Raw genomic sequence first — 57,671 nt, forward strand, 5'->3', positions numbered from 1 at the left:
GCGTCCGTGAACTCGCCGGCCAGCGAGTTCAGCACCACGTCCACGCCGCGTCCGCCGGTGGCGGTACGGAACGACTCCTCGAAGGCGAGGTCGCGCGAGGAGGCGATGTGGGCGTCGTCCAGACCGGCGGCGCGCAGCGCGTCCCACTTGCCGGGGTTGGCGGTGCCGTACACCTCCAGGCCCAGGTGGCGGGCGAGTTGGACGGCGGCCATGCCCACCCCGCCGGCCGCCGCGTGCACCAGCACCGACTCCCCCGGCCGGGCCGCGGCCACGTCCACCAGACCGTAGTAGGCGGTCACGAAGACGACCGGCATCGAGGCGGCCTCGGTGAAGGTCCAGCCGGCCGGGATCCGGGCGAGCCGGCGCCGGTCGGCGACGGCGACGGGGCCGAAGCCGCCGGGGAACAGGCCGAAGACCCGCTCGCCGGGAACGAGGTCGGTGACCTCGGCGCCGACCTCCAGGACGACGCCGGCGCCCTCGGAGCCCAGCTCGGCGCGCTCGGGGTACATGCCGAGCGCGAGCAGCACATCGCGGAAGTTCACACCGGCCGCGCGGACGCCGATCCGCACCTCGCCGGGGCCGAGCGGCCGCTCGGCGGGGTCGGTGGGCAGCAGCCGCAGGCTGGTCAGGATGCCGGGCTCGGCGGGGTCGAGGGTCCAGGCGGCGGCGTCCTCGGGGACGGTCAGCGCGGCGGAGGCGGGCACGCGCACCAGTCGGGGCGCGTACAGGGCGCCTCCGCGCGCGGCGAGCTGGTTCTCCCCCAGCTCCACCGCCCGGCGGACCATCGCCCAGTCGGCCGAGCCGTCGTCGTCGAGCAGCAGGACGCGGTCCGGGTGCTCGGACTGGGCCGAGCGCAGCAGGCCCCACACCGCGGCGCCCGCCGGGTCGGCGGGCTCCTCGCCCGGGTGGACGGCCGCGGCACCGCGGGTGACGACCACCAGGCGGTCGGCCTCGTCCCGGTCGCCGGCCAGCCAGCGCCGGGCGGCGTCGAGCGCCCCGGCGGTGGCGGTGCGGGCCCGGGCGGCGTCGTCCGCACCGGTCGCCTCGACCCGGTGCAGCACCAGGGCCGCGCGGGCGTGGCCGGCCTCGACGGCGGACAGCTCCGCCACCGGGCACTCCTCGGCGGCGGCGCCGGTCGGCAGCGCGCTCCACTCGACCGCGAACAGCGCGTCGCCGGCCTCGGCTCGGCGGCCGTCCGGCTGACCGGTGGGCGCCGGCCGCAGGGTCAGCGAGCGGACGTCGGCCACCGGTGCGCCGGTGGCGTCGGCGACCCGGATCGAGATCGCGTCCCGGCCCGCGGGGGCGAGCCGGACCCGGGCCACGGAGGCACCGGTGGCGTGCAGGGTCACCCCGGACCAGGCGAACGGCAGCGGCGTCGCGCCGGCGCCGTCGAGGAACCCGCCGACGGTGGTGGCGTGCATAGCCGCGTCGAGCAGCGCCGGGTGGACGCCGTAGCCGGCGGCCTCCTCGGCGGCGCCCGCCGGGAGGGCGATCTCCGCGTAGACGGCGCCCTCGGCCCGCCAGGCCCGGCGCAGCCCGCGGAAGACCGGCCCGTAGCCGTAGCCGGCCTCGGTCAGCCGCTCGTAGTAGCCGTCCAGTTCCACCGGCTCGGCGTCGGCCGGCGGCCAGGCGGAGAGGTCGTACGGTTCGGCGTCCGTCCCGGCGGCCAGGGCGCCGGAGGCGTGCCGGGTCCAGCCGGCCGCGCCGTCGGGCTGGGCGTGGACGGCCACCGGGCGGTCGCCGGCCGGGTCCGGGTCGCCGACCCGCACCTGGATGCGGACGCCGCCGGTGGCGGGGACGGCCAGCGGGGCCTCGACCATCAGCTCGCGCAGCGCGGTGCAGCCGACCTCCCGGCCGGCCCGCAGCGCCAGTTCCACGAAGCCGGTGCCGGGCAGGATCGCCGTGCCGCGCACGGCGTGGTCGGCCAGCCAGGGCTGGGCGGCGAGCGACAGCCGGCCGGTGAGCAGCGCGCCCTCGCCGTCGGCGAGCGGCACGGCGGCGGTCAGCAGCGGGTGCTCGGTCGGCAGCAGGCCGGCGCCGGTCACGTCGGCCCCGGACCGGCCGGGGCGCAGCCAGTAGGGCCGGCGCTGGAAGGCGTACGGGGGCAGGGTGATCCGGCGGCCGCCGCGGTCGGCGAGGACGGCGGACCAGTCCACCGCGGCGCCCCGGGTCCAGGCGGTGGCGACGGCGGCCAGCAGGGTCTCGGCCTCGGGCCGCTCGCCCCGGGAGGCGGGCACCAGCGCGGCGTCGTCCCGGCCGGTGGCGTCCAGGGTGAGGCGCGCCATGGCGGTGAGCACCGCCTCCGGGCCGAGCTCCAGGAAGCGGGTCGCGCCCTGGCCGGCGAGCCAGCGCACGCCGTCGGCGAAGCGGACGGCCCCGCGGACGTGCCGCACCCAGTACTCGGGGGTGCAGATCTCCTCGGCGCCGACGGCGGTGCCGGTGAGGTTGGAGACCACCGGCAGGCGCGGCGGGTGGTAGGCGAGGCCCTCGGCGACGGCGCGGAACTCGGCGAGCATCGGCTCCATCAGCGCCGAGTGGAAGGCGTGCGAGACCCGCAGCCGGCTGGTCCGGCGGCCCTCGGCGCGCCAGTGCCCGGCCAGGTCGGCGATCGCGTCCTGCGGTCCGGAGACCACGATCGCCCGCGGGCCGTTGACGGCGGCGACGTCGACCCCGTCGTGGGCGGCGAGCGCCTCGGCGGCCCCGGCCTCGTCGATCTCGACGGCCAGCATCGCGCCGCCGGCGGGCAGCGTCTGCATCAGCCGGCCGCGCGCGGCGACCAGGGTGCAGGCGTCGTCCAGCGAGAGCACGCCCGCGACGTGGGCGGCGGCGATCTCGCCGATGGAGTGGCCGAGCAGGAAGTCGGGGCGCACGCCCCAGTCCTCCAGCAGCCGGAACAGCGCCACCTCGAAGGCGAACAGCGCGGCCTGGGTGTGGACGGTCCGGTCCAGCAGGGCCGCCTCGGGGGTGTCCGCCTCGGCGAACATCACCGCGCGCAGCGGGTGGTCCAGCTCGGTGTCGAGCCGGGCGCAGACGGCGTCCAGGGCGTCGGCGAACACCGGGAAGGCGGTGTAGAGGGCGCGGCCCATGCCGGGGCGCTGGGAGCCCTGGCCGGAGAACAGGAACGCCGAGCGGCCGTCGGCGCTCTCGCCGCGCAGCACGCCGGGCGCCTCGGCGCCGGCGGCCAGCGCGCCGAGGCCGGCGAGCAGGCCGGTACGGTCGGCGGCCAGGACGACGGCGCGGTGCGCCAGGCCGGTGCGGCCGGTGGCCAGTGCCAGGGCGATGTCGGCCGGGTCCGGGTCGGTGCCCGTCCCCGCGTCGGCGAAGCCGTGCAGCCGCTCGGCCTGGGCGGCGAGCGCGCTGGGGTCGGCGGCGGACAGCAGCCACGGCAGCGGCGCCCCGGTGGTGGGTGCCGCCGGGCCGCGGGCCGCCGTCTCCCCGACGGGGGCACTCTCCAGGATGACGTGGGCGTTGGTGCCGCTGACGCCGAAGGAGGAGACGCCGGCCCGCAGCGGTCGACCGTTCTCGGGCCAGGGCCGCGTGGCGGTCGGCAGCTCGATCGCGCCGGCCGACCAGTCCACGTGCGGTGAGGGCGCGTCCAGGTGGAGCAGGCCGGGCAGCTCGCCGTGGCGCATCGCCATGATCGTCTTGATCACCCCGGCGACGCCGGCGGCGGCCTGGGTGTGGCCGATGTTGGACTTCACCGAGCCGAGCAGCAGCGGCCGGTCGGCCGGGCGGTCCTGGCCGTAGGTGGCCAGCAGGGCCTGGGCCTCGATCGGGTCGCCCAGCTTGGTGCCGGTGCCGTGCGCCTCGACGGCGTCGACCTCGGCGGCCGTCAGTCCGGCGTTGGCGAGCGCCTGGCGGATCACCCGCTGCTGGGCGGGGCCGTTGGGGGCGGTGAGGCCGTTGGAGGCGCCGTCCTGGTTGACCGCGCTGCCGCGCAGCACGGCGAGCACCCGGTGCCCGTTGCGGCGCGCGTCGGAGAGCCGCTCGACCAGCAGCATGCCCACGCCCTCGGCCCAGCTGGTGCCGTCCGCCGCCGCCGAGAACGGCTTGCAGCGGCCGTCGACGGCGAGGCCGCGCTGCCGGCTGAACTCGATGAAGGAGTCGGGCGACACCATCACCGTCACGCCGCCCGCGAGGGCGATGCCGCACTCGCCGGAGCGCAGCGCCCCGGCCGCCATGTGCAGGGCGACCAGCGAGGAGGAGCAGGCGGTGTCCACCGTGATGGCGGGGCCCTCCAGGCCGAAGGTGTACGCGAGCCGGCCGGAGGCGACGCTGGTCGTGGTGCCGGTCAGCACGTGGCCCTCGACGCCGTCCGGCAGCACCGCGCCCTGCCCGTAGCCGGAGGAGGTCATGCCGACGAAGACGCCGCCCTGGCTGCCGCGTACGGCGGTGGCGTCGATGCCGGCGTCCTCGAAGGCCTCCCAGGCGGCCTCCAGCAGCAGCCGCTGCTGCGGGTCCATCGCCAGGGCCTCGCGCGGGGAGATCCCGAACAGGCCGGCGTCGAACTCGCCCGCGCCGGAGAGGAAGCCGCCGGAGCGGACGTAGGTGTGCCCCTGCCGGTCGGGGTCCGGGTCGTAGAGGCCCTCGACGTCCCAGCCGCGGTCGGTCGGGAAGTCGACGATCGCGTCCCCGCCGGCCGCGACCAGCCGCCAGAGGTCCTCGGGGCCCTCGACGCCGCCGGGGAAGCGGCAGCTCATGCCGATGATCGCGATCGGCTCGTCGGTGGCGGCGGTGGCCGTCGCGGCCGGGCCGGAGTCGAGCCCGCCGACCAGGTAGCGGGTCATCTCGCCGATGGTCGGGTGGTCGAACACGGCGGTGGCGGGCACCGGGGTGCCGGTGCCGGCCGCCAGGCGCTTGCCCAGTTCGACGGCGGTCAGCGAGTCGAAGCCGAGGTCCTTGAAGGTCCGGCCGGTCTCCAGGCCGCTCGGGTCGGCGTGCCCGAGCACCGCGGCGACCTCGGCGCGGACGACGGCCAGGGTCTCCCGCTCGCGCTCGGCGGCGGACAGTGCGGCGATCCGGCCGCCGAGGGCGGCCGCGCCGTCGGTGCCGGCGGCGGCCGCGGCGGTGCGCGGGCCGGGCAGGTCGGCGAGCAGCGGGCTGGGCCGGGCGGAGGTGAAGGAGGCGGTGAAGGTCGTCCAGTCGACGTCGGCGACGACGACGGTGGTCTCGTCCCGGTCGACGGCCCGGTCCAGCGCGGCCAGGGCCAGCCGCGGGTCCATGGCCGGGATGCCGCGGCGGCTCAGGAAGTCCGCGCCGCGGCCGTCCGGGCCGCCGGACCACGGGCCCCAGGCGACCGAGGTGGCCGGCAGGCCGAGCGACCGGCGGTGCTCGGCCAGGGCGTCGAGGTAGCTGTTGCCGGCCGCGTAGGCGGCCTGGCCTCCGCTGCCCCAGACCCCGGCGATCGAGGAGAACAGCACGAAGGCGTCCAGCGGCACGTCCGCGAGCGCGGCGTGCAGCCGGGCGGCACCGGCGGTCTTGGCGGCGAGGACGGCCGCGAACTCTGCCGGACCGGTCAGCTCCAGGGCCTCGGTCGGGCCGACCTCGGCGGTGAGGACCACGCCCGCGACGGGGTGCTCGGCCAGCAGCGCGGCGAGCGCGTCGGCGTCGCCGAGGTCGCAGACGGCCACGGTGGCCGGGGTGCCGGCCCCGGTCGATTCGGCGGCGAAGTCGGCGAGTTCCCCGGACGGTGCGGAGGCGACCAGCAGCAGGTGCGCCGCGCCGCGGCCGGCCGCCCAGCGGGCGGCCTGGCGGCCGAGGGCACCGTCGGCTCCGGCGACCAGGACGGTGCCGGTCAGCCGCCGGCCCTCGCCGGCGGGCGCGGGCTCGGGGGCGCGCAGCAGCCGGGCGGCGTAGGTCCCGGAGGACCGTACGGCGCTCTGGTCCTCACCGGTGGCACCCGAGAGGAGGGCCGCGAGGCGCCGCCCGGCGCGCTCGTCGAGCACCGGCGGCAGGTCGATCAGGCCGCCGGTGCGGTCCGGGTGCTCCAGCGCCAGCGACCGGCCGAAGCCCCAGAGCTGGGCCTGCACCGGGTGGTCCAGCCGGTCGGCCCGGCCGGTGGAGACGGCGCCCCTGGTCAGGGTCCACAGCGGGGCGGTGATCCCGGCGTCCCCGAGCGCCTGCACCAGCGTCAGCGACACCGCCAGGCCGGCGGGCAGCACCGTCCCGGGCAGCGGCTCCTCGGCGAGGCCGGCCAGCGAGACCACGCCGGCGAACGGCTCGGCCGCGGGAAGCGCCGCGCGGAGGGTGTCGGCCAGGGCCGTACGGCCGACGGCCGGGTCGGCCACGACCAGGGTCACGGTCTGCGCACCGGCGGTGCGGATCGCCGCGACCACCTCCTCGGCGGCGGTCTCCTCGGCGGCCACCACCAGCCAGGTGCCGGTCAGGGCGACCGCCCCGCGCGGGGCGTCCACCGGCTTCCAGCCGATCCGGTAGCGCCAGGAGTCCAGCGTCGAGCGGTCCCGGCGGCGGCGCCGCCAGTCGGCCAGCGCGGGCAGCACCGAGCCGAGCAGCTCCGGCGTGTCGTCCAGCCGCAGCGCCTCGGAGAGCTCGGCCAGGTCCTCGCGTTCCACGGCGTCCCAGAACCGGGCCTCGGCCGGGTCGCCCTCGGCCGCCGGGGCGGCGGCCTGCTCCAGCCAGTAGCGCTCGCGCTGGAAGGCGTAGGTCGGCAGCTCGACCGGGCGGCCGGCGGGCAGCAACGCGGTGAAGTCGACGGCCACGCCGGCGGTCCAGGCCTCGGCCAGGGCGGTCAGCAGTTGCTCGGGGCCGCCCTGGCCTCGCCGCAGCGTGCCCAGCACGGCCGCCTCGGTCTCGACCGCGTCGGCGGTCTCCTGCACGCCGACCGTCAGCACCGGGTGGGGGCTGCACTCCACGAACACCGCCCGGCCGCTGCCGAGCAGCGCGCGGGTGGCCTCCTCGAAGCGCACCGGGGAGCGCAGGTTGTCGAACCAGTACTCCGCGTCCATCCGCGCCGTGTCGATCGGGGTGCCGGTCAGGGTGGAGTAGAGCGGCACGGTGGAGGTCACCGGGGCGACCTCGGCCAGGTCGTCCAGGATGCGTCCGCGCAGCCGGTCGACCTGGGCGGAGTGCGAGGCGTAGTCCACCGGGATCCGGCGGGCCCGCACCCCGTTCTCCTCGCAGAGCGCCATCAGCGCGTCCAGCGCCTCCGGCTCGCCCGAAACCACCGTGGACGACGGCCCGTTGTACGCGGCCACCGAGATCCGGCCGTCGAAGCCGGCGATCAGCTCCTCGACCACCGCGCTGCCCGCCGCGACGGACACCATCCCGCCGCCACCGGCCAGTTCGGTGATGGCCAGGCTGCGCAGCGCGACCACCCGGGCACCGTCCTCGACGGACAGCGCACCCGCGACCACGGCCGCGGCGATCTCGCCCTGGGAGTGGCCGATCACGGCCGAGGGCTCCACCCCGTGCGCCCGCCACACCTCGGCCAGCGAGACCATCACGGCCCAGAGCACCGGCTGGACCACGTCCACCCGGTCCAACTCCGCGCCCTCGCGCAGCACTTCGGTCAGCGACCAGTCCGTGAACGGCGCCAGCGCCGCCTCGCACGCGGCCAACCGGGCCGCGAACACCGGTGAGGCCTCGGCGAGTTCCCACGCCATGCCCACCCACTGCGAACCCTGACCCGGGAACACGAACACCACATCACCGGGAACGACCCGGCCCCGGACCACGCCCTCGCCGCCGAGCACCGCGAGACCGTCCAGCAGCGCCTCCCGCTCCGCGCCCAGCACCACCGCACGGTGCTCCAGACCCGCCCGCGACAGCAACGCGGACGCCACATCCGCCACCCCGAGCTCAGGGCGCTCCAGCGCGAACTCCCGCAGCCGCTCCGCCTGCGCACCCAGCGCCGCCGGCGTCCGGCCCGACAGCAGCCACGGCAGCACACCCCCGGCCTCCGCCGGCTCCTCGGCCGCCGTCGCGGGCGCGGCCTCCAGGATCAGGTGCGCGTTGGTGCCGCTCATGCCGAACGAGGAGACGCCCGCCCGGCGCGGGCGACCGGCCTGCGGCCAGGGGCGCGCCTCGGACAGCAGCTCCACGGCGCCGGTCGCCCACTCCACGTGCGGGGACGGCTCGTCCGCGTGCAGCGTCGCCGGCAGAACGCCGTGCCGCATCGCCAGCACCATCTTGATCACACCCGCCACGCCGGCCGCGGCCTGGGTGTGCCCGATGTTGGACTTCACCGAGCCCAGCCACAGCGGCTCGCCGGCCCGCTCCTGGCCGTAGGTGGCCAGCAGGGCGTGCGCCTCGATCGGGTCGCCCAGCGTGGTGCCGGTGCCGTGCGCCTCGACGGCGTCGACCTCGGCGGCCGCGACTCCGGCGTTGGCCAGGGCCTGCCGGATCACCCGCTCCTGCGACGGGCCGTTCGGCGCCGTCAGACCGTTCGACGCACCGTCCTGGTTGACGGCGGTACCGCGGATCACCGCCAGCACCTGGTGCCCGTTGCGGCGGGCGTCGGAGAGCCGCTCCAGCATGACCAGGCCGACGCCCTCGGCCAGCCCGAAGCCGTCCGCACCCGAACCGAAGGCCCGGCAGCGGCCGTCCTCGGACAGTCCGCGCAGTCGGCTGAACTCGATGAACAGGCCCGGGGTGGACATCACGGCGGCGCCGCCGGCCAGGGCGAGGTCGCACTCGCCGCCCCGCAGCGACTGGACCGCGAGGTGCAGGGCGACCAGCGAGGAGGAGCAGGCCGTGTCGACGGTGACCGCCGGGCCCTCCAGGCCGAGCGCGTACGCCACCCGGCCGGAGGCGACGCTGCCCGCGCTGCCGGTGACCCGGTAGCCCTCGTAGTTCTCCAGGGCGTGGTCCATCCGGGGGCCGTACTCCTGGGTGGCGACACCGGTGAACACGCCGGTGGCGCTGTGCCGCAGCGTGGTCGGGTCGATCCCGGCGCGCTCGACGACCTCCCAGGCCGTCTCCAGCAGCAGCCGCTGCTGCGGGTCCGCGGCGGCCGCCTCGCGCGGCGAGATGCCGAAGAACGCGGCGTCGAACAGGTCGGCGTCGTACAGGAAGCCGCCCTCGCGGGTGTACGAGCGGCCCGGCTCGTCGGGGTCCGCGTGGTACAGCCGGTCGAGGTCCCAGCCGCGGTTGGCGGGCAGGGTGGAGATCATGTCGCCGCGTTCGGCGACGACCTGCCACAGCTCCTCGGGCGAGCCGATGCCGCCGGGGAAGCGGCAGCCCATCGCGACGATCGCGATCGGCTCACCCGGGGCGGCGGTCGCGGCCCTGGCCGCCGTCGGCGCCGGGCCGGTGCCGGTGGCGTCGGTCAGCAGGGCGAGCAGGTGGTCGGCGAGCGCGTTCGGCGTGGGGTGGTCGAAGGCGACGGTGGTGGGCAGCCGCAGGCCCGACGCCGCGTTCAGCCGGTTGCGGAACTCCACCGCGATCAGCGAGTCGAAGCCGAGCGCCTTGAACGCGCCGTCCACCGCGATCTCGGCCGGGTCGGCGTGGCCCAGCGCGGTCGCGGCACTGGAGCGGACCAGGTCCAGCAGGGTGCGGCGGCGGTCGGCGGCGGGCAGCACGGTCAGCCGGTCGGCCAGGCCGCTCGCCGCCGCGGCGGCCGACGCCCGGCGCAGCGGGGTGCGGATCAGGCCGCGCAGCACCGCGGGGACGGCCTCGGCGCGCCCGGCCGCCTCGGCGACGGCGATCCGGGCCGGGGCGATCAGCGGGCGGCCGTCGGCGAGGGCCGCGTCGAAGAGCGCGAGGCCCTGCTCGGCGGTCATCGGTGCCAGGCCGCCGCGGACCAGGCGGGCCCGGTCGGCCTCGCCGAGCCGGCCGCCCATGCCCTCGCCGTGCGCCCAGAGGCCGGAGAGCAGCGCCTGGGCGGGCAGCCCGAGGGCGTGCCGGTGCTGGGCGAGCGCGTCGAGGAAGCCGTTGGCGGCGCCGTAGCTGCCCTGGCCGGCGGCGCCGACGGTGCTGGCCAGCGAGGAGAAGAGCACGAACGCGCTCAGGTCGAGGTCGCGGGTGAGCCGGTGCAGGTTCCAGGCCGCGTCGGCCTTGGGGCGCAGCACCGCGTCCAGCTGCTCGGGGCGCAGCCGCTGCACGGAGGCGTCGTCGACCACGCCGGCGGCGTGCACCACGGCGGTGAGCGGGTGCTCGGCCGGGACGGCGGCCAGCAGGGCGGCCAGGGCGGCCGGATCGGCCGCGTCGCAGGCGGCGGCGGTGACCTCGGCGTCCAGCCCGGCGGTCAGCTCCGCGAGTTCCCCGGCGGGCAGGCCGCGGCGGCCGACCAGCAGCAGGTGGCGGACCCCGTGCGCGGTGACCAGGTGCCGGGCCAGCAGGCGGCCGATGGCGCCGGTGCCGCCGGTCAGCAGGACGGTGCCGTCCGGGTCGAACGGGGTGCGGGCGGGCTCGGCCCCGGCGAGCGGGGCGGGTCCGGCCTTGACCAGCCGCGGCGCCAGCAGGCGGCCGGCGCGCAGCGCGAGCTGCGGCTCGTCGCCGGCGAGGGCGTCGCGCAGGGCCTCGTCGGTGGGCCGCTCGCCGTCGTGGTCGAGGATCAGGATGCGGCCGGGGTGCTCGATCTGGGCGCTGCGGGCCAGGCCGAGGACGGCGGCCGCGGCGAGGTCGCGCACCTCCTCGTCCGGGCCGGCGGCGAGGGCCTGCCGGGTGAGCAGGACGAGTCGGGAGTCGGCCCGGTCCTCCTCGGCGAGGAAGGCCTGGATCAGCCCGAGGGCGCTGCGGGTCAGGGCGTGGGCGCTCTCGGCGGGGGCGTCGGGATCGCCGGTGACCGGGACGAGGACGGCCTCGGGCGCCGGGCCGCCGTCGAGCGGCGGCAGGCCCTGGGCGAGGTCGGCCAGGGCGGTCCGGACGGCGCCGCCGGTGGCTGTGGTGGCGGCAGTGGCGCCGGTGGCGGCGGGGATCCAGTCGAGCCGGTGGAGCGGGTCGGCGGTGCTCCGGCCGGCGGCCGACCGCTCCGGGTCGACGGCCCGCAGGACGAGCGCGTCGACGTCCAGGACGGCGGCGCCCGCCGGGTCGCTCAGCGTGACGACGTAGCCGCCCTCGGGGCCGGCGGGCGCGGCGTGCACCCGGACGGCGGTGGCCCCGGCGGCGTGCAGCCGGACGCCGGCGAACGAGAAGGCGAGCCGGGTGGTCGCCGGGTCGCCGTCGAGCAGCAGCACGTGCAGTGCGGCGTCCAGCAGAGCCGGGTGGATGCCGAAGCCCTCGGTCGGGAGCGTCTCGGGGAGGGTGACCTCGGCGAACAGCTCCTCGCCGCGCCGCCAGGCGGCGGTCAGGCCCTGGAAGGCCGGGCCGTAGGCGTAGCCGCGCCCGGCCAGGCCGGGGTAGGCGTCCTGGACCGTGAGCGGGACGGCGCCGGCGGGCGGCCAGGCGCCCTGCGGTGCGGACGCGGCGGCCGGCCCGGCGATCAGCGCGCCGGTGGCGTGCCAGGTCCAGGGACGGTCCTCGGCGGAGGCCTGCGGGCGGGAGTGGACGGTGACGGGGCGGCGGCCCGCCTCGTCCGGCGGCAGCAGCACCACCTGGATCTGGACGGAGCCGTCGGCCGGGAGGAGCAGCGGGCTCTGGAGGGTGAGCTCCTCCAGGTGCGGGTGGCCGCAGCGCAGGCCCGCGTGCAGCGCGAGGTCGACGAGCGCGGAGCCGGGCAGCACGACCGCGCCGTTGACCACGTGGTCGGCGAGCCAGGGCTGGTCGGCGGTGGCGAGCCGGCCGGTGAGGACGAGGGTGTCGTCGCCCGCGAGGGTGACGGCGGCGCCGGCCAGCGGGTGGTCGGCGGGGTCGAGGCCGAGACCGGTGGCGTCGGTCGAGCCGGCGCCGGGCGCCAGCCAGTACCGCTCGCGCTGGAAGGGGTAGGTGGGCAGCGGGACCCGCCGGGCGGAGCCGGGGAAGGCGTCCGTCCAGTCCACCGCGACGCCGGCGACGTACGCCTCGGCGAGCGCGCCGAGGAACCGCTCGGGGCCGCCGTGGTCGCGGCGCAGTGTGCCGAGGGCGGCGCCGCCGCGGCCGTCGGCCTCCAGCGTCTCCTGGACGCCGACGGTGAGCACGGGGTGCGGGCTGGACTCGACGAAGGTGCGGTGGCCGGCCGCGAGCAGCGCCCGCACGGTGGGCTCGAAGCGCACCACCTGGCGCAGGTTGCGGAACCAGTAGTCGGTGTCGAGTTCGGTGGTCGCCAGCAGGCCGCCGGTGACGGTGGACCAGAAGGCCGTGTGGCCTTCGCGCGGCTCGATCCCGGCGAGGGCCTCGGCCAGCTCCTCGCGCAGCGGGTCGACGGCCGGCGAGTGCGAGGCGTAGTCGACCGGGACGCGCCGGGCGCGGACGTCCTGGGCCTGGCACCGGGCGACGAACTCGTCGAGGGCCTCGGCCTCCCCCGCGACCACGGTGGCGGACGGGCCGTTGTGCGCGGCGACGGTGATCCGGCCGTCGAAGCGGGCGATGCGCGCCTCGACCTCGGCGGTCGGCAGCGGGATCGACGCCATGCCCCCGGTGCCCGCGATGGCGCGCAGGTAGCGGCTGCGCAGGGCGACGATCCGGGCGGCGTCGGCCAGGGTGAGGCCGCCGGCGACGTGCGCGGCGGCGATCTCGCCCTGGGAGTGGCCGATCACGGCGGCGGGGACGACGCCGGAGTGCCGCCAGAGCTTCGCCAGCGACACCATCACGGCGAACAGCGCGGGCTGCACCACGTCGACGCGCTCCAGCGAGGGGGCGCCGGGGGCGCCGTGCAGCACGTCGATCAGCGACCAGTCGGTGTGCGGGGCGAGGGCCTCGGCGCACGCGGTGAGCTCGGCGCGGAAGACCTCGGAGGAGGCGTACAGCTCGGCGGCCATGCCCTCCCACTGGGAGCCCTGGCCGGGGAAGACGAACACGGGGCCGTCGGGGGCGCCGGCCGTGCCGGTGGTCAGGTTGGCGGCGGGCAGTTCCCGGGTCAGCGCGTCCAGGCCGGCCAGCAGCTGCTCGCGGTCGGCGGCGACCACCACGGCGCGCCGGTCGAAGGCGGCCCGGGCGGTCAGCGACAGGCCGAGGTCGGCGAGGGACGCGGCGGCCGGCCCGGCGCCGGTGCGGACGGCCTCGGCGAGCCGGGCGGCCTGGGCGCGCAGCGCGGCGTCGCCGTGGGCGGAGAGCGGGAACGGCAGCGGGCCGGTCCCGGTGGCGGCGGGGGCCGCCGGGGCGTCCTGCGGCACGCTCTCGACGATCATGTGGGCGTTGGTGCCGCTGATGCCGAAGGAGGAGACCGCGGCGCGGCGCGGACGTCCGCGTTCGGGCCAGTCCCGGGCCTCGGTCAGCAGCCGGACGCCGCCGGCGCTCCAGTCCACCCGGCTGGAGGGGGTGTCCGCGTGCAGGGTGCGCGGCAGCGTGCCGTGCCGCATCGCCTGCACCATCTTGATGATCCCGGCGACGCCGGCGGCGGCCTGGGTGTGCCCGATGTTGGTCTTCACCGAGCCGAGCCAGAGCGGGTCCTCGGCGGCGCGGTCCCGGCCGTAGGTGGCCAGCAGCGCCTGGGCCTCGATCGGGTCGCCGAGGGCGGTGCCGGTGCCGTGCGCCTCGACGGCGTCCACGTCGGCGGCGGCGAGTCCGGCGCCGGCCAGCGCCTGGCGGATCACCCGCTCCTGGGAGGGGCCGTTCGGCGCGGCGAGGCCGTTGGAGGCGCCGTCCTGGTTGATGGCGCTGCCACGGATCACCGCGAGCACCGGGTGACCCAGCCGCTCGGCGTCGGAGAGCCGCTCCAGGGCCAGCAGGCCCACGCCCTCGCCCCAGCCGGTGCCGTCGGCGCCCTCGGCGAAGGCCTTGCAGCGGCCGTCGGCCGACAGGCCCTGCTGCTTGCTGAACTCGATGAACATGCCGGGCGTCGCCAGCACGGTGGCGCCGCCGGCCAGGGCCATGTCGCACTCGCCGAGGCGCAGCGACTGGGCGGCGAGGTGCAGGGCGACCAGCGAGGAGGAGCAGGCCGTGTCGACGGTGACCGCCGGGCCCTCCAGGCCGAGCACGTAGGCGATCCGGCCGGAGGCGACGCTCGCGGTGTTGCCGGTCAGCAGGTGGCCTTCGAGGTCGGCCGGGGCCTGGTGCAGCCGGGGGCCGTAGTCCTGGGCGGTGGCGCCGACGAACACGCCGGTGCGGCTGCCGCGCAGCACGGCCGGGTCGACGCCGAGGCGCTCGACGGTCTCCCAGGCGGTCTCCAGCAGGAGCCGCTGCTGCGGGTCCATGGCGAGGGCCTCGCGCGGGGAGATGCCGAAGAACGCCGCGTCGAAGCGGGTCGCGTCGGTCAGGAACGCCCCGGCGGGGGTGAGCGTGCCGGTCGGGTTGCGGCCCTCGTCCGCGTAGACGCCCGCGATGTCCCAGCCGCGGTCCTCGGGGAAGCCGGTGACCAGGTCGCGGCCGTCGAGGACCGCCTGCCACAGGGCCTCGGGGGTGTCGATGCCGCCCGCGTAGCGGCAGCTCATCGCGACGATCGCGATCGGCTCGTCGCTCACGGCGCCGGGGGCGGGCGTCGCGGGCGCGACGGCGGCGGGCTCGCCGTAGAGCAGGCCGGACAGGTGCTCGGCCAGGCGCAGCGGGGTCGGGTGGTCGAAGACCAGGGAGTCCGGCAGCCGCAGCCGGGTGGCCGCGGCGAGGCGGTCGCGCAGTTCCACGGCGGTGAGCGAGTCGAAGCCCAGGTCGCGGAAGGTGAGCCGGGCGTCCACGTCGCCGGGGGTCTCGTAGTCGAGGACGGCGGCGACCTGGGCGCGGATCTGGTGCAGCAGCGCCCGCTCGTCCCGCCGCTCGGCGGCGGGCCCGGTCGGGGCCTCGACCGGGGCCGGCGCGGCAGGAGCGGGTTCGACGGCCGGACGGGCGGCCGCGTCCAGCCAGAAGCGGCGGCGCTGGAAGGCGTAGGTGGGCAGGTCGACCGGTCGGGGGGCGTGGCCCGCGAAGAGGGCGTCCCAGTCCAGCGGCGCGCCGGCGGTGTACAGCCGGGCGACGGCGCCGAGCAGGGTCTCCGCGTCGTCGCGGTCCTTGCGCAGGGCCGGGGCCAGCAGGCCCTGGGCGCCGGCCTGCCGGGCCATCGCGCAGAGCACGCCGTCCGGGCCGACTTCGAGGAAGCGGGTGACGCCCTCGCGGTGCAGGGCCTCGACGCCGTCGGCGAAGCGGACGGCCTCACGGACCTGGCGCAGCCAGTAGTCCGGCGTGGACAGCAGGCCGGGCCCGGCGAGTTCGCCGGTCAGGTTGGAGACGACCGGGATGCGCGGCTCGGCGAAGGTCAACCCGCCGAGCGCGGCGGCGAATTCGGCGAGCATCGGCTCCATCAGCGCCGAGTGGAAGGCGTGCGAGACCGTCAGCCGGCTGGTCTTGCGCCCCTCGGCCTTCCAGCGGGCCGCGAACTCCTCGACCACCTCGGTCGAACCCGAAACCACCACGGAGGTCGGGCCGTTGACGGCCGCAACGTCCAGCCGGTCACCGATCTCCGCCCGCACCTCGGCCTCGGTGGCCTGGACCGCCAGCATCGCCCCGCCCTCGGGCAGCGCGTCCATCAGCCGGCCTCGCGCCGCCACCAGGGCGCACGCGTCGGCGAGCGAGAACACGCCCGCCACATGAGCCGCCGCGATCTCACCGATCGAGTGCCCGAGCAGGAACTCCGGTGCCACACCCCAGGATTCGAGCAGCCGGAACGAGGCGACCTCGACCGCGAACAGCCCGGCCTGCGCCCACACCGTCCGGTCCAGGTCCTCCGCACCGTCGAACACCACACTGCGGACCGATCCGCCGAGCAGCGGGTCGAGCTCCGCGCACAGCTCGTCGAAAGCGGTCGCGAAGGCGGGGTGGGCCTCGTACAGGCCCCGGCCCATGCCGACCCGCTGCGAGCCCTGCCCGGTGAACAGGAAGGCCGTGCGGCCCTCGTCCGTCTCCCCCGAGACCACACCGCGCACCGGCTCGCCGGCGGCCAGCGAGCCGAGGCGGCGCAGCAGTTCGTCCCGGCCGCGGCCGAGCACGGCGGCCCGGTGGCCGAAGGCCGCGCGGGTGGTGGCCAGCGAGTGGCCGATGTCGGCCGGGTCGGCGGCGGGGGTGGCCTCCAGGTGGGCGCGCAGCCGGGCGGCCTGCTCGCGCAGCGCGTCCTCGGTGCGGCCCGACAGCGGCCAGAGCACCGGCGCGTCGGCGTCGGCGGTCCGCTCGCGCGGGTCCTCGGCCCGGCCGGGCCACTCCGTGAGCACGACGTGGCAGTTGGTGCCGCCCATGCCGAAGGAGCTGACACCCGCGATCCGCGGGCCCTCGGGCCAGGGTTCGAGGGCGGTCTGCACCCGCAGGCCGAGGTCGTCCAGGGGGATGCGCGGGTTGGGCCGTTCGAAGTTGAGGCTCGGCGGGAGCTGCCGGTTGGCCACCGACAGGACGGCCTTGAGCAGTCCGGCCGCGCCGGCGGCGCCTTCGAGGTGGCCGATGTTGGTCTTGGCGGAGCCGACCCGCAGCGCGGCGTCGGGGGTGCGGCCGGCGCCGAGGACGGCACCGAGGGCCGCCGCCTCGACCGGGTCGCCGACGGCCGTGCCGGTGCCGTGCAGTTCGACGTAGCGCACCGCGTCGGGGGCGATCCCGGCGCGCCGGTAGGCGGCGCCGAGCACGTCGGCCTGGGCGTCGCGGCTGGGGGTGGTCAGGCTGTCGCCGCCGCCGTCGTTGTTGACGGCGCTGCCGCGGATGACGGCGTAGATCCGGTCGCCGTCGGCGACGGCCCGGGCGACGGTCTTGAGGGCGACGACCACGCCGCCCTCGCCGCGGACGTAGCCGTTGGCGCGCTCGTCGAAGGTGTAGCAGCGGCCGTCCGGGGAGAGCGCGCCGAAGCGGGCCGCACCGACGGTGCTCTCCGGGGCCGCGATCAGGTGCACGCCGCCGGCCAGGGCGAGGGTGGCCTCGCCGCGCCGCAGGCTGTCGGCGGCGACGTGCACCGCGACCAGGGAGGAGGACTGTCCGGCGTCGACGGTCATGCTGGGGCCGCGCAGGCCGACGGCGTAGGAGACCCGGTTGGCGATCAGGCCGCGCTGCAGGCCGGCCAGCGAGTGCGGGCCGATCTGCGCGGTGCCGCCGCGCTGGGCGAGGGTGGCGTAGTCGGAGGCCATCACGCCGACGAAGACGCCGGTCCGGCTGCCGCGCAGGGCGTCCGGCACGATCCGGGCGTCCTCCAGCGCCTCCCAGCTCAGCTCCAGCATGAGCCGCTGCTGCGGGTCCATGGCGGTGGCCTCGCGCGGCGAGATGCCGAAGAAACCCGGGTCGAACCCGTCGATCCGGTCGAGGAAGCCGCCGCGGCGCGGGACGTCCCGCTCGGCGAGGTCGCCCCGGTCGAGGGGGACGTCACCGATCGCTTCCACGCCGTCGCACAGCAGCTTCCAGAAGGCCCGCGGGGTCGCGGCGCCCGGCAGTCGGCAGGCGAGTCCTACGACGGCGATGGCAGCGTCATCGGCATGGACCTCAGGCATGGGACACCTCAACACGTAATGCGCCGGAAATAGCCGAACGGAATTCACGGGTGGAATTGCCCACCCGTCGACCTGGGCGGATTGGCGTTTCGCAAGGGCCACCGCGGTCCGCCGGTGGAATTCCCCGGCGTACCCGATGGCGCGTCATCCGCGAGCTTAGGGAGCGAACCGACCGGCACCAACCCCTAAGCAGGGCGGATGCCGGCCCCCGGTACCGGCCCCACAGTTAGGGGTGCCGGTCCGGGGACTTCCGGCCGGGGACCCCGCTCCCGGGGATTCCCACCGGGCGGTGCGGGGTTCGCCGGGTCAGCGGTTCTTGCGCTGGAACGACCGCACCGACAGCGGCACGAAGACCACCAGGAGGCCCACCGACCACAGCAGCGTCGCGGCCACCGGGTGGTCCACCGGCCAGGCGTGCGAGCCGGTCACCGTCCCCGGGTTGCCGAACAGCTCGCGGCAGCCGGCGGTCAGGGCGCTGAGCGGGTTCCACTCGGCGATGAACCGCAGCCAGGCGGGCATCCCGTCGGTCGGCACGAAGGCGTTCGACAGCATGGTCACCGGCATCACGAGCAGCGTGAGCTGCTGCGCCATCTGCTCGTTGGGGACCTTCAGGCCGAAGTAGCAGCCGACCCAGCTGAGCGCGTAGCGCATCAGCACCAGCAGCCCGAAGCCGGCCAGGGCGTTCAGCAGCCCGTCGGACGCGCGCCAGCCGACCAGCAGACCGGCCACCGCCATGATGGCCACGCTGAGCAGTCCGCCGACCATGTCGGAGGCGGTGTGCCCGAAGGCGACCGCGACCCGCGACATCGGCATCGAGCGGAACCGGCTCATCAGTCCGCGCGAGACGTCGGCGGCGACCCTCTCGATCACCGCCACCACCGAACTGGCCGTCACCATGGCGAACAGCCCGGGCATCAGGTAGGCGCGGTAGTCACCGCCGCCCGGAATCCGGATGGCGCTGCCGAAGACGTAGCCGAACAGCAGCACCATCACGGCGGGGAAGATCAGGGCGGCGATCAGTGAGCCGGGCTCCTGGCGCAGCCGGCTGAACTCGCGCCCGACGAGGACGAAGCCGTCCGACAGCGCCCAGCGCAGGCGGGTCACCGGGGTCCGGCGGGCAACGGGGGTGATCTGGACGGTCATCAGGCGTGGTCCTTGACTCTGTCGTCGGCTCGGGCGCCGGCCGGGGCGTCGCCGTCGGTTTCGGTGTCGGCCGGGGCCGAGCGGTCGGTCAGGCGCAGGAACACCTCGTCGAGGGTGGGGCGGCGCAGGCTGACGTCGGCGACCTCGATCCCCGCCCGGTCCAGCTCCCGGACGAGTGCGGAGACCCGCACGGTGCCGTCCGCGGACGGCACGCTCAGGCTGTTCTCGCCGGTCCCGGTCGGCTCGGCCCCGGTCAGCCGGTGCAGCACGGCGGAGGCCTGCGGCAGCAGCGCCGGGTCCTCGACGACCACGTCGAAGCGGTTGCCGATCGTCGACTTGAGTTGGTCGGGGGTGCCGTCGGCGATCACCCGGCCGTAGTCCACCACCGCGATGTCGTCGGCCAGTTGGTCGGCCTCGTCCAGGTACTGGGTGGTGAGCAGCACGGTGGTGCCCTCGGCGACGAGCTCCCGCACGCAGTCCCAGATCTCGCCGCGGCTGCGCGGGTCGAGGCCGGTGGTCGGCTCGTCCAGGAAGAGCACCTGGGGGCGCAGGATCAGGCTGGCGACGAGGTCGAGCCGGCGGCGCATGCCGCCGGAGTAGCCGCGCACCTGCCGGTCGGCCGCCTCCATCAGGCCGAAGCGCTCCAGGAGTTCGTCGGCCCGCTGGTGCACCTGCCGACGGGGCAGGTGGTAGAGCCGGCCGAACATCCGCAGGTTGCCGCGACCGGTCAGCTTCTCGTCCACCGCGGCGAACTGCCCGGCCAGGCCGATCACCGAGCGCACCCGGTCGGCCTCGCGGACCACGTCCAGCCCGGCGATCCGGGCGTGCCCGGCATCCGGGTCCATCAGGGTCGCGAGGATGTTCACCGCGGTGGTCTTGCCGGCGCCGTTGGGGCCGAGCACCCCGCAGACCGTCCCGGCCGGGACGGCGAGGTCGAGCCCTCGTAGGGCGTGGACCTCGCCGAAGTGCTTGTGCAGTCCTTCGGCGAGGATGATCGGGTCCGCCATGATCCCTCCACTGGGAAGTGCCGTGTGCGCGGGTCGCGCCGTACGCGGTCGTGGTGCGGTCGCGGCCGACCCGCGCCGGGGAGCCGTGCGCCGACGCCGGGTCAGCTCGCCGACAGCGGGAACTCCCGCAGGCCGCGAATGATGAAGGAGCCCCGCCGGCGCACCGGCCCGGCCTGCCGCAGCCCGGGCATCCGGGAGATGAGGGTCCGGTAGGCCACCTCGGCCTCGAACCTGGCCAGCGGCGCGCCCAGGCAGTAGTGGATGCCGGCCGAGAACGCCAGGGTGTCGTTGCGGCTGACCCGGGTGATGTCGAAGCGGGCGGGGTCGGGGAAGACCTGCGGGTCCCGGTTGGCCCCGGCGGCCACGATCGCCAGCTCGCTGTCGACGGGCAGCACGACGCCGCCCAGTTCGACCGGCTCGTGGGCGATCCGCCGGTAGGTCTGCACCGGCGGGTCGTGGCGCAGCGTCTCGTTGACCACGTTCTGGGCCAGTTCCGGGTCCTCGGCCACCATCCGCCACTGCTCGGGGTGGCGCAGCAGCGCCAGGATGCCGTTGCCGATCAGGTTGACGGTGGTCTCGGTGCCGGCCAGCGGCAGGAACATGCACAGCGGCAGCAGTTCGTCCATGCTCAGGCTGCCCTCGTCGACCAGCGGCAGCATCCGGCTGATCATGTCCTCGCGCGGCTCGACCCGGCGCTGCTCGACGATCCGGGTGAACAGCTCGGTCATCCCGGCGATGGCGGCGTCCACGCTGCGCGCCTTCTCGTAGGTGACCACGCCGTCCAGCAGCGGGACGATCTCCCGGCTGAGGTGGTGGAAGTGCTCCCGGTCCTCCTCGGGGATGCCGACCAGGTCGCCGATCACCGCGGTCGGCAGGTGGTGGGCGAAGGCGGTCATCAGGTCGAACCGGTCGCCCTGGGCCAGGATGTCGTCGATCAGCCGGTGGCAGATCTCCTCGGCCCGGCCGCGCCAGCGCTCGACGACGCGCGGGTTGAGGGTGGGCATGGTCATCCGGCGCAGCCGGGTGTGGTCCGGCGGGTCGAGGCCGAGCATGGAGTTGTCGAAGTTCATGAACTCCGGCACCTTCTCGCCGTCGGCCTTGCGCACGCCGAAGCGCTTGTCCCGCAGCACCTGGTTGGCGAGTTCGTGGTCGGTGGTGACCCAGGTGCCCAGCGGGCTGCGGTAGACCCGGCCCCGCGCCCGGATCTCCTCGTACGCGGGGTAGGGGTTGTCCGGCGCGCTCAGCACCTTCGCGTAGGGATCGCCCTGGGCGGCGAGCTTGCGCACCAGGTCGTGGAAGAAGCGCATCTGCGCCCGGAGTTGCCGCTCACTCGACTCCATCGTCCCGTGCCCCTTCAGCCTCCGCGAATGGGGCCGAGCGTAGACACGGCCGTAACAGGGCCGACACCCCTATCCGGGGCCCGGGCAGGTGATTAGGGGCCGGGCCCCGGAGCCGGTCGCGACGTCCGGGGCCGCGCGGGGCGGGTCCGGGTGTCAACCGTTCGATCGCGGGAAGTTCCACCGGATGGATATCACCAGGTCGATCCGGGCGCGGCGGTGCGGCCGGACACTGGTGGGACCTCGGAGAACGGAGACCAAGACCGTGCCAGCGATCGTCGTTTCGAACCTGCGGATGCAGTACGGCCAGAAGGTCGTCGTCGACGACATCTCGTTCGAGGTGCAGGAGGGGGAGATCTTCGGCATCCTCGGCCCCAACGGCGCCGGGAAGACCACGACGGTCGAGTGCATCGCCGGGCTGCGCAAGCCCGGCGGCGGGAGCATCTCGGTGCACGGCCTGGACCCCCAGCACGACGCCGCCAAGCTGCACCGCATCCTGGGCATGCAGCTGCAGAAGAGCGAGATGCCGGACAAGCTGCGGGTCGCCGAGGCGATGGAGCTGTACGCCTCCTTCTACGACGACCACGCGGACTGGCGGGAGCTGCTCGCCGAGCTGAACCTGCTGGACAAGATGAACAGCCCGTTCGCCAGCCTGTCCGGCGGCCAGAAGCAGCGGCTGTCCATCGCGCTGGCGCTGGTCGGCAACCCGAAGGTGGCCGTGCTGGACGAGCTGACCACCGGTCTGGACCCGGCGGCCCGGCGGGACACCTGGGAGCTGATCGAGCAGGTCCGCGCCCGGGGCATCACCGTCGTCCTGGTCACCCACTTCATGGAGGAGGCCGAGCGGCTCTGCGACCGGCTGGCCCTGATCGACGGCGGCCGGATCGTCGCGCTGGACACCCCCGCCGGCCTGGTGGCCGGGGTGGGCGCCGAGCAGAAGGTGCGCTTCCGCCCGACCTCCCCGCTCGACGACCACATCCTGACCTCGCTGCCCGAGGTGACCTCGGTCCAGCGGCACGGCTCGCAGGTGGAGGTCACCGGCACGGGCAACCTGGTGTACGCCGTCACCTCGGCGCTCGCCCGCAACCAGATCGTCGCGGCCGACCTGCGCGCGGAGCTGGCCAGCCTGGAGGACGCGTTCCTCGCCCTGACCGGCCGCCGGTTCGACCACCCCTCCCACTGATCCCCGGCCCGTAGCCGACCCCCGACCCCTAGAAGGAGAACCCCCGTGCGGGCGATGAACCGGCTCACGGCCGTGGAGTTCAAGCTCTTCCTGCGAGACCCGGCCGCGTACTTCTGGACGCTGCTCTTCCCGGTCGTCCTGGTGGTGATCATCGGCAGTATCCCGTCCTCCCGCGAGTTCAAGGCCGAGATCGGCCAGCGCGCCATCGACTCCTACACGCCCGTCACCGTGGTGCTGGCCTTCGCGATGACCGGTCTGTTCATCACCCCGGGCTACCTGGTGGGCTACCGGGAGAAGGGCATCCTGCGCCGGCTGTCGACCACGCCGGTGGGCCCGGCCCGGGTGCTGATCGCCCAGTTGGTGGTCCAGATCACCGTGGCGATCGCCACCACCGTTCTGGTGCTCGCGACCGCGCGCCTGCTGTGGGACGTCAAGCTGCCGAGCAACCCGCTCGGCTTCGTGCTGACCTTCCTGCTCTCGGCCACCGCGGTGCTGTCCATCGGGCTGTTCGTCGCCTCGGTGCTCAAGACCACCAAGGCCGCCACCGGCGCGGGCAGCATGCTGTTCTTCCCGCTGATGTTCTTCGCGGGCCTGTACGTGCCCCGCGACCAGATGCCCGCCGCGGTCAACCGGATCGGTGACTTCACCCCGCTCGGCGCCTCCGTCCAGGCCTTCGGCGACGTGGCCAAGGGTCACCTGCCGGGCACCACCGCCCTGTTGGTCCTCGTCGGCTACACGGTGGTCTTCGGTGTCTTGGCCGCACGGCTCTTCCGCTGGGAGTAGGCCCAGGGCGGAGGATCCCGCCGGGAGTAGGCCTAGGCTGGAGGTCCGCGGTCACGGGCGGTCGCGGCGGGGCGGGAGCCGGGGAAGCAGCGGGGGCCGAGGAGCAGCAGCATGAAGAGCGACGAACCGATCGACCTGCGCCGCTTCCTCACCCCGCTGCCCGTCGTGCTGCTGGGCGTGGCCACCGTGCTGTGCGTCGTGCAGCCGGAGGAGGGGGCGGCCACCGCACGCGTCACGGTCTTCCCGCTGGTCGTGGTGACCGCCGCGTGGACGCTGGCGATGTACACCCTGCGGTCGCCGCAGTGGACGGGCCGCACCGGCCCGATGCTGACGTACGTGGCGGGCCAGCTGGTGCTGGCCGCGCTGTTGATGACCCAGCACCCGATCTTCTTCGTGTTCGCCGTGGTCGGGTTCGTCCAGGCCTACGACCTGCTCCCGCCGCAGTGGGCCTTCGTCAGCGTCGGCGCCACCTCGCTGATCATCAACCTGATCCCCGGCGGGGTGCCGGACAGCTCCCGGCGGATCGCCATCGCGGCCGCCTCGGTCTGCCTCCAGACCTGCCTGATCGGCCTGTTCGGCAACCTGTCGCACCGCTTCAACGAGCGCAGCGAGGAACGCTGCCGGCTGGTCACGGAGTTGAAGACGGTGATCGGCGAGAACAACGGCCTGCACGCCCAGTTGCTGATCCAGGCCCGGGAGGCGGGCATCCAGGACGAACGCCAGCGGATGGCCCGGGAGATCCACGACACCATCGCCCAGGGACTGGCCGGCATCATCACCCAGCTCCAGGCCGCCGACCGGGCCCGGCCACAGTCCGAGCAGCGCGAGTGGCACCTCGAACAGGCCCGGGGGCTGGCCCGGGAGAGCCTCACGGCGGCCCGGCGCTCGGTGGCCGCGCTGCGGCCGGCGGAGCTGGAGGAGGCGCACCTGCCGAACGCGATCCGGGAGCTGGCCCAGCGCTGGTCGGCGCGGGCGGACGTGCCGGCCTCGGTGGAGACCACCGGTGATCCCGTCCCGTTGCTGACGGAGATCGAGGTCGCCCTGTTCCGTGCCGCCCAGGAGACCCTGGCGAACATCGCGAAGCATGCCGCTGCCAGTAAGGTCAGACTGACCATTTCCTACCTGGAGGACACGGTCATGCTGGACGTTCACGACGACGGGGTCGGCTTCACCGTGACCGACCTCGACGGGCCGCCGCCCGCCGACGGCGACAGCGGGTACGGGCTGGACGGCCTGCGCCGACGGCTCGACCGGGTGCTCGGGACACTGACCGTGGAGAGCGCCCCGGGCTCGGGCACCGCGGTGAACGCGAGCGTGCCCGCGATCCGCCGGGGCGGCAGCGCATGAGCGAACAGTCCGCCCCCGTAAGGCTGCTGATCGTCGACGACCACCCGATCGTCCGGGACGGCCTGCGCGGCGCGTTCGCCGACAGCCCGGAGTTCGAGGTCGTCGGCGAGGCCGGCAACGGCGCCGAGGCGCTCGACCGGGTCGCCGAACTGAAGCCCGACCTGGTGCTGATGGACCTGCGCATGCCGGTGATGGACGGAGTCACCGCGATCCACCGGCTCGGCGAGACCGCGCCCGGGGTGCGGGTGCTGGTGCTGACCACGTTCGACACCGACAACGACGTGCTGCCCGCGATCGAGGCCGGCGCCACCGGCTACCTGCTGAAGGACGCGCCCACCGAGGAGCTGCTGCGCGCGGCCCGGGTCGCGGCCCGGGGCGACGCGATGCTCTCCCCCGCCATCACCAAACGGCTGATGGACCGGGTGCGCCGGCCCAGCCTCGGCGTGCTGAGCGCCCGTGAGCTGGAGGTGATGCGGCTGGTCGCCCACGGCTCCTCCAACAAGGAGGTCGCCGGCAAGCTGTTCATCACCGAGGCCAGCGTCAAGACGCACCTGCTGCGGATCTACGACAAGCTCGGGGTCCGCGACCGGGCGGGCGCGGTCGGCGAGGCGTTCCGGCGCGGTCTGGTGACCTGACCCGGAACGCCCCGCCGGCCCGCCGTCAGCTCCCCAGCTCGTCGTCGATCAGGGCGAAGATGTCCTCGGCCGTCGCGGACTCCAGGTCGCTGTCGTCGTGCTCCGGCTGCGGCCCGTCGGCGTCCCGCAGCCGGTCGAGCAGCTGCTCCAGCCTGGCGCGGGCCCCCGCCCGTTCCGCCCCGGCCAGCGCGACCAGGTCGGCCTCCATTCCGGCCAGCCGGCCGAGCAGGTCCTCCACCGGGTCGGCCTGCGGCAGCAGGCTCTCCCGCAGGTGGCGGGCGAGCGCGGCCGGGGTCGGGTGGTCGAAGACCAGGGTGGGGGGCAGCCGCAGGCCGGTGGCGGTGTTCAGCCGGTTGCGCAGCTCGACCGAGGTCAGCGAGTCGAACCCGAGGTCCTTGAACGGCCGGTCGGCCGCGACGGCGTCCGTCGAGCCGTGTCCGAGGACCACCGCGGCGTTCCCGGTGACCAGGTCCAGCAGGGCCGCGTCGCGCTGGGCGTCGGCCATCACGGCCAGCCGCTCGGCCAGCGCCGGGCCGTCCGGGCGCCGGTTGTCGGCGGCCCGGCGGACCGGTTGGCCGACCAGCGCCCGCAGCAGCGCGGGCACCGGGTGGGCGGCGGCGCGCAGCACGCCCAGGTCGATGTCGACCGGCACCAGGTGGGAGCGGCCCGTGGTGCGCGCCCGGTCGAACAGGGCGAGCGCCCGGGCGGTGGACAGCGGCGCGCTGAGGCTGCCGGCCCGGGCCTGGTCGACCTTCCCGAGGTGGCCGGTGAGCCCGCTGGCCTGCTCCCACAGGCCCCAGGCCAGCGACTGGCCGGCCTGGCCGGAGGCCGTCCGCCGGGCGGCCAGGGCGTCCAGGAAGGCGTTCGCGGCCGCGTAGTTGGCCTGCCCGCCGGAGCCGAAGGTGCCCGACACCGAGGAGTACAGCACGAACATCGACAGGTCGAGGTGCGCCGTCAGCTCGTGCAGGTTGAGCGCCGCGTCCACCTTCGGGCGCAGCACCCGGGAGAGGCGCTCCGGCGTCAGGGTGCCGAACACCCCGTCGTCCAGCACGCCGGCGGCGTGCACCACGCCCGTCAGCGGACGGGCGAGGCCGTCGAGAACCCGGGCCAGGGCGGTGCGGTCGGCCGCGTCGCAGGCGACGACCTCCGCCCGGGCGCCCGACTCGCCCAGCTCGGCGAGGAGTTCCCGCACGTCCGGGCCGTCCGCGCCCCGGCGGCTCAGCAGGGTCAGGTGGCGCACGCCGTGCACGGCCGCCAGGTGCCGGGCCAGCAGCCCGCCCAGCGTCCCGGTGCCACCGGTGATCAGCACCGTGCCCTCGGGGTCCGGCTCCACCGGCAGCGTCAGCACGTTCTTGCCGACGTGCCGGGCCTGGCTGACGTGCCGGAAGGCGCCGACCGCGTCCCGGACGTCCCAGGCGGTGATCGGCAGCATTCGCAGCGCACCGGCCTCGAACAGCTCGATCACCTCGTGCAGGATGCCGCCCATCCGGGCCGGCCCGGCGTCGCCGAGGTCGAAGGCCCGGTACCGGAGGCCGGCCGGCTGCCGGACGTCGGTCTTGCCCATCTCCAGGAAGCGCCCGCCCTCGGCCAGCAGCCGCAGCGAGGCGTCGGTGAACTCCCCGGCCAGCGAGTTCAGCACCAGGTCGACCCCGCGCCCGCCGGTCGCGGTGCGGAACCGCTCCTCGAAGGCGAGGTCGCGGGAGGAGGCGATGTGCGCCTCGTCCAGCCCCAGCTCCCGCAGCGTGCGCCACTTGCCCGGGCTGGCGGTGCCGAACACCTCCAGGCCGAAGTGGCGGGCGAGTTGGACGGCCGCCATGCCGACGCCGCCGGCCGCGGCGTGCACCAGCACCGATTCGCCCCGCTGCGCGTCGGCCAGGTCGCGCAGCCCGTAGTAGGCGGTGGCGAACACCAGCGGTACGGAGGCGGCCTGGGCGAAGGACCAGCCCCGCGGGACGCGGGCCAGCAGCCGCCGGTCGGTGACGGCCCGGACGGCCGCGCCACCGGCGAAGAAGCCGAAGACCCGCTCGCCCGGGGCGAGGTCGGTCACTCCGGCGCCGACCTCCAGCACGACGCCGGCGGCCTCGGAGCCCATCGCGGCCGTCCGGTCCGGGTACATGCCCAGACCGATCAGCACGTCCCGGAAGTTGACGCCCGCCGAGCGCACCGCGACCCGGACCTCGTCCGCGCCCAGCGGCGCGTCGGCGTCGGGCGCGGGCACCAGCGCCACGTCCTCCAGTCCGGCGCCCCGCCCCGCGAGGCCGAGCCGCCAGGCGCCCGCGGGCTCCGGCGGGGTCAGCCGGGCGACGGTGGCCTCCCGGACCAGTCGCGGCACCCTGATGTCGCCGCCGCGGACCGCGAGTTGGGGCTCCTCGCCGCCCACCAGCGCGGGCCAGCCGGCCCACGGGTCGGCCGCGCCGCCCTGCGGTTCGATGTCCACCAGCACGATCCGGTCCGGGTTCTCGGTCTGCGCGGAGCGGACCAGTCCCCACACGGCGGCGCCGGCCGGGTCGGCCTCGCCACCGGTGCCGGACCCGGCCGGGGTCGCCCCGCGGGTGAGCACCACCAGCCGGGAGTCGGCGAACCGCTCCTCGGCCAGCCAGGCCCGTACCTCGCCGAGCACCCGGGCGGTCGCCCCGTGCACGGCCTCGGCCCCGAGCGCACCGGCGGCACCGAGCGCACCGTCAACACCGGCGGCGCCGGCGGAGACGGCGGAGACGGCCAGGACGGTCACCGACGGTACGGCCGCGCCCTGTTCCAGGGAGGCGACCAGGGCCGCCAGGTCGGTGTGGCGGCGGGCCGGTCCGCCCTCGGGGGCCGTCTCGCCGACCGCGGCCCACGCGGTCAGGTCCGGCTCGGCCGCACCGGCCGCCGGGGGCACCGGCCGCCAGTCCACCGCGAACAGCGCGTCCGGTCCGGCGTCGGCCGTGGCGCCGAGCGCCTCCGGGGACACCTCGCGCATCACCAGCGAACGCACGGTGGCCACCGGGCTTCCGGTGCCGTCGGCCAGCCGCAGCGCGACGCCCTCGGCGGTCCGGGTGATCCGCGCCCGCAGCACCGAGGCGCCCACCGCGTCCACCCGCACGCCGGTCCAGGCGAACGGCAGGGCGGTGCCCTCGACCTCGCTCCCGCCGGCGAAGCCGACGGCGTGCAGCGCCGCGTCCAGCAGCGCCGGGTGTAGGGCGAAGCCGGCGGCCTCGTCCGCCGCCTCCTCGGGCAGCGCGACCTCGGCGTAGACCGCGTCCTCGGCCCGCCAGACGGCGCGCAGGCCGCGGAAGGCCGGCCCGTAGCCGTAGCCGCTGTCGGCCAGGGTGTCGTAGAAGCCGTCCAGCGGCACCGGCTCGGCGGCCGGCGGCGGCCAGGCCGCCAACTCGAAGGGCTCGGCCGGTACGGCCTCGGTCAGCAGGCCGGTGGCGTGGCAGGTCCAGGGCGTCCGGTCACCGGTGTCGGGCCGGGCGTGGATCTCCAGCCGGCAGTCGCCGCCGTCGTCGGGCGCGGTCACCCGGACCTGGACCTGGGCCTCCCCCCGTTCGGGGAGGGCGAGCGGGGACCGCACCACCAGTTCGTCCAGCACCGTACGGCCGACCTGCTCGCCGGCCCGCAGTGCGAGTTCGACCAGCGCGGTGCCGGGCACCACGGTCCGGCCCAGTACCGCGTGGTCGGCCAGCCACGGGTGGCTCGCCGTGGACAGCCGTCCGGTCAGCACCGCGCCGCCGTCCCCGGCCAGGGCCAGGACGGCGCCCAGCAGCGGGTGCCCGGCGGGCAGTTGCCCGAGCGCCGCGACGTCGCCGGCCCCGGCGACCGGCCGGGGCCAGTAGCGCTCGCGCTGGAAGGCGTAGGTGGGCAGTTCCGCGTGCGGACCGGCCGGCAGCGCCGCCGCCCAGTCGACCTGGGCACCGGCCGTCCAGAGCCGGCCGAGGCCGTGCCAGAGCGTGTCCACCTGGTCCCGCCCGGCCCGCTGGAGCGGGGCGAGCACGGCGTCGGGGAGGGTCTGCTGGGCCGGCCCGCAGAGCACGCCGTCGGGGCCCAGCTCCAGGAGGCGGGTCACGCCGTGCTCGCCGAGGTGGGCGACGCCGTCGGCGAAGCGGACCGCCTCGCGGACCTGGCGCAGCCAGTAGTCGGGGGTGGTGAGCAGCCCGGGTTCGGCGAGCGTCCCGCTGACGTTGGACAGCAGCGGAATGCGCGGCTCGGCGAAGGTCAACTCCGCCAGGACGGACGAGAATTCGGCGAGCATCGGCTCCATCAGCGCCGAGTGGAAGGCATGCGAGACGGTCAGCCTGCGGATCCGGCGGCCCTCGGCCTTCCACCGCCCGGCCAGCTCCTCCACCGCCTCGACCGGCCCGGAGACCACCACGGAGGTCGGGCCGTTGACGGCCGCCACGTCCAGGCGGTCGCCGATCGCGTCGAGGACCTCGGCCTCGGCGGCCTCGACCGCCAGCATCGCCCCGCCCTCGGGCAGCGCGTCCATCAGCCGGCCGCGCGCCGCCACCAGGGCGCACGCGTCCGGCAGCGGGAAGACCCCTGCGACGTGAGCGGCCGCCACCTCGCCGATCGAGTGGCCGAGCAGGAAGTCGGCCGTCACGCCCCAGGATTCGAGCAGCCGGAACGAGGCGACCTCGACCGCGAACAGCCCGGCCTGCGCCCACACCGTACGGTCCAGATCCTCGACGCCCTCGAACACCACGTCCTTCACCGGCCGGTCCAGCAGCAGGTCCAGCTCCGCGCAGACCGCGTCGAAGGCCGCCGCGAAGGCGGGGAACTCCTCGTACAACTCCCGGCCCATGCCGACCCGCTGCGCACCCTGTCCCGTGAACAGGAACGCCGTCCGCCCCTCGGCGACCGTACCGGTGACCACGCCCGCGCCGGGCTCGCCGGCGGCCAGCGCCGCCAGCTCCCGGTCCTGCTCGGCCCGGTCCGCGCCGACCACCACCGCGCGGTGCGCCAGCGCCGTCCGCCCGGACAGGGCCCGGGCCACCTCGGCCGGTCCGTCCTCCGGGCGGTCCGTCAGGTGCTCGCCCAGCCGGGCGGCCTGGGCCCGCAGCGCCGCCGGGTTCTGACCGGACAGCGGCCACGGCAGCGGACCGTGCGGCCGACGCCCGGCGGGCTCGGCCGGGGCGGGCTCGCCCTGCTCGATGATGACGTGGACGTTGGTGCCGCTCATCCCGAACGAGGAGACGCCGGTGCGGCGCGGCCGTTCGGCCCGCGGCCACGGCCGGGCCTCGGTCAGCAGCTCGACCGACCCGGTGGACCAGTCGACGTGCGGGGTGGGCTCGTCCACGTGCAGGGTCGCCGGAAGCGTGCCGTACCGCATCGCCATGACCATCTTGATGATCCCGGCGATGCCGGCGGCGGCCTGGGTGTGGCCGATGTTGGACTTGATCGAGCCCAGCCAGAGCGGCTCCCCGTCCCGGCCCTGCCCGTAGGTGGCCAGCAGCGCCTTCGCCTCGATCGGGTCCCCGAGGCGGGTGCCGGTGCCGTGCGCCTCCACGGCGTCCACCTCGGCGGCCGACAGCCCGGCGTTGGCCAGCGCCTGCCGGATCACCCGCTCCTGCGAGGGACCGTTCGGGGCCGTCAGACCGTTCGAGGCGCCGTCCTGGTTGACCGCGCTGCCGCGCACGATGCCGAGCACCCGATGGCCGTTGCGGCGGGCGTCGGACAGCCGCTCCAGCAGCAGGATGCCGACGCCCTCGCCCCAGCCGGTGCCGTCGGCCGCGGCGGCGAAGGCCTTGCACCGGCCGTCGGCGGCCAGGCCCAGCTGGCGGCTGAACTCCACGAAGGCCGACGGGGTCGCCATCACCGTGGCGCCGCCCGCGAGGGCCATGGTGCACTCGCCGCGGCGCAGCGCCTCGGCCGCCGAGTGCAGGGCGACCAGGGAGGAGGAGCAGGCGGTGTCCACCGTCATGGCCGGGCCCTCCAGCCCGAACACGTACGAGATCCGGCCGGAGAGCACGGCGGCCGCGGTGCCGGTGCCCCGGTGCCCCTCGCTGTCGGAGGGGCCGGAGAGCAGCGCCGCGTAGTCCTGGCCGTTGGTGCCGATGAACACGCCGGTGCGGCTGCCGCGCAGCGAGCGCGCGTCCACCCCGGCCCGTTCGAACGCCTCCCAGACGGTCTCCAGCAGCAGCCGCTGCTGGGGGTCCATGGCCAGCGCCTCGCGCGGCGAGATGGCGAACAGCGCCGGGTCGAAGTCGGCGACGCCGGACAGGAATCCGCCGGCCCAGGTGGCGTCCGCGCCCGCCTCGCCGGAGGGCGCGCCGAGCGGCGGCCAGCCGCGGTCGCCGGGCAGCCCGGAGACCGCGTCCACCCGGTCGGCGACCAGCCGCCAGAGCTGTTCGGGGTTCTCGACCCCGCCGGGGTAGCGGCAGCTCATCGCGACGATCGCGATCGGCTCCTCCAGCGCGGTGGCCTCGGCCCGCACGGTCTGGGCCGCCACCGCGGTGCCGAGCAGCTCGCCGCGCAGCTGGGCGGCCAGTTCGCGCGGCGTGGGGTGGTCGAAGACCAGGGTGGCGGAGAGCCGCAGCCCGGTCTCGGCGGCCAGGGCGTTGCGCAGTTCGAGCGCGGTGAGCGAGTCGAAGCCGAGGCCCTTGAACGGGACCTCCGGCGGGACGTCGCCCGCCTCGCGGTGGCCGAGCACGGCCGCCGCCAGCCGCCGGACCAGGTCGAGCAGGGTCCGTTCCTGCTCGGCGGGCGGCAGCGCGGCGAGCTTCCCGGCCAGCGGGGAGGCGCCCTCGGCCGGCTCGGCGGCCGGGGCTTCCAGGGCCCGGAGCACCTCGGGCAGGTCCTCGATCAGCGGACGGCGGCGGCTGGCCGTGAACGCGGGGGCGAAGCGCTCCCAGCGGACGTCCGCCACCGCCACGCAGGCCTCGCCCCCGGCGACGGCCCGGTCGAGCGCCCCCACGGCGAGGGCCGGGTCCAGCAGGGCGAGCCCGCGGCGGCGCAGGAAGTCCTCCGATTCCCCCTGCACGGCCATGCCGGCCTCCGCCCACGGGCCCCAGGCGACGGCCAGCGCGGCCCGGCCGGCCGCCCGGCGCTGTTCGACCAGCGCCTCCAGGTAGGCGTTGGCGGCGCCGTAGACGGCCTGGGCGCCGGAGCCCCAGGTGGCCGAGATCGAGGAGAAGACGACGAACAGCTCCAGGTCCAGCCCGGCGGTCAGCTCGTCGAGGTGCGCCGCGCCGTCGGCCTTCCCGCCGAGCACGGCGGCGATCTCCTCGGCGGCGGTGTCCATCAGCAAGGTCGCCTGGCCGACGCCGGCCGCGTGCACCACACCGGTCAGCGGGAACTCCGCCGGGATCGCGTCGAGCACCGCCGCCAGCGCCGCCCGGTCGGCGGCGTCGCAGGCGGCGACCGTCACCCGGGCACCGAGCCCGGCCAGTTCGGCCACCAGCGCGTCCACGCCCTCGGCCGCCGAACCGCGCCGACTGGTCAGCACGAGATGGGGAGCGCCCCGACCGGCCAGCCAGCGCGCCACCTCCGCGCCCAGCGCCCCGGTTCCACCGGTCACCAGCACCGTGCCCGAGGGCGGCCCGAGCGGTTCGGCACCGTCCGGTCGGGCGGCCCGCACCAGGCGGCGGACGTACGTGCCGGCGCCCCGGACGGCGACCTGGTCCTCGGTGCCGGTCAGGACGGCGGCCAGCCGGGCGGCCGTCCTGGCGTCCTCGGCGGGCGGCAGGTCGACCAGCCCGCCCCAGCGTTCCGGCAGCTCCAGGGCGGCGGCCCGGCCGAGGCCCCAGAGCTGCGCCGCCACCGGGTCGGACGGACCGTCGGAGCGGCCCACCGACACCCCGCCCCGGGTGGCCAGCCAGAGCGGGGCGTCGATGCCCGCGTCGCCGAGCGCCTGGATCAGCGCGACGGCCGCCGGGACCGGCTCGGGGTGCCGGGCCGGGCAGGCGACCACGCCGGCCGGGTCGGCCGTGAGCTCGCGCAGCCGGGCGGCCAGGGAGGCCCGGGTGGCCCCGGGGCCGAACTCCAGCAGGACCACGTCGGCGCCGGCGGCGGTCAGCAGCCGCTGGGCGTCGGTGTCCCCCGGGGTCGCGACGACCAGCCAGGTGCCGGTGAGCGTGCCCGCGGCGGGCGCGTCGGCGAGCGGCTTCCAGCGGACCCGGTAGCGCCAGGAGTCGATGACGGCCTCGTCCCGGCGGCGGCGCCGGAAGGAGGACAGCGCGGGCAGCACGGCCCGCAGCTCCCCCTGGTCCGCGTCCACGCCGAGGGCGCCGGTCAGTTCGGCCACGTCCTCGCGCTCGACGGCGGCCCAGAACCGGCCCTCGGCGGTGCCCTCCGCTCCTTCGGCCGCGGCGGCGGGAGCGGCGGGACGGGCCCAGTAGGACTGGTGCTGGAAGGCGTACGTGGGCAGCGCGACCCGCCCCTCGCCACGGCCCGCGAAGGCCGCCGGCCAGTCCACGGCGGCACCCGCCGTCCAGAGCGCGCCGACGGCGGCGTGGAAGGTGCGCACGCCGTCGTGGCCGGAGCCGCGCAGCAGCGGCGCGAAGGCGCCCTCGACGCCGGCGTGCTGGGCCATCCCGCACAGCACGCCGTCCGGGCCGAGCTCGGCGAAGCGGGTGACGCCCCGTCGGCCCAGGGCATCGACGCCGTCGGCGAAGCGGACGGCCTCGCGGACCTGCCGCAGCCAGTAGTCGGGGGTGGTGAGCAGGCCCGGCTCGGCGAGGCTGCCGGTCAGGTTCGACACGATCGGGAACTGCGGCTCGGCGAAGGTCAACTCCGCGAGGACGGCGGCGAATTCGGCGAGCATCGGCTCCATCAGCGCCGAGTGGAAGGCGTGCGAGACCGTCAGCCGACGGGTCTTGCGGCCCTCGGCCTTCCAGCGCGCGGCGAACTCCTCGATCGTTTCGACCTGACCCGAAACCACCACGGAGGTCGGGCCGTTGACGGCCGCCACGTCCAGGCGGTCGCCTATCTCCGCCCGCACCTCGGCCTCGGCGGCCTGCACCGCGAGCATCGCGCCGCCCTCGGGCAGCGCCTCCATCAGCCGACCGCGGGCCGCCACCAGGGCGCACGCGTCCGGCAGCGAGAGAACACCCGCCACATGGGCGGCCGACACCTCACCGATCGAATGCCCGAGCAGCACGTCCGGGACCACGCCCCAGGACTCCAGCAGCCGGAAGGACGCCACCTCGACCGCGAACAGCCCGGCCTGCGCCCACACCGTACGGTCCAGATCCTCCGCACCCGCGAAGACGACCTCACGCACCGACCGCCCGAGCCTCGCGTCCAGCTCCGTGCAGACCGCGTCGAACGCCGCCGCGAAGGCGGGGAAAGCCTCGTACAGCTCCCGGCCCATGCCGACCCGCTGCGCACCCTGCCCCGTGAACAGGAACGCCGTCCGGCCCTCGTCCGCCACCCCGGTCAGCACATCCTGGGCGGAACGTCCCTCGGCCAGCGCCGCCAGCCCCTCGCCGAGGCCTGCGGCCGAGTCCCCGAGGACCACCGCGCGGTGCTCCAGCGCCGCCCGGGTGACGGCCAGCGCGTGCCCCGCGGCCGCCGGGTCGGGCCCGGTCGCCGCGAACTCGGCCAGCCTCGCCGCCTGTCCGCGCAGCCCCTCCGGGGTCTTGGCGGACACCGGCCAGAGCACCGGGCCGCTGTTCTCCACCGGTTCCGGCGCGGGCAGCGGATCGCCCTGCTCCAGGATGACGTGGGCGTTGGTACCGCTGATGCCGAAGGAGGACACGCCCGCCCGGCGCGGACGGTCCGCCTCCGGCCACGGCCGGGCCTCGGTCAGCAGTTCCACCGCGCCCGCCGACCAGTCCACGTGGGGCGTCGGCTGCTCGGCGTGCAGGGTGGCGGGCAGCAGGCCGTGCCGCATCGCCTGCACCATCTTGATGATGCCCGCGACACCGGCCGCCGACTGGGTGTGGCCGATGTTGGACTTGATCGAGCCGAGCCACAGCGGCTCGTCGCCGCGGTCCCGGCCGTAGGTCGCCAGCAGCGCCTGGGCCTCGATCGGGTCGCCCAGCCGGGTGCCGGTGCCGTGCGCCTCCACCACGTCCACCTCGGACGGGGCGAGCCGCGCGGAGGCCAGCGCCTGCCGGATCACCCGGCGCTGCGAGGGGCCGTTCGGCGCGGTCATCCCGTTGGACGCGCCGTCCTGGTTGACCGCGCTGCCGCGCACCACCGCCAGCACCTCGTGCCCGTTGCGGCGCGCGTCCGACAGCCGCTCCAGCAGCAGCAGTCCGACGCCCTCGCCCCAGCCCGTACCGTCCGCGCTGGCGCCGAAGGAGCGGCACCGCCCGTCCGAGGCGAGGCCCTGCTGGGCGCTGAAGGCGTGGAAGACCTCCGCGTTGGTCAGCACGGTCACCCCGCCGGCCAGCGCCAGCGTGCACTCCCCGGCGCGCAGCGCCTGGACGGCCAGGTGCAGCGCCACCAGCGAGGAGGAGCACGCGGTGTCCACCGTGACCGCCGGGCCTTCCAGCCCGAACACGTACGCCACCCGGCCGGAGAGCACGCTGGTCGCTCCGCCGGCCAGGACGTACCCCTGGTCGGCGTCGGCCGCACCGACCCCGTAGCCGGAGGAGGTCGCGCCGACGAACACCCCGGTCCGGGTGCCGCGCACGGTGTCCGGCGCGATCCCGGCCCGTTCGAAGGCCTCCCAGCCGCTCTCCAGCAGCAAGCGCTGCTGGGGGTCCATGGCGAGGGCCTCGCGCGGGGAGATCCCGAAGAACGCGGCGTCGAAGCGCTCGGCGCCGTCCAGGAACCCGCCCTGGGCGGCGAGGTCGCTCGCCGCGGCGTCGGCGCCGAGCCCGTCCGCCCTCCAGCCGCGCTGCTCGGGGAAGGGGGCGATCGCGTCGCCGGCCCGTTCGACCAGCCGCCAGAGGTCGTCCGGCGAGGAGACGTCGCCGGGGTAGCGGCACGCCATCGACACGATCGCCACGGGTTCGCTGACCGCGGCGGTCAGTTCACGGTTTCGGGCGCGAAGCTTCTCCGTCTCCTTGAGGGAAGCTCGCAACGCTTCGACATAGTCCTGGGTAGAGGCCATCGCAAGCTCCGTACTGCGGTCAGGAATCACGTTCGCCGAGGGCCAGCCTCAGCAGGCTTTCGCCGTCCATCTCGTCGATCGACTCGATGGCGGTCACGGGTGCGGCGTCCTCGGCGGCGGGCGCGGACTCCTGCGAGGCGAGCCGCAGCAGCGGCTCCAGCAGTCCGGACTCGCGCAGCCGGGACACCGGGACGGTGAGCAGGGCGCGGCGCGCCTGCTCCGCCTCGTCGGCGTCGAGGGCGTCGTCGCCGAGCAGTTCGGCCGTGATCTGCTCGGCCAGCGCCCTCGGGGTGGGGTGGTCGAAGATCAGGGTGGCGGGCAGGGCCAGCCCGGTGGCCGCGGTCAGCCGGTCGCGCAGTTCGACCGCGGTCAGCGAGTCGAACCCCAGGTCGCGGAAGGCCCGGTCGGCGACGACCGACCCGGCCGCGCTGTGGCCGAGGACCAGCGCGGCCTGCTGCTGCACGGTCTCCAGCAGCAGGGCGAGGCCGTCCTCTCCGGACAGCCCGGCGAGGCGCTCGCGCAGCGCGGTGCCGTCCTGCGGGCCGCCGGCGGCGCCCCCGGCGAGGACCTGCCGCACCTCGGGGACGTCCTCGATCAGCGGCTGCGGGTGGTACGCGGTGAAGCCGGGCACGAAGGCCTGCCAGTCCACGTCCGCGACGGTCACGCAGACGTCGCCGGTCCGGATCGCCGTGTCCATCGCCTCCAGGGCGAGGTCCGGGGCCATCGCCCGCAGGCCGCGGCGGCGCAGGAACTCCTCGGCGTCGGCGCCGCCGGCCATGCCCTCGCCCGCCCACGGGCCCCAGGCCACGGAGGTGGCCGCCAGCCCGCGGGCCCGGCGGTCGACGGCGAGGGCGTCCAGCGCGGCGTTCGCCACCGCGTACGCGGACTGCCCGCCGCTGCCCCAGACGCCGGCGACGGAGGAGAAGAGCACGAAGTAGTCGAGGGGGGTGTCCCCCAGCAGCTCGTCCAGGCAGACCGCGCCTTCGGCCTTGCCGTCCACGATCGCCGCGAACCCGGCGCGCGCGGTGCTGCCGAACGGCGTCGGGTCGCCGACGCCGGCCGCGTGCACCACGCCGCTCAGCGGGAACTCCGCCGGGACGGCGGCCAGCACCCCGGCCATCCCTTCCCGGTCCGCCGTGTCGCAGGCGGCGACGGTCACCCGGGCGCCCAGCGCCTCCAGTTCCGCGACCAGCTCCGCCGCCCCCGGCGCCGTCCGGCCCCGGCGGGAGACCAGCACCAGGTGGGGGACGCCCTGCCCGGCCAGCCGGCGCGCCACGGCGGCGCCCAGCGCTCCGGTACCGCCGGTGACCAGGACGGTTCCGGTGGCGGGGGCGGGATCGGCCGTCACCGGCCCGGTTCCCGCCGGGACCAGCCGACGGGCGAAGGTCCCGGTGGCCCGGACGGCGACCTGGTCCTCGGTTCCGGACAGCACCTCGGCCATCCGGTCACCGAGCACCGGCCCCGCCGGACCGCAGACGTCCACCAGCCCGCCCCACAGGCCGGGCAGCTCCAGGCCGACCACCCGGCCCAGGCCCCAGATCCGGGCGTGTCCGGGCCGGACGGTCTCCTCCTCGCGCACGGTCACCGCGCCGGAGGTGACCCACCAGAGCGGCACCCGCAGGTCCAGGGCGGTGAGCGCGTCGATCAGGTCCAGGGCGTCGGCGACGGGATCGGCGTCCGGGGCCGTGCCGGGGAAGGCCAGCACCCCGGTCGGGTCCGCGATCCGGGCGAGGTCGTCCGCCAGCCGCTCGGTCGTGGTCCGCACCACCCGGGCGCCCGCCCGCTCCACGGCGGACAGGCAGGCCTCGGCCAGGTCGGACCCCGGTGCCCCGGACTCCGCCGCCCCGGCGGGCAGCACCGCCAGCCAGCTGCCGGTCAGCAGCGGCGGAACGGCCGCGGTGGGCACCGGCTTCCAGGTGATCCGGTAGCGCCAGGCGTCGGATCGCTCCTCCGGCCGGGCGGGGTGACGCGCGACGGGCGGCTGCGCCCAGTAGTGCTGCCGGTCGAAGGCGTACCGGGGCAGCAGCGCCCGGTGCCCGCCCCAGTCGGCGTAGACGGCCGGCCAGTCCACGGCCGTCCCGGCGGTCCAGAGCGTGCCGAGCGCGGCCAGGGCGCTCTCCGTCTCGTCCCGCTCGCGGCGCAGCAGCGGCGCGAACGTGCCCTTGGCGTCGGCCTGTCGGGCCAGGGCGGACAGCACGCCGTCGGGGCCGAGCTCGGCGAAGCGGGTCACGTCCTGGCCGCCCAGGGTGTCGACGCCGTCGGCGAAGCGGACGGCCTCCCGGACGTGGCGCAGCCAGTAGTCGGGGGTGGTGAGCAGGCCCGGCTCGGCGATCCCGCCGGTCAGGTTGGAGACGACCGGGATCTGCGGCTCGGCGAAGGTCAACTCCGCCAGCACGGCAGCGAATTCGGCGAGCATCGGCTCCATCAGCGCCGAGTGGAAGGCGTGCGAGACGGTCAGCCGACGGGTCTTGCGGCCCTGGGAGGCCCACTCGATCGCGAACTCCTCGACCACCTCGACGGGGCCGGAAACCACCACCGAACGCGGCCCGTTGACGGCCGCCACGTCCAGGCGGTCGCCGATCTCCGCCCGCACCTCGGCCTCGGCGGCCTGCACGGCGAGCATCGCGCCGCCCTCGGGCAGCGCCTCCATCAGCCGGCCCCGCGCCGCCACCAGGGCGCACGCGTCCGCCAGCGAGAACACCCCGGCGCAGTGCGCCGCCGCCACCTCACCGATCGAATGCCCGAGCAGGAAGTCGGGCGTCACACCCCAGGACTCCAGCAACCGGAACGAGGCCAACTCGACCGCGAACAGCCCGGCCTGCGCCCACACCGTACGGTCCAGATCCTCGACGCCGTCGAGGACGACCTCGCGCACCGACCGCCCGAGCCTCCCGTCCAGCTCCGCGCAGACCGCGTCGAAGGCCGCCGCGAACACCGGGAAGGCCTCGTACAGCCCCCGGCCCATCCCGACCCGCTGCGCGCCCTGCCCTGTGAACAGGAACGCCGTCCGCCCCTCGCCGGCCGGGTCGCCCGCGGCCAGCGCGTCGAGCGCGGCGGTGAACGCCTCGCGGTCGCCGCCGAGCAGGACCGCGCGGTGCTCCATGACGGTACGGGCGAGCAGCCCGCGCCCGACGTCCACCGGTCCGGCCTCCGGCGTGGCGGCCACGAAGGCCCGCAGCCGGCGCGCCTGGGCCCGCAGGCCGTCGGCCGTCCGGGCCGAGAGCGGCCAGGGCACGAGGGCCGGGGCGCTCGCCGGTTCGGGGGCCGCGAGGGCCTCGCCCTGCTCGATGACCACGTGGGCGTTGGTGCCGCTCACCCCGAAGGAGGAGATCGCCGCCCGGCGCGCCCGGTCCGCCTCCGGCCACGGCCGGGCCTCGGTCAGCAGCTCCACCGCGCCCGCCGACCAGTCCACCAGCGGCGTCGGCTCGTCCACGTGCAGGGTGGCCGGCAGCACGCCGTGCCGCATCGCCAGCACCATCTTGATCACGCCCGCCACCCCGGCCGCGGCCTGGGTGTGGCCGAGGTTGGACTTCACCGAGCCGAGCAGCAGCGGACGGCCTTCGGGCCGCCCCTGGCCGTACGTGGCGAGCAGCGCCTGGGCCTCGATCGGGTCGCCGAGGCGGGTGCCGGTGCCGTGCGCCTCCACCGCGTCCACCTCGGCGGGCGAGAGTCCGGCGGCGGCCAGGGCCTCCCGGATCACCCGCTGCTGGGACGGCCCGTTGGGGGCCGTCAGCCCGCTGGAGGCGCCGTCCTGGTTGACCGCGCTGCCCCGCACCACCGCGAGCACCTCGTGGCCGAGCCGCCGGGCGTCGGAGAGCCGCTCCACCAGCAGCACACCGGCGCCCTCGGCCCAGCCCATCCCGTCGGCGGCGGCGGCGAAGGACTTGCAGCGGCCGTCCGCGGCCACGCCCTGCCCGCCGCCCAGCGAGCCGAACACCTCGGGCGCGGCCATCACGGTCACCCCGCCGGCCAGCGCCAGGTCGCACTCCCCGCCCCGGAGGGCCTGCACGGCCAGGTGCAGGGCGACCAGCGAGGAGGAGCAGGCGGTGTCCACGGTGACCGCGGGGCCCTCCAGGCCGAGGGCGTAGGCCACCCGGCCGGAGACCACGCTGCCCGCGGTGGCGGTGCCGAGGTAGGCCTCGGCGCCCTCGCCCCCGCCGGGGAGGTAGTCGTGGTACATCATCCCGGCGAACACCCCGGTCCGGCTGCCGCGCAGCCGCTCCGGGTCCAGTCCGGCGTACTCGAAGGCCTCCCAGGAGGCTTCGAGGAACAGCCGCTGCTGCGGGTCCATCGCCAGCGCCTCGCGCGGCGAGATCCCGAAGAACGCCGGGTCGAACCAGCCCGCCTCGTGCACGAAGCCGGCCTGCCGCGTACCGTCGCCGCCCAGGGCCGCGAGGTTCCAGCCGCGGTCGGTGGGCAGTCCCGACTGGCCCTCGCCGCCGGTGGCGACCAGCCGCCACAGCTCCTCCGGGGTGGCGATCCCGCCGGGCAGCCGGCAGGCCATCCCGACGATCGCGATCGGCTCCCGGGCCTTCTCGTGCACCTCGCGCAGCTCCTGGCGGGCCTCCTGCAACGCGGCCGTGGCCTGGCGCAGGTACCGGAGCAGCTCTTCTTCCCTGGTCACGCTCATGTCGTCTCCCCCGGATCTCACTGCGACTGGTCGAGGATCTGGAACAGCTCCTCCGCGGTCGCCGTCTCCAGGCTCGCCGCACTGTCTGTGGTGCCGAACTCGCCGAATCGGGCGGCCAGTTCGCGTAGCCGTCGGCCGACCTCGGCCCGCTCGGAGCCGTCGGTGCCGACGTTCTTCAGGACTTCCTCGAACCTGGCCAGCTCGTCCAGGGCGCTCGCGGCCGGGGCGGTCGGCGCCGGGGCGAGCTCGTCCCGGAGGTGACGCGCCAGGTCCAGCGGCGTGGGGTAGTCGAAGATCAGCGTCGCCGGCAGCCGCAGCCCGGTGGCCAGGGCCAGCCGGTTGCGCAGCTCGACGCCGGTGAGCGAGTCCATGCCGACCTTCAGGAAGCCCCGCTCGGCACCGACCGAACCCGCCGAGTCGTGGCCCAGCACCGTGGCGGCCTGGGTGCGCACCAGGTCGAGCAGCGCCTCCAGCCGCTCCCGGTCGGAGAGGCCGGCCAGCCGCTCGGGCAGGTGCGCGTCGCGGGCCGCGGCCCCGGTCCGACCGCCCGCCCCGGACGCCGTCGGCGCCGCGGGGATCAGACCGCGCAGCAGCGGGGGCAGCAGCCCCTGGGTCCGCAGCGCGGCGGTGTCCAGGTTGATCGGCACGACCACGGCGGTGCCGGCGGCCAGACCCGCGTCGAACAGCGCCAGGCCCTCCGCGGTGGACACCGGCGTCATGCCGAGCCGGCGCACCCGGTTGACGTCCAGTTCGGTCAGGTTCCCGGTCATCCCGGTCGGCTGCGCCCACGGGCCCCACGCGAAGGAGACCGTGTCGAGCCCCTCCGCCCGGCGGGCCTGGGCGAAGGCGTCCAGGAAGGCGTTGGCCGCGGCGTAGTTGGCCTGGCCCGCGCCGCCGAAGGTGCCGGCCGCCGAGGAGAAGAAGTGGAAGCCGGACAGTCCGGTGCCGCGGGTCAGCTCGGCCAGGTGCAGCGCACCGCCGACCTTGGCGTGCAGGACCCGGTCGACGCGCGCCGGGTCGAGCCCGACGAGCACGCCGTCGTCCAGTTCGCCGACCGCGTGCACGACGGTGCGCAGCGGGGCGTCGGCCGGGATGCCGGCCAGCAGCGCGGCCGCCGCCGTGCGGTCGCCCACGTCGCAGGCCGCGATCTCGGCCTCGGCGCCCAGGTCGGCCAGTTCGGCGACCAGTTCGGCGGCGCCGGGGGCCTGCGGTCCGCGCCGGCCGGCCAGCACCAGGTGCCGGACGCCGTGCTCGGTCACCAGGTGCCGGGCCAGCGCCTGGCCCAGGGTGCCGGTGCCGCCGGTGATCAGCACGGTGCCGTCCGGGTCGAACACCGGGGTGTCCGTCCGGGCCGGTACGGCCAGTCGGGCCAGCCTCGGCACCCGCACGGCGCCGGACCGCAGCGCGGCCTGGGGCTCGTCGGTGCCCAGCGCGGCGAGCAGGGCGGGGGCGGTGTCCTCGTGGCCGTCCTCGTCGAGCAGCACGAACCGGCCGGGGTGCTCGGACTGGGCGGACTTCAGCAGGCCCCAGGCCGCCGCCGCGGGCAGGTCGGCGGGGGCCTCGGCCGGGTCGGCCGCGACGGCGCCCCGGGTGACCAGCACCAGGCGGGAGGAGCCGAAGCGGTCGTCGGCGAGCCACTGCTGGGCCAGCGCCAGCGCCGTGTGGGTGACGGTGCGGACCGCCTCGGCCGGGTCACCGCCGGTGGCGCCGGCGAGCGGGACCAGCACGGTCGCGGGCTCGTCGGTGCCGGTGAGCGCCGCCGCCACCGCGGCGAGGTCCCGGTGGCGCTCGGGCGGGGCGCCGGCGGCGGTGAGCCGCTCGGCGAGCCCGGACGGGTCGTCACCGGCCAGCAGCAGGCGGCCGGGCCGGGTGTCCCCGGCCGGGGCGGCCCCGGTCCACTCGACCTGGAACAGCGACTGTCCGGGGGCCGGGGCGGTGCCGAGGCCGTCCGGCACCGGCCGGGAGACCAGCGCCTCGACCGAGGCGACGGCGAGCCCGGTGTCGTCCGCGGCCTGGAGGGTGATCCCGTCCGCCTCGGCGAAGGCCAGCCGGACCCGCAGCGAGGTGACGCCCCGCTGGTGGCAGCCGACCCCGCGCCAGGCGAACGGCAGCTCGGCCCGGGCCCGTTCGCCGCGCTCGGACTCGCGCAGCGCCCGCAGCATGCCGATGCCGTGCAGCGCCGCGTCCAGCAGCGCCGGGTGGACGCCGAAGCGCTCGGCGTCCGGGCCCGGCTCCGGCAGGGACACCTCGGCGAAGATCTGCTCGTCCCGGCGCCAGGCGGCGCGCAGGCCCTGGAAGGTCGGGCCGTACGCGTAGCCGCGCGCCTCCAGCTCCTGGTAGAAGCCGCCGAGGTCGATCGGCTCGGCGTCCCGCGGCGGCCACTGGGCGAGGTCGAACGCCGGGGCGGGCTGCTCCGGGGCCAGGGTCGCGGTGGCGTGCCGGGTCCAGCCGTCGGTGCCGGCGGCGGCCGTGCCGTCGTCCGGCCGGGAGTAGACGCTCAGCATCCGGCGTCCCGCGGCGTCCGGGGCCTGGACGACGGCCTGCAGGCGTACCGCGCCGTGCTCCGGCAGGAGCAGCGGGGTCTCCAGGGTGAGCTCCTCGACGTGGCCGCAGCCGACCTGCGCGCCGGCCTGCACCGCGATCTCGACGAAGGCCGTACCGGGCAGCAGGACGGTGCCGAGCACGGCGTGGTCGGCCAGCCAGGGCTGGGAGCGGCGGGAGAGCCGGCCGGTCATCAGGACGGCGTCCAGCCCGGCGAGGTCGGCGGCGGCGCCGAGCAGCGGGTGCCCGGTGGCGCCGAGCCCGGCCGTGGCGGCCTCGGCCGCGCCGGAGCCGGCCCCGGAGCCGCCGAGCCAGTAGCGCCTGCTCTGGAAGGCGTAGGTGGGCAGGTCGACGGTGCGGGCGCCGAGGCCGCCGAGCAGCCGCGCCCAGTCCACGGCGAGGCCGCGCACGTGCGCCTCGGCGGCGGAGGTCCACAGCCGGTCCAGGCCGCCCTGGTCGCGCCGCAGCGAGCCGACCACGGCGCCGCCGCCGGTGACGGCCTCGTCCAGGTCGTCCAGGGTCTCCTGGATGCCGACGGTGTGCATCGGGTGCGGGCTGGCCTCGACGAAGTGCCGGTAGCCCTCGGCCGCGACGGCGCGCACGGCCTGCTCGAAGCCGACCGTGTTGCGCAGGTTGCGGTACCAGTACCCGGCGTCCAGCTCGGCGGAGTCCGTCCAGCGGCCGAGCGCGGTGGAGTAGAAGGAGACCGCGGAGGAACGCGGGGTGATCCCGGCGAGTTCCGCGACCAGCCGCTCCTCGACGGCCTCGACCTGGGCCGAGTGCGAGGCGTAGTCGACCGCGATCCGGCGGACCCGGACCCCGTCCGCCTCGCAGCCGGCGAAGAACTCCTCCAGGGCCCCGGTCTCGCCCGAGACCACCACGGAGGAGGGCCCGTTGACGGCGGCGACGGAGATCCGCCCCGCCCACGGGGCGATCCGTTCCCCGGCCTTCGCGGCGGGGAGCGCGACCGAGACCATGCCGCCCTTGCCGGACAGCGCGGTGATCGCCCGGCTGCGCACGGCCACCACCCGGGCGGCGTCCTCCAGCGACAGCGCGCCGATCACGCAGGCGGCCGCGATCTCGCCCTGCGAGTGGCCGATCACCGCGTCCGGTTCGACGCCCCAGGAGCGCCACACCGCGGCGAGCGAGACCATCATCGCCCACAGGGCCGGCTGCACCACGTCGACCCGGTCCAGCGCGGCCGCGCCCTCGACGCCGCGCACCACGTCCACCAACGACCAGTCGGTGTACGGGGCGAGCGCCTCGTCGCAGGCGGCGATGTGCTCGGCGAAGACCTCCGAGGAGTCCATCAGCCCGGCGGCCATGCCGGCCCACTGGGCGCCCTGGCCGGCGAACACGAACACGGTGCGGCCGTTCACGGCCGAGCCGGTCGGGGTGCCTTCGGGGGTCTGCCCCGCGGCCAGCCCGGCGAGGCCGCCGCGCAGCTCGGCCCGGTCGGCGGCGAGCACCACGGCCCGCTCGGCGAACGGGGTGCGGGTGGTCGCCAGCGAGTAGGCGAGGTCGCCGAGGTCCGCCGCGGGCTCGGCGTCCAGGTGCGCCAGCAGCCGTTCGGCCTGCTCGCGCAGGGCCTGCGGGCCGCGGGCGGAGAGCACGAAGGGCAGCGTGCCGGCCGCGCGTTCCGCGCGCGGCTCCTCCTCGGGCTCCGGGGCCTGCTCCAGGACGGCGTGGGCGTTCGTGCCGGTCCCGCCGAAGGAGGAGACGCCGGCCCGGCGCGGGCCCTCGGTGCTCGGCCAGGGGCGGGCCTCGGTCAGCAGCTCGACCCGGCCCGCGCTCCAGTCGACGTGCGGGGTCGGCTCCTCGGCGAACAGGGTCGGCGGCAGGACGCCGGCGCGCAGCGCCATCACGGTCTTGATCACACCGGCGACGCCGGAGACGGACTGGGTGTGCCCGATGTTGGACTTCAGCGAGCCGAGCCCGACCGGCCGGTCCTCGGGGCGGTCCTGACCGTACGTCGCGATCACGGCCTGGGCCTCGATCGGGTCGCCGAGCGAGGTGCCGGTGCCGTGCGCCTCGACCAGGTCGATGTCGCTCGGCCGCACCCCGGCGCTGGCCAGCGCCTGGCGGATGACCCGCTGCTGGGACGGCCCGTTGGGCGCGGTCAGGCCGTTGGAGGCGCCGTCCTGGTTGGTCGCCGAGCCGGTGTACAGGGCGAGCACGGGGTGGCCGTTGCGGCGCGCCTCCGAGAGGCGCTCCAGGACCACCACGCCGACGCCCTCGCCCCAGTTGGTGCCGTCGGCGGAGGCGGCGAACGCCTTGCAGCGGCCGTCCGGCGCCAGTCCGCGCTGGCGGCTGAACTCGGTGAAGGAGACCGGGGTGGGCAGCACGGTGACGCCGCCGGCCAGGGCCAGCGTGCACTCGCCGTTGCGCACCGCCTGCCAGGCGAGGTGCAGCGCCACCAGCGAGGAGGAGCAGGCGGTGTCGACGGTGACCGCCGGGCCCTCCAGGCCGAGCGTGTACGCGAGCCGCCCGGACACCGCGGCGGTGCCCGTCCCGGCCAGGAAGAAGCCCTCGGAGGCGGCGATGCCGTCCTGCGCGTCCACGCCGTAGCCCTGGAAGGAGGTGCCGACGTAGACGCCGGCCTTGGCGCCGGCCATCGTCGCCGGGTTGATCCGGGCCCGCTCCAGCGCCTCCCAGGCCGCCTCCAGCAGCACCCGCTGCTGGGGGTCCAGGGTGATCGCCTCGCGCGGGCTGATGCCGAAGAACTCGGCGTCGAAGTGGCCGGCGCCCTCCAGGAAGCCGCCCTCGCGGACGTAGGTGGTGCCGGGGCGGTCCGGGTCGGGGTGGTAGAGCGCGTCCAGGTCCCAGCCACGGTCGGTGGGGAACGGGGTGACGGCGTCCTGGCCGGCCAGCACCAGCTCCCACAGGTCCTCCGGGGAGCGGACGCCGCCGGGGAAGCGGCAGCCGATGCCGACGATGGCGATCGGGTCGTCGTCGGCGGGCGCCGCGCCGTGCTCCGGCGCGGGGGCCGCGGTGGCCGGGGCGCCGAGCAGCAGGGTGGCCAGGTGGTCGGCGACGGCGGCCGGCGTCGGGTGGTCGAAGACCATGGTGGCGGGCAGCCGCAGCCCGGTGGCGGTGCGCAGCCGGTTGCGGACCTCGACCGCCATGATCGAGTCCAGGCCGACCTCGCGGAACGCCCGGGCGGGCTCGACGTCCCCGGGTCCGGGGTAGCCGAGCACGGCGGCGGTGTGGGTGCGGACCAGGTCGAGGACGACCCGGCCGCGCTCGCCCGCGGGGAGGGCGGCCAGCCGCTGGGCGAACTCGCCCTCGCCCGCCGGCGCCGTGGTCTGCGGCCCGGAGTCGGCGAGCGCCTCCCGGGCCTCGGGGATCTCGTCGATCAGCGGCCGCTCGCGGGCGGCGCTGTAGGCCGGGGCGAAGGCGGCCCAGTCGATGTCGGCGACGGTCAGCAGGGTCTCGTCGGCGGCGAGCGCCTGGCCGAGCGCGGTGACCGCGAGCTGCGGGTCCATCAGGGCCAGGCCCCGCCGGCCGAGGACGGCCATCGCCTCGTCGGTGGCCATGCCGCCGCCGGCCCAGCCGCCCCAGGCGACCGAGGTGGCGCGCAGCCCGAGCGAGCGCCGGTACTGGGCGAGCGCGTCCAGGCGGGCGTTGGCGGCCGCGTAGGCGGCCTGGCCGCTGCCGCCCCAGACGGCCGCGCCGGAGGAGAACAGGACGAAGGCCTCCAGGTCGTCCCCGGCGAGTTCGTGCAGGTGGACGGCGCCGGCGACCTTGGCCTCCAGGGTGGCGGCCAGTTCCGCGACGTCGGTGTGCAGCACGGGCGTGCTCTGGGCGACGCCGGCCGCGTGCACGACGGCGGTGAGCTCCGGCAGCCGCGCCAGCAGGGCGGCGACGGCGGAGCGGTCGGTGACGTCCACGGCCTCGATCCGGACCTCGGCGCCGAGCGCGGTCAGCTCCGCGGCCAGCTCCGCGGCGCCGGGGGCGGCCGGTCCGCGCCGGCCGGCCAGCACCAGCCGTTCGGCGCCGGCCCGGGCCAGCCAGCGGGCCACGTGGCCGCCGACGGCGCCCGTCCCGCCGGTGACCAGGACGGTGCCGCGGGGCTGCCAGCCGTCCGTGCCCGCGGCGTCCTCGCGCGGGGCCCGGACCATCCGGCGGCCGAAGACGCCGGCGGCCCGCAGGGCCACCTGGTCCTCGCCGGCGGCGCCGTGGAGCACGGCGGCCACCCGGGCGAGGGCGCGGTCGTCCGGGTCGGCGGGCAGGTCGAGCAGGCCGATCCGACGGCCGGTGAGTTCCAGTCCGGCGGTCAGGCCGAGGCCCCAGGCGCCGGCCTGCTCCGGGCGGGTCAGCGGGTCGGCGGCCCCGACCGAGACCGCGCCCCGGGTGGCGATCCAGAGCGGTGCCGTGCCGCCGGCCGCCTCCACGGCCCGGACCAGGGCGAGGGTGCGGGCCAGCCCGCGGGAGAGCACCGGGTGGTCCGGGTGGGTCTCCTCGTCCAGGGCCAGCAGGGAGAGCACGCCGGCCGGCCCCTCGGCCACCGCCTCGGCGATCCGCTCGCCGAGGCCGTCGCCGGACGGGTCGTCGGCGGCGGGCGAGACGGTCACCACGCGGGCCCCGTGCTCGCCGAGCGCCCGCGCGCAGAACGCGGCGGTCCCGTCGTCCTCGCCGCCCGGGACGACCAGCAGCCAGGTGCCGGAGAGTTCGGCGCCCTCGGTGCGGGCGATGCGCCGCCAGCGCACCCGGTAGCGCCAGTTGTCGATGGTGGAGCCGTCCCGGCGGCGTGCCCGCCAGGAGGAGAGCACCGGCAGCGCGGGCGCGGCGGCGGCCAGCGCGGCGCGGGCGTCCGGGTCGTCCACGCCGAGCGCCTCGGCCAGCCCGGCCGGGTCGGCCTCGGAGACCGCCGCCCAGAACCGCTCCTCGGCCGGGTCGCGCAGGGCGTCGCCGGCCGCGGCGCCGTGCGCCGTCGGCAGGTCGAGCCAGTAGCGCTGCCGCTGGAACGCGTAGGTGGGCAGCTCGACGGCGGTGGCCGCGGCGCCGCCGAGGACCGTGGACCAGTCCGGGCGGGCGCCGTGGACGTGTGCCTCGGCGAGCGAGCGCAGGAACCGGGCCGGGCCGCCCTCGTCGCGGCGCAGGGTGCCGACCACGGTCACCTCGCCGGTGCCGGGGAGTTCCTCGGCGGCCTCCTGCACGCCGGGGCCCAGCACCGGGTGCGGGCTGGACTCGACGAAGGTGCGGTAGCCGTCCTCCAGCAGGGAGCGGACGGCGTGGGCGAACCGGACGGGCTCGCGCATGTTGCGGTACCAGTAGGCGGTGCCCAGTTCGGTGGTGTCGAGCGCGCCGCCGGTCACGGTGGAGTAGAAGGCCGTCCGGGCGGGCCGCGGCTCGATGCCGGCCAGCGCCTCCAGCACGGCCTCGCGCAGCGGCTCGACCTGCGGCGAGTGGCCGGCGCCGTTGACCCGGACCTTGCGCACCCGCACGTCCTCGGCGGCCAGCGCCTCGACGAACCCGTCGACCGTCCCCGGGTCTCCGGCGACCACGATCGAGCGCGGGCCGTTGACGGCGGCGATGTGCAGTTCGCCCGGCCAGGCCTCGATCCGGGCGGCCACCTCGTCCTCGGGCAGCGAGACCGACGCCATGGCGCCCTGCCCGGCGAGCGCCAGGAGCAGCCGGCTGCGCAGCGCGACGATCCGCATCGCGTCGGACAGCGTGAGCGCGCCCGCGACGTGGGCCGCCGCGATCTCCCCCTGGGAGTGCCCCACCACGGCGGCGGGGGTGATGCCGTGCGAGCGCCAGAGCGCGGCCAGCGACACCATCATGGTGAACAGCACGGGCTGGACGACGTCCATCCGCTCGATCGGCGGGGCGTCCTCGGCGCCGCGCAGCACGTCCTCCACCGACCAGTCGGCGTACTGGGCCAGGGCGGCGTCACAGGCCCGGACGGAGTCGCGGAAGACCTCGGAGGCCTCCAGCAGACCGGCGGCCATGCCGGCCCACTGGGTGCCCTGGCCGGGGAAGACGAACACGGTGCGGCCCCCGGCGGCGGCGACGCCGCGCACCAGGCCCTCGGCCGTCCGGTCCTCGGCGAGCGCCGTCAGCAGCTCGGTGAAGGACTCCCGGTCGTCGGCGAGGAGCACCGCGCGGTGGTCGAAGGCGGAGCGGCCGGACGACAGCGCTCCGGCGATCTGACCGTCCGTCAGTTCCGGCCGGGTGGAGAGGTGTTCACGCAGCCGCGCGGCCTGCGCGCGCAGCGCGGCCTCGCCGCGGGCGGACAGCAGCCAGGGGGTGGGGGCGCCGTCCAGGGACGGGGCGGCCGGCCGCGCCGGGGCCTCGGCCCGCTCCGGCGCCTCCTCCAGGATCACGTGGACGTTGGTGCCGCTCATGCCGAACGAGGAGACGCCCGCCCGGCGGGTGCGACCGCCCCGCGGCCACGGCACCGGTTCGGTGAGCAGGCGCAGCGCGCCCGCCGACCAGTCCACGTGCGGGGTCGGCTCGTCCACGTGCAGGGTGGCGGGCAGCAGGTCGTGCCGCATCGCCTGGACCATCTTGATCACGGCGGCGACGCCGCCCGCGGACTGGGTGTGCCCGATGTTGGACTTGACCGAGCCGAGCCACACCGGGCGGTCGGCCTCCCGGTCCCGGCCGTAGACGGCCTGGAGCGCCCGTGCCTCGATCGGGTCGCCCAGCTCGGTGCCGGTGCCGTGCGCCTCGATGGCGTCGACGTCGCCGGGGGCGAGCCGGGCGGCGCTCAGCGCCTGCCGGATGACCTTCTGCTGGGCCCGGCCGCTGGGGGCGGTCAGCCCGTTGCTGGCGCCGTCGTGGTTGACGGCGGTGCCGCGGACCAGGGCCAGCACCCGGTGGCCGTTGCGGCGGGCGTCGGAGAGCCGCTCGACCAGCAGCATGCCGGCGCCCTCGCCCCAGCCGGTGCCGTCGGCGGCGGCGGCGAAGGCCTTGCAGCGGCCGTCGGTGGAGACCGCGCCGCCCTGGGTGCCCTCGACGAACATGGTCGGCACGACCATCAGGGTCACGCCGCCGACCAGGGCGAGCGAGCAGTCGCCGCGCCCGAGCGCCTCGCCCGCCGTGTGCAGCGCCACCAGCGAGGAGGAGCAGGCGGTGTCGATGGACAGCGCCGGCCCCTCCAGGCCGAGGGTGTACGCGACCCGGCCGGAGGTGACGGAGGCGGCGGTGCCGAGCATCAGGTGCGGGCCGATGCCCTCGGGCACCTCGGTGGCGCCGACGCTGTAGCCGGTGGTGGCGTTGCCGACGAAGACGCCGGTGGGGCTGCCGTGCAGCGTGGTCGGGTCGATCCCGGCGCTCTCGATCGCCTCCCAGGCCGTCTCCAGCAGCAGCCGCTGCTGCGGGTCCATCGCCAGGGCCTCGCGCGGGCTGATGCCGAAGAAGGCCGGGTCGAAATCGGCCAGGCCGTCGACGAAGCCGCCGTCGAGGCCGTCCGCGAAGCCCTCCGGGAAGGCTCCGAGGTCCCAGCCGCGGTCGGTGGGCACCGGGGTCATGGCGTCCACGCCCTGGCTGACGATCCGCCACAGCCCCTCGGGGGTGTCGGCGCCGCCGGGCAGTCGGCAGCTCATGCCGATGATCGCCAGCGGGTCGTCGGCCGGGCCGGCGGTGGCGGTCCCGGACGCGGGCTCGGGCTCGGACGCGCCGAGCAGTTCGCGACCGAGCTCCTCGGCGAGCAGCGCCGGGGTCGGGTGGTCGAAGACCAGGGTGGCCGGCAGCCGCAGCCCGGTGTCGGCGGAGAGCCGGTTGCGCAGCTCGACCGCGGTCAGCGAGTCGACCCCGAGCTCCTTGAACGCCCGGTTCGGGTCGACCGGTTCGGGCCCGGCGAAGCCGAGCACGGCGGCGGCCTGGCCGCGCACCTGCTCCAGCAGCAGCCGGAGCCGGTCCTCCGCGCCGAGTCCGGCCAGCCGGCGGCCGAGGGTCGAACCGGCGGCGGCCGGGTCGGCGCCGGAGACGCGCCGGGTGCCGCCGCGGACGAGTTCGCGCAGCAGCGGCGGCAGCGACCCCGCGCCGGCGGCCAGGGCCGCCTGGTCCAGCCCGGTGGCGACCAGCGCCGGGTGGGGCAGGGCGAGCGCCGCGTCCAGGGCCGCGAGGCCGCGCTCGACGGAGAGCGGCGGGAAGGCGGAGCGGGCGATGCGCTCGCGCTCGGCCCCGGTCAGCCGGCTGGTCATGCCGGCGGTGTCCTGCCACGCCCCCCAGGCCAGCGACAGCGCGGGCAGCCCGGCGGCGCGGCGGCGGTGGGCGAGGGCGTCGAGGTAGGCGTTGGCGGCGGCGTAGCCGGCCTGCCCGGCGCTGCCCAGGGTGCCGGCGGCGGAGGAGTACAGCACGAAGGCCGCCAGGTCGGCGTGCCGGGTCAGCTCGTCCAGGTGCGCGGCGGCGTCCGCCTTGGCGCGCAGGACGGCGGCGGCGCGCTGCGGGGTCAGCCCGGTGACCACGGCGTCGTCCACCACGCCGGCCAGGTGGAACACCCCGGTCAGCGGGCGGGTGAGCCCGGCCAGCACCGCGGCGAGCGCGTCCCGGTCGGCGGCGTCGCAGGCGATCAGTTCGACCTGCGCGCCCCGTTCGGCCAGCGCCTCGGTGAGCGCGGCGGCGCCCTCGGCGGCGGGCCCGGTACGGCTGAGCAGGGTGAGGTGGCGGACGCCGTGGGCGGACGCCAGGTGCTCGGCGAGGACCCGGCCGAGGCCGCCGGTGCCGCCGGTGACCAGGACGGTGCCGTCCGGGTCGAAGGCGCGCGGCAGGGTGAGGACGACCTTGCCGATCTGGCGGGCCTGACCGATGTGGCGGAACGCCTCGGGGGCGGTGCGCACGTCCCAGGCGCGCAGCGGCGGCAGCCGCAGCTCGCCGGCGCGGAACAGCTCCAGCAGGGTGGCGAGGATCTCGCCGATCCGCTCGGGGCCGGCCTCGATCAGGTCGAAGGCCTGGTAGCGCACGCCGGGGTGGCGGGCGGCGACCTCGCCGGGGTCACGGACGTCGGTCTTGCCCATCTCGATGAAGCGGCCGCCGCGCGGCAGCAGGTCGAGCGAGGCGTCGACGAACTCGCCGGCCAGGGCGTCCAGCACCACGTCCATGCCGCGGCCGTCGGTGGCCTCGGCGAAGCGCCGGGCGAAGCCGGTGTCCCGGGAGGAGGCGATCCGGTCGGCGGCGACGCCCAGGGCGCGCACCGCCTCCCACTTGGCCGGGCTGGCGGTGCCGTAGACCTCGGCGCCCAGGTGCCGGGCGACCTGGACGGCGGCGGTGCCGACGCCGCCCGCGGCGGCGTGGATCAGCACCGACTCGCCGGCCCGCAGGCCGGCCAGGTCCACCAGGCCGTAGTAGGCGGTGGCGTAGGCGATCGGGACGGCCGCGGCCTCGGCGAAAGACCAGTGCGCGGGCATCGGCGCGAGCAGCCGGTGGTCGGTGACGGCGACGGGGCCGAACGCTGCCGGGCAGAGGCCGAACACCCGGTCGCCCGGGCGCAGGCCCTCGACGTCCGGTCCGACCTCCAGCACCACGCCGGCGGCCTCGCCGCCGAGCACGACCTCGCCCGGGTACATGCCGAGCGCGCCCAGCACGTCGCGGAAGTTCAGGCCCGCCGCGCGCACGCCGAGCCGCACCGCGCCGGGGGCCAGCGGGGCGGCCGGGTCGACCGGCAGCAGTTCGAGGGCCTCCAGGGTGCCCGGGTCGCGGGTGTCCAGCCGCCAGGCCCCGGCTCCGGCCGGGGCCGGCAGGCCGGCGGGCACGGCCGCGCGGACGAGTCGGGCGGCGGCGAGCTCGCCGTCGCGCAGGGCCAGTTGGGGTTCGCCGCAGGCGACGGCGGCGGTCAGCACCTCGGTCGGCACCGGCACCCCGGCGGGGGCGTCCAGCAGGACGAAGCGGTCGGGGTGCTCGGTCTGCGCGGTGCGCACCAGGCCCCAGGCGGCGGCCCCGGCCGGGTCGGCGACCGGGTCGCCGGGGGCGGCGGCGACCGCGTCGCGGGTGAGCACCACCAGGCGGGCGGGCGTGAAGCGGTCGTCGGCCAGCCAGTCCTGGAGCACCGTCAGCACCCGGGCGACGGCCTCCTGCGCCGAGCCGGCCGGGCAGGGCAGCACCACGATTCCGGGCACGTGGCCGTCCTCGTCGACGGCCGCGGCCAGGGCGTCCTCGGCGTCCAGCAGCGCGAGGTCCGCGGGCACGGCGACCTCGGTGCCGCCGTCGGCCGGGCGCCGCCAGTCCACCCGGTACAGCCCGGCCGGGTCGGCGGACGGACCGGCGGGGGCGGCCGCGCGCAGCACGAGGCGCTCGACGGTGACGACCGGCCGGCCGTCACCGTCCCAGGCCACCAGGGAGAGCGCGTCCTCACCCAGCGGGGTGATCCGGGCCCGGACGCCGGGGGCGCCGGAGGCGCGCAGGGCGACCCCGGTCCAGGAGAACGGCAGTCCGGCGGTGAGTGCGGCGGGGCCGGCTCCCCCGTCGGCCGTCGAACGGACCGCGAGCGCGTGCAGGACGGCGTCCAGCAGCGCCGGGTGCAGGCCGTAGCGGCGGGCCTCCTCGGGGTCTCCGGTCCGGGCCTCCAGCAGGATCGCGTCACCGTGGCGCCAGGCGGCGGCCAGGCCGCGGAAGGCCGGGCCGTACGCCAGTCCGGCCGTCTCCAGCAGCTCGTACACGGCTTCCACGTCGGCCGGGGCGGCGTCGGCGGGGGGCCACTGCTGCGGGGCCGGCTCGGCCGCCGCGCCGTCGGCGGTGGGGGCCAGCACGCCGGTCGCGTGCCGGGTCCAGGGCCGCTCCGGCCAGTTGTCGTCGGCCCGCTCCTCGGGCCGGGCGTGCACCGTGACGGTGCGGCGGCCGTCCGGGCCGGCGGCGCCGACCGCCACCTGGACCTGGACCGCGCCGCGGTCGGGCAGCGCCAGCGGGGCCTCCAGGACCAGTTCGTCGAGGTCCCCGCAGCCGACCTGGTCGCCCGCGTGGACGGCGAGTTCGACGAAGGCGGTGCCGGGAACGACGACCCGGCCGTGCACCCGGTGGTCGGCCAGCCACGGGTGGGCGTCGGCGGACAGCCGTGCGGTGAACAGCAGTTCGTCCCCGCCGGCGAGCGAGATCCCGGCGCCGATCATCGGGTGGCCGATGGCACTCAGGCCCGCCGCGGTGACGTCGCCGCGCCAGGAGGCGGTGTTGGGCCAGTACGGCGCGGTCTCGAAGGCGTAGGTCGGCAGGTCCAGCAGGCGTCCGTCACCGAAGACGGCGGCCCAGTCGACGGCGCCGCCGTGCACGTGCAGGCCGGCCAGCGCGGTGGCGACGCTCAGCGGCTCGGGCCGGTCGCGGCGCAGCAGCGGGGCCAGGAAGACGGTGTCCTCGCGGTGGGCGAGGCTCTCCCGGGCCATGGCGGTGAGCACGCCGTCGGGCCCGAGTTCGAGGTAGCGGGTGACGCCCTGCGCGTCCAGGTGCCGGACCCCGTCGGCGAACCGGACGGTCTCGCGGACCTGCCGGACCCAGTGGTCCGGGTCGGCCAGCTGCTCGGCGCCGACGGGGGCGCCGGTGAGGTTGGAGACCACCGGGATCACCGGCGGCCGGAACGCGAGCCCCGCGACGACCTCGCGGAACTCCGCCAGCATGCCGTCCATGTGCGGCGAGTGGAAGGCGTGCGAGACCCGCAGCTCGCGGGTGCGCAGGCCGCGTTCGCGCCAGGTGGCGGCGAGCGCCAGGACCGCTTCGCGGTCGCCGGAGACGACGGTCGAGGCCGGCCCGTTGACGGCGGCGACGGCGACCCGGTCGGCCACCGCGGCCAGGTCCTCGCGGACCCGCGCCTCGTCCGCGCCGACGGCGAGCATCGCGCCGCCCTCGGGCATCGCCTGCATCAGCCGGCCGCGCGCGGCGACCAGGGTGCAGGCGTCGTCCAGCGGGAGCGCGCCCGCGACGTGGGCGGCGGCGACCTCGCCGACCGAGTGGCCGAGCAGGAAGTCGGGGGCCGGGCCGAAGGCGGTCGCCAGGCGGTACAGCGCCACCTCGACGGCGAACAGCGCGGCCTGGGTGTAGGCGGTCCGGTCGAGCAGCGCGGCGGTGTCGCTGCCGGGCTCGGCGTCGAGCACGGCGCGCAGCGGCGGGTCGAAGTGCGGGTCCAGCCGCTCGCACACCTCGGCCAGGGCCTCGGCGAACACGGGCTGGGCGGCGGCCAGTTCGGCGCCCATCCGGGCGCGCTGGGCGCCCTGGCCGGTGAACAGGAAGGCCAGCTTGCCGCTCCTGCGGGCGGCGGCGCCGCGCACCACCCGGCCGCTCTCGGTGCCGTCCTCCAGGGCGGCCAGGCCGGCCAGCAGGCCGGCGCGGTCGGCCGCGACGACCACCGCGCGGTGGCTCAGCGCGGCGCGGGTGACGGCCAGCGAGCGGCCGAGGTCCGCCGGGTGCACCGCCGGGTCGGCCGTCAGCAGGGCGCGCAGCCGCGCGGCCTGGCCGCGCAGCGCGGCCTCGCTCTTGGCGCCGAGGACGAAGGGGAGTTCCCCGCCGGCCTGGCCTGCCACGGCCTCCGCCGCCGCGGGCTCGTCGGCCTCCTCCAGGATGATGTGGGCGTTGGTGCCGCTGATGCCGAACGAGGAGACGCCCGCACGGCGCGGCTCGGCGCCGCGCGGCCAGGGCCGGGACTCGGTGAGCAGTTCCACCGCGCCGGCCGACCAGTCCACGTGCGGGGTCGGTCCGTCCACGTGCAGGGTGGCCGGCAGCACGCCGTGCCGCAGCGCCATCACGGCCTTGATCACGCTGGCCACGCCGGCCGCGGCCTGGGCGTGCCCGATGTTGGACTTGACCGAGCCGAGCCACAGCGGACGGTCCTGCGCCCGGCCCTGGCCGTAGGTGGCCAGCAGGGCCTGGGCCTCGATCGGGTCGCCCAGCTCGGTGCCGGTGCCGTGCGCCTCGACCAGGTCGACGTCCCCGGTGGACAGCTTGGCGCTGGCCAGGGCCTGCATGACGACCCGCTGCTGGGACGGCCCGTTGGGGGCGGTGAGCCCGTTGGAGGCGCCGTCCTGGTTGGCCGCCGAGCCGCGCACCACGGCGAGCACCGGGTGCCCGAGCCGGCGCGCGTCGGAGAGCCGCTCCACCAGGAGCACGCCGACGCCCTCGGACCAGCCGGTGCCGTCGGCCGCGGCGGCGAAGGACTTGCACCGGCCGTCCCCGGCCAGCCCGCGCTGCTTGCTGAACTCGGTGAACACGCCCGGGGTGGCCATGACGGTGACGCCGCCGACCAGTGCCAGCGAGCACTCGCCCTGGCGCACCGAACGGGCGGCCAGGTGGAGCGCGACCAGCGAGGAGGAGCAGGCGGTGTCCACGGTGATCGCGGGGCCCTCCAGGCCCATCGCGTAGGAGACCCGGCCCGAGATGACGGCGCTGGCGCCGCCGGTGAGCAGGTAGCCCTCGCCGCCCTCGTGCGGCGCCCCGGCGACCAGCGCGGTGTACTTCTGGTCGCCGGCGCCGATGAAGACGCCGGTGTCGCTGCCGCGCAGCGAGGTGGGGTCGAGGCGGGCGCGCTCGACGGCCTCCCAGCACGCCTGGAGCAGCAGCCGCTGCTGCGGGTCCATCGCCAGCGCCTCGCGCGGCGAGATGTCGAAGAACCCGGGGTCGAACTCGGTGGCCCCGGTGACGAAGCCGCCCTCGCGCACGTAGCTGGTCGCGGCCCGGTCCGGGTCGTCGTCGAAGAGGTGGTCGAGGGCCCAGCCGCGGTCCTCCGGGAAGGGGCCGATGGCGTCGGCGCCGTCGGCGACCAGCCGCCAGAGGTCCTCCGGTGAACGGACGCCGCCGGGGAACCGGCAACTCATCCCGATGATCGCCAGCGGTTCGGCGTCCGCCGCCTCGAAATCGGCCAGGCGTTGCCTGGTCCGGTGGAGATCGGCGGTGACCCGCTTCAGATAATCGCGAAGCGTATCCTTATCAACCATCTGGTGAAACCCTCTTCCACGGATGGCGCGACGAATAGACGGAGACGACCGGCCGGCCCGTTACGGGAATTCCTGGACTTTCGCCGCCGCCGCGTGCACCAGCCGCCCAATTCACCGGTCCCGCCCGACGCAGGCTAATCGTGGCCCGGTGCCGTCAACCACCCCTAGCCTCAAGGATTCCCCCTTAACCAGCACGCCGTCGGGAAGGATAGGGGTTGACCCCTCATCACCGTCCGCCGGAGCCTGGGGGAAAAATTTCCTCGCGATGATTGGCCGGGTCATGGTGGAGCGGCAAAGGACCAGGGTTCTCTTCGACCTCAACGATCCGCAGCTCCATAGGAACAGATACGCCTACTATCGGCGGCTGCGCGAGACGGAACCCATTCACCATTCGCCGTACGGATTCTGGACGCTCAGCCGGTACGACGACGTGGACGCGTTCCTGCGCTCCCCGCAGGCGTCCTCCAGCGTCACCACGGATCCGGCGTTCGCGGAGCAGCGCGGCGGTCCCGACAGCCCGGCGATGCGCAGTCTGAGCCGCTGGATGCTGGTGAAGCACGGCGAGGAGCACCGCAAGCTGCGCCGCATCATCGCCCGGGCGGTGACGCCGCGCGCCGTGCAGCGCCTGGAGCCGGAGATCCTGCGCATCGTCAACCGGCTGATCGACGACATGGGCGAGGGCGAGGTCGACCTGATCGAGCAGCTCGCCGCCCCCGTCCCGGTCGCGGTGATCTGCGGTCTGCTGGGCATTCCGATCGAGGACGCGGACAAGTGCCTCAAGTGGACGAACGCGATCGCCAACATCATCGACCCGCTGATCACCCCGCAG

The 57,671-nt window shown here is 76.5% G+C and carries 12 protein-coding genes (1 of these 12 running past the window's edge); 5 read left to right on the plus strand and 7 right to left on the minus strand.

What is annotated here, in order from left to right; translation table 11 throughout:
* The 4 genes from ACFWJ4_RS17750 to ACFWJ4_RS17765 all read right to left on the minus strand — a co-directional run.
* Positions 1 to 17,399, minus strand: a 17,399-nt coding sequence (locus tag ACFWJ4_RS17750; protein WP_380544888.1) for a type I polyketide synthase, incomplete at its 3' end; no start/stop codon positions are given.
* A 306-nt stretch (positions 17,400 to 17,705) separates the two neighbouring features.
* Complete coding sequence (locus tag ACFWJ4_RS17755) at positions 17,706 to 18,542, minus strand: ABC transporter permease (protein ID WP_380544891.1); 837 nt, start codon at positions 18,540 to 18,542, stop codon at positions 17,706 to 17,708.
* Positions 18,542 to 19,549: an ATP-binding cassette domain-containing protein gene (locus tag ACFWJ4_RS17760; RefSeq protein WP_359915576.1), complete on the minus strand. Its 1,008-nt coding sequence runs from the start codon at positions 19,547 to 19,549 to the stop codon at positions 18,542 to 18,544. Before ACFWJ4_RS17760 ends, ACFWJ4_RS17755 begins: the two co-directional genes overlap by 1 nt.
* A 101-nt stretch (positions 19,550 to 19,650) precedes the next feature.
* A complete protein-coding gene (locus ACFWJ4_RS17765) occupies positions 19,651 to 20,889 on the minus strand; it encodes a cytochrome P450 (protein WP_380544894.1) in 1,239 nt (412 codons plus the stop codon).
* A gap of 262 nt (positions 20,890 to 21,151) precedes the next feature.
* Here ACFWJ4_RS17765 and ACFWJ4_RS17770 point away from each other — a divergent pair, with 262 nt between their 5' ends.
* The 4 genes from ACFWJ4_RS17770 (at position 21,152) to ACFWJ4_RS17785 (ending at position 24,834) form a co-directional block, all read left to right on the plus strand.
* A complete protein-coding gene (locus ACFWJ4_RS17770) occupies positions 21,152 to 22,069 on the plus strand; it encodes an ABC transporter ATP-binding protein (RefSeq protein ID WP_380544897.1) in 918 nt (305 codons plus the stop codon).
* Positions 22,070 to 22,123: 54 nt separating this feature from the next.
* Positions 22,124 to 22,852 carry an ABC transporter permease gene (locus ACFWJ4_RS17775; RefSeq protein ID WP_359905274.1) on the plus strand — a complete coding sequence of 243 codons (729 nt, stop codon included), beginning with the start codon at positions 22,124 to 22,126 and terminating at the stop codon, positions 22,850 to 22,852.
* 111 nt (positions 22,853 to 22,963) lie between these two features.
* Complete coding sequence (locus ACFWJ4_RS17780; protein WP_380544900.1) at positions 22,964 to 24,199, plus strand: sensor histidine kinase; 1,236 nt, start codon at positions 22,964 to 22,966, stop codon at positions 24,197 to 24,199.
* Positions 24,196 to 24,834, plus strand: a complete 639-nt coding sequence (locus ACFWJ4_RS17785; RefSeq protein ID WP_380544903.1) for a response regulator — start codon at positions 24,196 to 24,198, stop codon at positions 24,832 to 24,834. Before ACFWJ4_RS17780 ends, ACFWJ4_RS17785 begins: the two co-directional genes overlap by 4 nt.
* A gap of 25 nt (positions 24,835 to 24,859) precedes the next feature.
* Here ACFWJ4_RS17785 and ACFWJ4_RS17790 read toward each other — a convergent pair whose 3' ends face one another.
* From ACFWJ4_RS17790 to ACFWJ4_RS17800, 3 genes are read right to left on the minus strand one after another with little or no spacing between them, the layout of a single operon-like run.
* Positions 24,860 to 35,815 (minus strand): type I polyketide synthase, encoded by a 10,956-nt coding sequence (locus tag ACFWJ4_RS17790; RefSeq protein WP_380544906.1) that lies wholly within the window; start codon positions 35,813 to 35,815, stop codon positions 24,860 to 24,862.
* 19 nt (positions 35,816 to 35,834) lie between these two features.
* Positions 35,835 to 40,439: an SDR family NAD(P)-dependent oxidoreductase gene (locus ACFWJ4_RS17795; protein ID WP_380544916.1), complete on the minus strand. Its 4,605-nt coding sequence runs from the start codon at positions 40,437 to 40,439 to the stop codon at positions 35,835 to 35,837.
* Positions 40,440 to 40,462: 23 nt separating this feature from the next.
* The gene (locus ACFWJ4_RS17800; protein WP_380544908.1) at positions 40,463 to 56,842 is read right to left on the minus strand and encodes a type I polyketide synthase; all 16,380 of its coding nucleotides are present in this window, start codon (positions 56,840 to 56,842) and stop codon (positions 40,463 to 40,465) included.
* 280 nt (positions 56,843 to 57,122) lie between these two features.
* Here ACFWJ4_RS17800 and ACFWJ4_RS17805 point away from each other — a divergent pair, with 280 nt between their 5' ends.
* On the plus strand, positions 57,123 to 57,671 hold the 5' portion of the coding sequence (locus tag ACFWJ4_RS17805; RefSeq protein ID WP_380544911.1) for a cytochrome P450. It continues 675 nt past the right edge of the window; 549 of the gene's 1,224 nt are visible here — the first part of the coding sequence; it begins with the start codon at positions 57,123 to 57,125; the stop codon falls past the right edge of the window.

The organism is Kitasatospora sp. NPDC127067 (assembly GCF_042724755.1).
Taxonomy (GTDB): Bacteria; Actinomycetota; Actinomycetes; order Streptomycetales; family Streptomycetaceae; genus Kitasatospora; species Kitasatospora lactacystinica.

Coding starts and splice junctions, on each gene's coding strand:
- ACFWJ4_RS17775 (WP_359905274.1), top strand. CDS start 22,124: ATGAACCGGCTCACGGCCGTGGAGTTCAAGCTCTTCCTGCGAGACCCG.
- ACFWJ4_RS17755 (WP_380544891.1), bottom strand. CDS start 18,542: ATGACCGTCCAGATCACCCCCGTTGCCCGCCGGACCCCGGTGACCCGC.
- ACFWJ4_RS17760 (WP_359915576.1), bottom strand. CDS start 19,549: ATGGCGGACCCGATCATCCTCGCCGAAGGACTGCACAAGCACTTCGGC.
- ACFWJ4_RS17800 (WP_380544908.1), bottom strand. CDS start 56,842: ATGGTTGATAAGGATACGCTTCGCGATTATCTGAAGCGGGTCACCGCC.
- ACFWJ4_RS17780 (WP_380544900.1), top strand. CDS start 22,964: ATGAAGAGCGACGAACCGATCGACCTGCGCCGCTTCCTCACCCCGCTG.
- ACFWJ4_RS17765 (WP_380544894.1), bottom strand. CDS start 20,889: ATGGAGTCGAGTGAGCGGCAACTCCGGGCGCAGATGCGCTTCTTCCAC.
- ACFWJ4_RS17785 (WP_380544903.1), top strand. CDS start 24,196: ATGAGCGAACAGTCCGCCCCCGTAAGGCTGCTGATCGTCGACGACCAC.
- ACFWJ4_RS17790 (WP_380544906.1), bottom strand. CDS start 35,815: ATGGCCTCTACCCAGGACTATGTCGAAGCGTTGCGAGCTTCCCTCAAG.